This window comes from Aeromonas sp. 2HA2, from assembly GCF_029237345.1.
Lineage (GTDB): Bacteria > Pseudomonadota > Gammaproteobacteria > Enterobacterales > Aeromonadaceae > Aeromonas > Aeromonas salmonicida.
Window position 1 is genome coordinate 113,619 of record NZ_JAACGB010000009.1, and the last position, 57,052, is coordinate 170,670.

Here is a 57,052-nt window from a genome sequence, read left to right on the forward strand (position 1 = left end):
ACTCCTGCTTGCGGCACAGGGGAGTACCATCGGCATAGATGTCCTTCTTCCAGGAGAGCGGCGGCAGGCGCGGTACCACTATGGCGGCGACCACACCCGCCAGACAGACAGTCAGGTAGAAGGGAACGAACATATGCTCCAGCTTCACCTGGGAGATCACCACCAGGCAGAAGGTGATGGAGACAGCTGAGAAGGTGGTGCCGATGACGGCGGCTTCACGCTGGGTATAGAACTTGCCCTCATACTGCTTGCTGGTCAGCAGAATGCCAACGCTGCCATCCCCCAGCCAGGAGGCGAAGCAATCCACGGCGGAGCGCCCCGGCAAACGAAACACAGGGCGCATGATGCGGGTCATCATGGTGCCGACAAACTCCAGCAGACCGAAATCCAGCAGCAGAGGCAACAACAGACCGGCGAAGATGAACACCGAGAACAGCACAGGCAGCAGATCATGCAGTACCAGACCGCCGGTAGCACCGGAACGCAGCACCTCTGGCCCCACATTGAAGAAGGTCAGCAGCACGAACACGCCACCCAGTACCCGCACACAGGCCCAGAAAGGGGAGACGTTGAACAGACTGTTGAGGAAAGGGCGACGCACCAGGATCGCTGGCTTGAACAACCAGGCGATCAGCGTCATCAGCATTGTGGTGGTAATGATGGCACTGACCATGGCCACCAGATAATCGGCAAATACCGTTTGCACCAGCTTCGCCAGCACGGCAACCGGAATGGTGACGTTCTCGTCATAGATGACGGGGGTCATGAACAGCAGGATCCCGATGAGTGACGGGACCAGGAACATCAGCACGTTGCGACGAGTATTGAGCGCAGGCGCTTGCAGAGTCTTTTCCAGCATGGTCTACAGCCTTAATGTTACTTTTCCTTAGCCAGGTCAACTTGCATATTCATGCTCTCGCCCGACAAAACGGGCGCAAGAATACTCCAAAAAAATGCACAAACAAGCCCTTAATGGATCATTTCAAGCATAAATATTTTTGCAGGCGAACCTTCCATAAGAACGACCTCAAACAGATACGCATATCAATTCATTACAAATAGTTAGCGCATTGTTTCAACAAGGTTACATTCAGGTGCGCAGTATAATCCGTTGCGGTTGGCAGGCAATAAGTGACATAAGAAATATATCTATGTGGTGATCCGATCGATCCAGATGCTCCCCATAAAAAACCGGAGCCTGTTGCCAGGCTCCGGTTTTTCTCATCGGTGGGCAGAGGAGCCGCACCGATCAGGCAGGACAGAGTGATCAGTCACGAACATAGATGACTTCAACGCCATCATCTTCGTCATCATCCCAGTCTTCCTCATCCAGCCCCTCATCGAAAGCCATGGAGGCGGCCAGCGCTTCGGCTTCGGCTTGGGCCAGCTGGTTCTTGTGGTAGTCATCCCACTTGAACTCCACCTTCTCGATGGCGTCCCTGGCATCTTCCGCCAGTTGGCGAGGCATGGTATCCAGCAGATCCAGGATGTCGTAGCACACCTTCTTGGTGCCTTCCTTGCTGATGGCGGAGATCTGGTAGACGGGGCCTTCGTAGGCCAGCGCAGTCTTGACGCGTTCCATCACCTCGAGCGCCTCTTCTTCCAGGATCAGATCCATCTTGTTGAACACCAACCAGCGCGGCTTGCCAGCCAGCTCAGGGCTGTATTTTTCCAGCTCCTTGACGATAGTCACGGCATTCTCGGCAGGATCCGAGTCATCAACCGGGCAGATGTCCACCAGGTGGATCAAGACACGGCAGCGCTCGAGATGCTTGAGGAAGCGGATACCCAGACCAGCACCTTCGGCGGCACCTTCGATCAGACCTGGAATGTCGGCTATCACGAAGGAGCGGGAGTTCTCGCCACGCACCACACCCAGGTTCGGCACCAGAGTAGTGAAGGGGTAATCGGCTACCTTGGGACGAGCGGCGGACACGGCACGGATAAAGGTGGACTTGCCAGCATTGGGCAGACCCAGCATGCCGACATCGGCCAGCAGCAGCAGTTCCAGCTTCAGAGTACGCACTTCACCCGGCGTACCGCTGCTCTTCTGGCGCGGAGCCCGGTTGACGGAGCTCTTGAAGCGGGTGTTGCCCAGACCGTGGAAGCCGCCTTTGGCGACCAGCAGCTTCTGACCATGGTGAGTGAGATCACCCAGTAGTTCGCCTGTGTCTTCATCGCTGGCACGGGTGCCGACCGGCACACGCAGTATCCTGTCCTTGCCGCGACGACCGGTACAGTTGGCACTCTGGCCATTCTCACCGCGCTCGGCCGCGTGGAAACGCTCGAAACGGTAGTCGATCAGGGTATTGAGGTTTTCGTCGGCAATCAGATAGACATCGCCACCGTCACCACCGTCACCTCCATCCGGGCCGCCGTTCGGGATGTACTTTTCACGGCGAAAGCTCACACAACCGTTACCACCGTCACCGGCATCGACTCGAATCTGGACTTCATCAACAAACTTCATAGGTAACCGTCACCTTAATTCGAAAAACCGATACGCAATTATAGTGGTACAGGCCCCTGCGGGCGATACGCATCTTAGCGATGAATGCCCCGTGCAACACCAGGCACATCTACGTTCCGTTTTTTCGTAAACTGCGTCAGAAAAACAAAAGCCCCGCCTGTTGGCGGGGCTTCGGATCCTTGCGGTCCGTAATTACTCAGCAACGATGCTAACGTACTTACGATTCAGCGGACCTTTAACTTCGAACAGGATCTTGCCAGTCGCTTTCGCGTACAGGGTGTGATCCGTGCCCAGACCAACGTTGGTGCCAGCGTGGAACTTGGTACCACGTTGACGAACGATGATGCTGCCTGCCAGAACTGTTTCGCCGCCGAAACGCTTAACGCCAAGGCGTTTAGCTTCAGAATCGCGACCGTTGCGGGATGAACCGCCAGCTTTTTTGTGTGCCATTTATCGGACTCCTCTAATTAAGCGCTGATGCCAGTGATTTTGACTTCAGTGAACCACTGACGGTGGCCCGCTTGCTTACGATGGTGCTTACGACGACGGAACTTGACGATAGTCACTTTCTCGCCACGGCCGTGAGCCACAACTTCAGCTACAACCTTGCCACCTTCAACGAAAGGAGCACCTACTTTAAAAGTGTCGCCTGCAGCAACCATCAGAACTTCATTGAAGTCGATAGTAGCGCCAGTCTCAACGTTCAGCTTTTCCAGACGAACGATTTGACCTTCGGCCACACGGTGTTGTTTTCCGCCGCTTTGGAATACCGCGTACATTTGATTAACTCCGTAAAGGCGTGTCTTTTGCTCAAGGCCAGACACGCGCAAAAACCTATAACAATGGGCCGGCATTCTACGCAAATCGATTTGCTCAGGCAAGGCCAATTTAGCAAAAAGTTTATTTTGTGCGCATATCTGCCGCCGTGAATAAACGCTTAACTGTAACCCATTGTGAAATCGTGTAGAATCCCCGCCATTACTAAAACCGCAGTTATTGCTGCCGTCACGTTACGAGACTTATGGACCAACAGACTATCCGTGCGCTCTGTGCTGCCGACATGACGGCGGTGAATGAACTGATCCTGGCGAGACTTCAGTCCGATGTCAGCCTGATCAACCAGCTGGGTTTCTATATTGTCAGTGCAGGCGGAAAACGGATGCGCCCCATGCTGACAGTGATGGCCGCCCGCGCACTGGGATACGAAGGTCAGGATCATCTCAAACTCGCCGCCATCATCGAATTCATTCATACCTCTACCCTGCTGCACGACGACGTGGTCGACGAATCCGATCTGCGCCGTGGCCGGGAGACCGCCAATGCGCTGTTTGGCAATGCTGCCAGCGTGCTGGTCGGCGACTACCTCTACAGCCGCTCCTTCCAGATGATGAGCGAGCTTTCCAACCTGCGAGTGATGGAGATCCTGTCGGATGCCACCAATACCATCGCAGAGGGGGAAGTATTGCAGCTGATGAACTGCAACGATCCGGACACCACGGAACAGAGCTACATGACGGTCATCTACTGCAAGACCGCCAAACTGTTCGAGGCCGCCACCCGCCTCGCGGCCGTGCTGACCCATCAGCCCGAGCCCGTCGAGCAGGCCATGACCGACTACGGCAAGTATCTGGGTACCGCCTTCCAGATCATCGACGACGTCATGGACTACTGCTCCCAGAGCGATGAGATGGGCAAGAACGTCGGTGACGATCTGGCCGAAGGCAAGCCTACCCTGCCGCTGCTGCGGGCCATGGAAGTGGGCTCACCCGAAGAGCGCCAGCTGGTGCGTGATGCCATCGAGCATCGCAATGGCATGGAACATCTCGACCGGATTCTCGGGATTCTCGACCGCACCGGTGCGCTGGAGTACTCCCGCATGCGTGCCAGAGAAGAGGCTGACAAGGCCATTGCCGCCCTCGCCATCTTGCCGGACTCCCAGCACAAGCAGGCGCTGGAAACCCTGGCCCAGATGGCGGTACAACGCAGCGCCTGAGTCAGCGATATCTGCTGTTACATAAAAAAAGAGGCCAAAGGCCTCTTTTTTATTGTCTGCGCCGCAATGGAACTCAGAGCCAGCCACATGATTCAGTGACCCAGCATCCAGAGGATGACGGCGCCCGCCACCACCAGAGATCCACCGATACGGCGCAGTTGTTCCGGTGGCTGTTCGCTCAGCAACCGCAGCATCTGTTGCCAGGCTTTGGGCATCAGCAAGGGGCCCAGCCCTTCAAACAGCAATAGCAGCCCCAATCCCATCAGAATGGATGTCAGCATCCCCGCTCCTTGCACAAAAAGCCGCCCGTATCGGCGGTTAGTCTCATGCATAAAGCAAAAGGGCCTGAATCATCAGGCCCTTTGGTCTTATGCTTGTCTCTTACTGCTTGGTGCCGTGAGGAGACTTGAGGTAGCGGAAAAACTCGCTGTCTGGTTTGAGTACCATCAGGTCGTTGCCACCGGCAAAACTCTTGCGATAGGCCTCCATACTACGCACGAAGCTGAAAAACTCGGGGTCTTTCTTGTAGCTGTCGGCATAGATCTTGGCGGCTTCAGCATCCCCTTCACCACGCAGTTGACGCGCATTACTCTCGGCATCGGCGATCATGACGGTCACCTTGCGGTCGATGTCGGCACGCAGGATTTCGGCCTGCTCGCGACCCTGGGAGCGATGCTCACGGGCCACGGCCGTCCGTTCGGCACGCATCCGCTGATAGATGGAGCTGGAGACTTCCACCGGCAGGTTGATCTGCTTGATCCGCACATCAACTACCTTGATGCCGAGCTCGGAGGAGCGCGCCATCTTCATCAGGGCATCTTCCATCACGGTACTGCGCTCACCGGAGACGATGTCCTTGATGGTGCGGTTACCGATCTCGGAGCGCAGACCGTTGTTGATCTTGCGCTTGAGCAGGTCTTCGGCCTGGATCTTGTTGCCACCACCCGTTGCCAGGTAGTACTTGGAGAAGTCCTCAATCTTCCACTTCACGTAGGAGTCGATGATGAGATCTTTCTTCTCGGAGGTCACGAAGCGATCCGCCTGGCCTTCCAGGGTCTGGATGCGAGCATCCATCTTGCGAACCTGATCGATGAGCGGCACCTTGAAGTGCAAACCGGGCTCATAAAGCCGCGGCTCGCCAGATTCAACCCGCTTCACCTTGCCAAACTGGACGACAATCCCCTTCTGACCTTCATCAATGATAAAGATGGAAGAGAAGCAGACCATGGCGGCTACAGCGATGACACCAATAGCTATTTTTTTCATCTATTAGTTTCTCCCTGAGCTGAAACGGTCACCGCTACGCAGCGGGGTCGGTGTGGAATTGGCCCCTTCGTTGGACGGCGGCGTCGATTCCACCACTGACGTGCCAGCCGGACGAGCCGGTTGCGCTGCAGTTGCTTTACCAGACAACTTGTCGAGAGGCAGATAGATCATGCTGTTGTTACCAGCGGGCATGTCAACCAGCACCTTGTTGGCCTGTTGATAGAGCTCTTCCATCGTTTCCAGATAGATACGCTCACGGGTCAATTCAGGTGCGGCCTGATACTGGGGCAGCAACTCGTTGAAGCGAGCCACTTCACCCTTGGCCTTCAGCACTATCTGGGACTTGTAACCTTCAGCTTCCTGCTCCAGACGCTTGACCGAGCCGCGAGCTTTTGGCTCAACTTCACGGGCATAGGCTTCTGCTTCACGAATGAAACGCTGCTCATCTTCCTGGGCGGAAATGGCATCATCGAAGGCATCTTTTACCTCTTCAGGCGGACGAGCCGGCAGGAAGTTGACGTCGACGATCTGAAGACCCATCTGATACGGTTCAATGATGCCGTCGATCACTTGCCAGGTTTCCTGACGGACCTTTTCCCGACCTGTGGTCAGGACATCGTCCATCCGGGTGTGGCCCACTACATAGCGCAGGGCGCTATCGGTGGCCTGACCCAGGCTCTCGTCAGCATTGGTGACGCTGAACAGATACTGCTCGGGATCGACCACGCGATACTGCACGTCCATTTCGACACGCACTACGTTTTCGTCCTGAGTCAGCATGAAGCCGGAGGCGGGCAGCGAGCGTACAGACTCGACGTCCACCGGGATCACCCGGTCGATGAAGGTCGGTTTCCAGCGCAGGCCCGGATCCACGTTATGGGAATACTCCCCAAAACGCAGCACCACACCCCGCTCTGCTTCGCGAATGGTATAGAAGCCGCTGACGACCCACACCACCACAGCAACCACCAAAGCGATAGAGAGACCAAAACGGCCCATCTCGCCACCTGACTTGCCACCACCCAGTAAACCACCAAAACGGCGGCTTACCTTGCGCAACATCTCGTCCAGATCAGGGGGTCCCTGATTCTTGCCGTTGTTCCCCCAAGGGTCACGGTCTTTGCCGTTGTTTCCAGGCTCATTCCAAGCCATCAGCATCTCCATTAATACAAGCGGATGGATATCAACTCTATCTGGCCATCAATCATTGATGAAGCCTGCAAACATTCATCTTCATCGACGAATCAATGCCTGATAAAGCGTTGTAAATTCTCGCCTTCCTGTTTCACGAGGCGGTTCCAGTCGGCCAGTTGCAGGCGAACTTGCAACACAAAATCCCCCTCCTCGCTGAAACCTTCCTGCTCAATGCCTTTGAGACGATAGAGCGCACTTCGCAATCTGGCGGCCGAAGGGGGTAACTGCAAGGTGTGATGCACCATGGATCCGGCCAGCAACTCGGTCAGGGCCGTAAACAGGTATTCACAGCCTTCACCGCTCTGGGCAGACAACCAGAGTCGCACCGGGCGCCCCTCATCATCCCGCTCCAGACCAGCCGGACGATCCGCCAGCTTGTCTATCTTGTTACAGATCATCAGCTGGGGCCTGTCATCGGCCTCAATTTCGGCCAACACCTGCTGTACCGAATCGATATTCTCTTGCATCTGTTCGTCGGCACAATCCACCACGTGCAGCAACAAGTCCGCTTCGCGGGTCTCCTGCAGCGTCGCTTTGAAAGCTGCGACCAGATCATGGGGCAAGTGCCGAATAAATCCAACTGTATCCGCCAGAATCACATCACCCACATCCCGGATCACCAATTTACGCAAGGTGGGATCCAGTGTTGCGAACAATTGATCGGCAGCATACACGCTGGCAGCTGTAAGTTGGTTGAACAAAGTGGATTTTCCGGCGTTGGTGTAACCCACCAGTGACACGGTCGGTACCTCATTGCGGTTACGGGCACGACGGCCCTGTTCCCGCTGTTTGGCCACTTTGTCGAGCCGACGCAAAATTGCCTTGATGCGCTCACGCAACAGGCGACGGTCGGTTTCCAGCTGGGTTTCACCCGGGCCGCGCAGACCGATCCCGCCCTTCTGACGTTCAAGGTGGGTCCAGCCTCGCACCAGGCGAGTAGAAAGATGGCGTAACTGGGCGAGTTCGACTTGCAACTTGCCTTCGTGGGTTCGGGCGCGCTGGGCAAAGATATCCAGGATCAGGCCGGTTCTGTCCACGACACGGCACTGGAACAGGCGTTCCAGATTGCGTTCCTGGGCAGGGGTCAGAGCATGGTTGAAGATCACCACGTCTGCGCCCAACATCTGCACCTGGGACGCGATCTCTTCAGCCTTGCCGCTGCCGACAAAGAGTTTGGCGCTAGGGGCACTGCGGTTGGTGGTCACCACCCCCAGTGCATTGACGCCAGCCGAGCTCACCAACATCTTGAGCTCTTCCAGATCCTCCCGCTCCCCCTCATCACTGAAGTTGACGTGCACCAGAACGGCCTGTTCGCCGGCTTCATAACGGTCAAACAAGCGCTTGCTCCTTGACAGGAATCATGACGAATCTGAATTGGCGAGTCGTCTCGCCTCGAGATATCACGCTTCAGCGTCACCCTGTTCTTCGCCAGCTGCGCCAGGGACGTGCTGGTGATGGTTAACGGCGCGAGCCGGCACCACGGTGGAAATAGCGTGCTTGTAGACCATCTGGCTCACGGTGTTCTTCAGCAAAATGACAAACTGGTCAAACGATTCGATCTGACCCTGCAGTTTGATGCCGTTCACCAAATAAATAGAAACAGGAATCCGCTCACGGCGCAGCGCATTCAAAAACGGGTCTTGGAGAGATTGCCCCTTAGCCATCTTCTTTTCCTTATAGTTTGTTGTTTTTAAACACCGGATATCAATATAACAACCTGATTATACAGGAGTGTCAAGCCACTCCGGCACGGGCAACGACCCTTGCCAGATTGCCAGACTCACCAGATTCCAGCCAGGTGACTTCAGGCCAACCGCGCAACCAGGTCATTTGACGCTTGGCCAACTGGCGGGTGGCAACAATACCGCGATAGCGCATCTCATCATACTCCACTTCCCCTGCCAGGTAGTCCCACATTTGGCGGTAGCCAACGCAGCGAATAGCTGGCAGGTCGGGGGTGAGATCGCCTCGTTCATAAAGCGCACGCACCTCTTGCTCGAAGCCGCTTTGCAACATCTTGTCAAAGCGCTCTTCAATGCGCTTGTGCAACAGGGCGCGATCGCTCGGGGCAATGGCAAATTGGTGCACCCGATATGGCAACCCTTCCCCCTGCACCTGGGTTAGCTCGGTCAGGGTTTTGCCGCTGATGCGATACACCTCCAAGGCCCGGCTAAGACGCTGCGGATCATTGGGATGAATGCGGGCGCCGGCGACCGGATCAATCCGCACCAGCTCATCGTGCAGCGCCTGCCAGCCAAGGCGTGCCGCCTCCTCTTCCAGCTCGGCACGAATGGCCGGATCGGCGGATGGCAGCGGAGAAAGCCCCTCCAACAGTGCCTTGAAATAGAGCATTGTGCCCCCCACCAGCAGCGGAATGCGGCCACGGGCGACAATATCGTTCATCTCCCGCAGGGCATCGCGGCAAAAGTCGGCGGCCGAATAGCTCAGGGCAGGATCAATAATATCGATCAACTTGTGGGGAGCCAGAGCCAACTCTTGCGCCGTTGGCTTGGCAGTCCCTATATCCATGCCGCGATAGATAAGCGCAGAGTCCACGCTGATGATGTCGCAAGGCAGGGTTTGGCACAGGGCGATGGCGAGATCCGTCTTGCCGGAGGCCGTTGGCCCCATCAAAAAAATTGCATTCGGCAAGTCAGCCACGTTCAAATTCCTCGATCAGATTTAGCAGCGACAACGAGCACATCACGGGCTTATTGCCAAACTGTGTGTTGGAACAAGCACTCGGCAACTCAGCCACCATCTGCAAACGCCTCCAGTACTGTCGTCAGCGACACTGGGCGCACCATGCGAATATCTGCCAATTGGTCACTGAAATCGGCCACAAGTTCCGTCAGCAAGCGATTGGCTGTTGAAAAATCGTATATTTTTTCGTGGCTTATCCCCTGCTCAACCAGCCATTGGCATAATACTTCAGCCAGCTGGCTCGCATCACTGTCAGATCCGCTCTCGATAATTTGCAACAATTCGGGTAATAGCCGCACCAGATCGGTCTGGCGCAGCAAGGCTGGCACCCGAGTCAGGATCATGGTGTCACGCCCCCCGCTTTTCAACTCCAGCCCCATCCGTTTGAGCAAACGTTCCTGCTCTTCAACCAGCGCTATCAGGTTTTTCGGCAGCTTGAACGAAACTGGCAGCAACAGGGGTTGCGCAGCCAGCCCCTGGCCCCAGGCTTCCAGCAACCAGTTGCGCAGCAACAGGCGTTCGGCCCGCACCAGTGAGAGCAGCGCCAGCTGGCCATCTCGCACCAGCAACAGATAGGCCTGCTCCACCAGAGTGAGTGCCTGCCAGACTCCAGGCGCTGTCTGAGCTGCTGCATTGGGCACCATTGCAGCGGTAGCGGATGCAGCAGACGCGGGCCCGGCACCGGGCAAGGTGGTGAGCAGTGCGCCCATGCCCCGCATCGCCTCCCGGCTGGGTGGCTCGGGCGGTTGGTAGTTGCCGGCACGCGCCGCGCCCCCTTCTCGCACTTCATTCGTCGAGGCAGGAGCCCGATAGCTGTGCTCGGCGCCATACCACTCGGGACGAGGCGCCTGCCCTGGGTATTCAATCTGCCCGCTGACAGGCAGCTCGACCAGGGTTTCGGCCAGCGGCTCTTCCTGATGAACGGCGCTGGCCCCTTCGCGGCGCAGCGCAGTAAACAGCGCCTGAAAGATAAAGTCGTGGATCAGCCGCGCCTGATGAAAGCGCACCTCGTGCTTGGCAGGATGGACGTTCACATCCACCTGGTGGGGATCCAGCTCGATATAGAGCACATAGGCGGCGAAGCGGTCGGTGGGCAGCAGCTCGTCATAGGCCTGGCGGATGGCATGATTGATGAGCTTGTCGCGCATCATGCGACCGTTGACATAGGTATATTGCAGGTCGTTCTGCGGTCTGGCCCCCTCAGGCAGCGCCAGCCACCCCCACAGACGTACGTCGCTATGTTCGCTCTCTACCGCCAGCGCATGGTGCATGAAGGGGGTGCCACAAACGGCGGCGAGCCGGCGCTCCTGCTCAGGCACCGTATTGGCAGCCTTGTACTGGCGCATTACCTTGCCGTTGTGACGCAGGATCAGGGTGACATCGAAACGGGAAAGCGCAATGCGGCGTACCAGCTCATCGATATGGGCAAATTCGGTCTTTTCACTGCGCATGAACTTGCGCCGCGCCGGGGTATTGAAGAAGAGATCCACCACTTCCACCGTGGTGCCCACCGGGTGGGCCGCCGGTTTGACGGTGACGTTCATCTCTCGCCCTTCCGCCTGTGCCTGCCAGGCTTCGGACTGATCCTGGGTGCGGGAGGTAAATGTGAGACGGGAGACAGAGCTGATGGAGGCGAGCGCCTCGCCGCGAAACCCCAGGCTGCAGATCCCTTCCAGATCATCCAGGGTCGCCACCTTGGAGGTGGCGTGGCGCGACAGTGCCAGCACCAGCTCGTCTTTGGCGACGCCACAGCCGTTGTCACGGATGCGGATCAGCTTGGCACCGCCCTTGTCGATGTCGATCTCGACCCGGTCGGCGCCCGCGTCCAGGCTGTTTTCCACCAGCTCTTTCACCACAGAAGAGGGCCGCTCCACCACCTCTCCGGCTGCAATCTGGTTGGCCAGGATAGGGGGTAATATACGGATCGGCATCACTTACTCCTGAATTTCAATCTTGCGATGGTATACGCCAACACGGGGAGTGGCATCGCCAGCTCCCGCGCGTCAGTTTTGGGGAATGTAGAGCACCTGCCCTACCTGGATATCCCGCGACTTGAGCTTGTTGATCTCCACCAGCCGCGCCTGACTCACCCCATTCTTCTCGGCAAGGCGGGAGAGACTCTCACCCCGCTTGACCACATGGCGGATCATCTGCGACTTGTCGTCACTGCGAACGGGGGCGGCACTGCGGCTCTGTCCCTGCTGGGGGATATAGATTGTCTGACCAATCTGAATATCCCGGCTGCGCAGCTGGTTGATTTCAACCAATGTGGACTGACTCACCCCATGCCTCTCGGCAAGGCGGGAGAGGCTCTCGCCCCGTTTGACTACATGACGGAGCATCCGCGATTTGTCATAGTCGCCCACATTACTGACCGGCGCACCTGTCTCTTGCGCTGCCGCCGAGTAAGGCTTGATCACACCGGCTCCGGAGCTGGTCGCAGCACCACCGTCGCGGGCAGTGGCGGGCATCTTGTTGGTCACGACCGGCTGCGACTGTACTTGCCTGGGCTGGCTCACCGACTGCGGGGCCACAGGCGCAGGGCGAGTGGTAGCTGCCGGCCGACTGGCCTGCCCCTTGCCGCTCAGCAAGGCGCCCTTGGTCGGATGAGCGCGATAGTAATTGCGGATCCCCTCGAAGATGGCGCGGGCCAGCTTGTCTTGGTAGGCAGGTGTAGCCAGCAGCTTCTCTTCCGCATGGTTGGAGATAAAACCTGTCTCTACCAGCACGGAGGGAATATCCGGGGCTTTCAGCACGGCCAGACTGGCATGCTCCGGCGCCTTTTTGTGCAATCTGGCCACCTTGCCCATGGAGCGCAGGATCTGGCGGCTGACGTCATAGCCCTCGGCACGGGACTTGTCCATGGAGAGATCGAGGAAGGTCTGTGCCAGATAGGGATTCGGGTCGGATTCCGCCAATACCTTGCCTACCCCGCCCAGCAGTTCCCCCTGTTTCTCCTGCTTCTCCAGCCAGCTGCCCATCTCGCGGTTGGCGCGATTGGTCGACAGCACCCAGACAGAGGCGCCGCGCGGCGTCGAGTTGTGGAAGCTGTCCGCGTGGACGGAGACCAGCAGATCCGCCTTGGCCTTGCGGGCAATTTCGGAGCGCTTGTTCAGGTCCACGAAGTAGTCCCCGCGGCGAGTCAGCACGGCGCGCATGCCCGGTTCCCTGTCAATAAGTGCCGCCAGCTTCTGGGATACCGCCAGGGTAACTCGCTTCTCATAGGTGCGACGGGGGCCGATGGAGCCCGGATCTTCCCCGCCGTGGCCCGGATCGATGGCGATCACCACCCCCTTGCCCTTGCCCCCCACAGGGGTGGCTTGCACGGCGGCGGCTGAGCGTTTCTCTTCATAAGGCAGGTCTATCACCAACCTGTGGCCATAGGGGCCTGCCGGCGCCAGCGGAAATACCACGGGTTTGATGGTGGAACTGAGATCCAGCACCAGCCGCAGTCCACCCTTCTCCAGCGGCGAGCTCTCGCGGATCTTGCGCACCAGCTCGCTGTTGTTCCCGATACGAGCCAGATTGGCGACGTTGTTCGCCCCTTTGAGGTCGATCACCAGTCGATCCGGGCCGGTCAGGGTGAAGTAGTTGTAATTGGGAGCACTGCTCATGTCGAGCACCACCCGGGTGTTATCCGGCGATGGCCATACCCGCACACTCTTGAGCTGATTCGCCCAGGAGGGTAAGGCCATCAGAGAGAGGGCAATAACAAGGATCAAGCGCACGTAGATGACAACCGTTCCAGAATGGCTTCGCCAATAGCAGTGCGGGCTTCTATCAGAGCCTCACGCTGCTCGTTTACATAAGTCAGGGTAATGTCCAGATCGGGCGCCGGCAGCCAGCCCTCCCCTTTCTCCGGCCACTCCACCAGGCAGAGGGTATTGGCAGCAAAGTAGTCCCGGATCCCCATGAACTCCAGCTCTTCCGGATCAGCCAGACGATAGAGATCAAAGTGATAAACCTGCCAATCGGCCAGTTCATAGGGTTCAACCAGGGTATAGGTCGGGCTCTTGACCTTGCCCTGATGCCCCAGCCCTTGCACCCAGCCACGGGTCAGGGTGGTTTTTCCGGCCCCGAGGGAGCCGTGCAAGAACACCGTGGTCGCCTGCAGGCAGGCATGTGCCAAACGGCCACCCAGTGCCACTGTTGCTGCCTCATCCGGCAGTGTCATCATCAACTGTTTTGCCATGTTCTTCTTTAACTTGTTATGGAGTCGGGATTAACCAGTCGACGGATAAAGGGCAGCAGGTCTGATGCCAGCATACCCCTCTCTCCGTCTGCGGCGGCCAGATCTGCCGCTTCCCCGTGGATCACGGCTCCCAGCCGGGTTGCCTCGACGGCAGACCAGCCCTGAGCCAACAGGGCGGCGATTATACCAGACAAGAGATCGCCCATGCCGCCACTGGCCATGCCGGGATTGCCCTCATCACAGAGCGCGATTTGCTTGCCGTCATCGATGAGCGACCCCGCGCCCTTGAGCAGCACTACGCCGCCAAAGCGTTGCTGCAGGCGCCGTACAGCGGCAAAACGATCCGCTGCAATGTCGGCAATGGAGCAGCCCAGCAGGCGTGCCGCCTCACCCGGGTGAGGCGTGAGCACCCAATTATCCTGATGACGGGGACATAGCGCCAGCCAATTCAATCCATCGGCGTCCAATACCAGCGGTAACCTGTCATTGACCAATAATTCAAAATGGCGCCGACCCCATTCGTCCTGACCGAGTCCCGGCCCCACCAGCCGCACCGTGGCCCACTGCTCATCCGTATCAACCACTGAGTTCATCAACTCGGCTTGATAGAGGCTGACGGGCCCATGACTCGGATGCTGGCACACCCGTACCAGACCCGCTCCCGCCCGCAGGCAGGCACGCCCCGCCAGCACTATGGCGCCCTGCATGCCCACATTGCCCCCTGCCAGCAGCACCTTGCCGTGGGAACCCTTGTGAGCCGAGCGCTGGCGCGGGGTAAGCAGGTGTTTGAGGCCGGGATAATCGATCCGCTCAGCCGCCGCTTGCAGCGTCTCCTCTGGCATGACTCCGAGGGGATCGCAGTCGAGTTGGCCCACCCCATCCACACCATCGCTGGTAAGCATGCCCTGCTTGATGCCGATGAAGGTGAGGGTGCGAGTGGCACGCACCAGCGCCCCCATAGCGCAGCCGGTATCGGCATTGAGGCCGGAGGGCAGATCCACCGCCAACACAGGCGCGCCCAAGCTATTGATTGTTGCGACGATCTTTGTCAGAAGCGGCGATAGGGGGGTATGGACACCCGTGCCAAGCAGTGCATCTATCACCAGGTCCGGCGGCGGCAGTGAATCCAGCTCGCTGGCGCCTGCCATCAGCACAGTCCCCCCCAGCGCCAGCCAGTCATCGGCGGCTCGCCTGGCATCCCCTTTCAGCTCGGCAGGCGCCCTGGCGGCGATCACCCGGGGTTCAAGGCCTATCTGTCTGGCGAGACGCGCCAGCACATAGCCATCTCCGCCGTTGTTGCCTGGGCCGACAAAGATCCACCAGCGGCGGCTCTGCGGCCAATGATGGGTGGCGTAGGTACGCAGCGCCGCACCGGCACGCTCCATCAGGGCGTAGCGTTCCTGCCCTTCTCGCTCGGCCCAGCGCTGCTCCAGCGCGCGGATCTGTTCAGTCCGCCACAGTGATTGTGGTAAACTGCGCACCTCTTTCCCGCTGATAGCATCCCCGATGACCTTTACCATGACGGCTCCTGACTTTCATCCATTAGCCCTGGCTGAGACGCTTCGGGCACGCGATGCGACATGACCACATCTGATTTTCACTGCCGGTTGACCCAGGACATCAAGCCTTTCGGACCAGATGCAGCATGACCATACCTGATTTTCACCGTCGATTGACTCTGGATATCAAGCCTGTGGGGCTCGATGCCGCATGACTACGCCTGATTTTCAGCAGTTGGCTCACGATATCAAGCTATGGGCAGGCGAGCTAGGATTTGACCAGGTCGGTATCACGGACACGGATCTTACCCTCGAGGAGCCCAGGCTGCAGGCCTGGCTGGATGCAGGCCATCACGGCAGCATGGACTACATGGCCCGACACGGCATGATGCGGGCCCGCCCCCATGAGCTGCTGCCGGGCACACTGCGGGTAGTGTCGGTGCGCATGAACTACCTCCCCTTCGAGGCGGGTTTTGCCGCCACCCTGCGCGATCCGACCCTCGGCTACATCAGCCGCTACGCTCTCGGCCGCGACTACCACAAGGTGCTGCGCAACCGCCTCAAGCAACTGGGGGAGCGGATAGAACAGCGTTGTCAGGCGCTGTTTCAAACCACCCAGGACACAATGGGAGAGTGGCGCCCCTTCGTCGACTCGGCCCCCATACTGGAGCGGCCGCTGGCCGCCAAGGCGGGACTGGGCTGGGTCGGCAAGCATTCGCTACTGCTCAACGAATCGGCCGGTTCTTTCTTTTTTCTAGGGGAGCTGCTGCTCGCCCTGCCCCTGCCCATCGATGCCCCGGTGGAAAAAGAGCAGTGCGGCAAGTGCGTGACCTGCATCAATATTTGCCCGACCGGTGCCATAGTCGCGCCCTATGTGGTGGATGGGCGCCGCTGCATCTCCTACCTCACCATAGAGAACGACGGTCCCATCCCGGAAGAGTTCAGGCCGCTCATGGGCAATCGCATCTATGGTTGTGACGACTGCCAGCTCATCTGCCCCTGGAATCGCTATGCAGATGCAAGCCCGGAACCCGACTTCAAAGCGCGCCCCAACCTGCACCGCCCGCCCCTGCTGGCGCTGTGGCGCTGGGCCGAGAGCGAATTTCTCAAGCACACTGAGGGGAGCCCGATCCGGCGCATCGGCTATCAACGCTGGCGCCGCAACCTGGCGGTGGCGCTTGGCAACGGCCCGGCTACACCAGAGGTGATCGCCGCCCTGCAACTGGCGCTCACCAGCGCCGAGCCCATGGTGGCCGAACACATAGAGTGGGCACTGACGACCCTGGCCAAACGCCAGCAGGATGACAACAAAAAGACACGCTTGCTGATCCGTTGCATCGAAAAAGGTCTGCCGGATCACGCATAAGCGATCTGCCCCTTGCCGGATGCACACCATTTTTTCATGCTCTGTCGGCGGTTAACCGTCGGCACCATAAGCACTATAAAAGGAACAATCTGATGCAGATGTTGGGAGTGGATATCGGTGGCTCAGGGATCAAGGGATGCTTGGTCGATACCGAAACAGGCGAGCTGATTGGCGAACGCCACCGTCTGGCAACACCGCAACCGGCGACCCCGGCGGCCGTGGCACATACCCTCAAGGCACTGGTAGAACACTTCCAATGGAAGGGCCCTGTGGGTTGCGGCTTTCCCGCCACCATCCACAACGGCATTGCCAAGAGCGCGGCCAACATCGACAAGAGCTGGATCGAGACCGATGCAGCACACCTGTTTTCGGATGTGACCGGCCTGCCCTGCCATGTGCTCAACGATGCCGATGCGGCGGGTCTGGCCGAGATGCGCTTTGGTGCCGGCAAGGATCGCAAGGGGATCATCATCCTCATCACTGTTGGTACCGGCATAGGTACAGCCGTGTTCGTCAACGGCCAGCTGCTGCCCAACACCGAGCTGGGTCACCTGATGCTGGAAGGCATGGTTGCCGAGCACTACTGCTCGGATGCGGTGCGCAAGCGGGAGGATCTCTCCTGGAGCCGATGGGGAAAACGCTTCAACAAGTATCTAGCCAGACTGGAGTTTCTATTCTCCCCCGACCTCTTTATCCTGGGGGGCGGCAGCTCAGCCAAGCTCGACAAATTCATCGATCGCATCGAAACCCGGGCGCCGCTGGTGGCAGCCGCCAGTCTCAATCAGGCTGGCATCATAGGGGCTGCCCTTCATGCGGCCGAACGCAGCGCCGAACAGCAGTAAGGCGGCATCCCCTCTTTGGGTCGATGATAGAAAAGAGGCCCGGCAAATGCCGGGCCTCTTTCGTTGCACCTTTACCGCGGCTAGATGTCGTCGAGCCGATGCACACCGTGTACCAGTCGAGTCAAGCGGGTTTGTTCCAGCGACGCCAGCGAGGTCAGCAAGGCAGCCGTCTCGTTGGTCGGGCACTCGCGGGCCAGATGGCTCAGCTCGCCGATGAGTTTTTCTTCCTGACGACACACCTGCTGCACTATGTCCTGAGTCTGGGCACTGGCAGGTAGTGCCAGCCGCTGGATCTCGGGCAACAGATCCTCGCTGAAGCCCCGCTCCAGCCAGGTTTCCTTGACGCCCTGACTCAGCTGTCCCTGATAATCGTGCAGATGGGCACTCGCTTCATCTTCCCGCCCTTGCAGATACGCCAGCAACATGCGGCTGCGCTCGCCATCCACTTCTGCCATCAGTCGCCCATAACAGAGTCCGAGCTGGTGATGAACCTGTTCGAGGTAAGACAGCAAATCCTTGATCTGTTGAAATCGCATCACTCACTCCTCCTGCCACGCCACACCTGTTGAGTATAAAAAACAACCACACATATCCCAAACCAAAGGAGGTCACTTTTTGTGCTGCATCAAGGGGATGGATAACAAAAGAGATAAAGGAACAAAGTGGAACGATTTGTGCCATCTTGGTGGCAGCCAAAGAGTGCGAACAGCACTCCTGCCTTCATGACTAACAAAACAGACAACGAAAGCAGATTATCCAGGCTATATTCGGAAAAAATCAACAATAGCCAAATACAATATTGCCCCCTGATAAACCACTGTCGTCGTTAGTCATCCGGCGAGAATTCTTATCACTTTTTTAGACGTCTAGACGTAGAAACATGCGTTGACATAGCCATCCAGACATCTTAGCATCATCCTCCATGATGACAGAGTAACCCAGTGGAACCTCTGCCCAATTCACCCGCCTGTAGCGCCCTGTGCTTTAAGGCTGTTAGCACGGAAGAATCCATGATTAAGTTGATCGGTCTCAACAAAGTCTACGGTAAAGGCAGTGATGCCGTGCACGCCCTGCGTGACGTGAGCCTGCATGTGCCACAAGGCAAAATTTTCGGGGTGATCGGTGCCTCCGGTGCCGGCAAGAGTACCCTCATCCGTTGTGTCAACCTGCTGGAGCGCCCGACAGAGGGGCAGGTCATCGTCGACGACCAGGACCTGACAGCGCTGCCGGAGCGGGAGCTGACCCAGGCCCGCCGCCAGATCGGCATGATTTTTCAGCACTTCAACCTGCTCTCCTCCCGTACCGTGTTCGCCAATATCGCGTTCCCGCTGGAACTGGCAGGCTGGAGCAAGGCCCAAATCAAGACCCGGGTCTTTGAGTTGCTGGCGCTGGTCGGGCTGGAAGCCCGCGCCCACGCCTATCCGTCCGAGCTGTCCGGCGGCCAGAAGCAGCGTGTCGCCATCGCCCGCGCCCTGGCACCGGCTCCCAAGGTATTGCTGTGTGACGAAGCCACCTCGGCCCTCGACCCGCAGACCACACGTTCGATCCTGAGCCTGCTCAAGGAGATCAACGTCAAGCTGGGGCTCACCATACTGCTCATCACCCACGAGATGGATGTGGTGAAGGGGATTTGTGATGACGTGGCCATCATCAGCGACGGCAGCCTGATCGAGCAGGGCGAGGTCGCCTGGTTCTTCAGCAATGCCAAAACCCAGCTGGCCCGTGATTTTATCCACTCCACCATCCATCTGGAGGTGCCGCAGGAGTATCAGGACCGCATGAGCGGCGAGCGAGTGGCTGGCAGCTATCCGCTGGTGAAACTCGGCTTTACCGGCAGCACGGTCGATACACCGCTGATTTCAGAAGCGAGTCGTCGCTTCAACATCGATATCAGCATACTGAGCGCCGATATCGAGTACGCCGGGGGCGTCAAGTTCGGCTTCCTGCTGGCAGAACTGTTCGGGGATGAGGCCCAGTGCGAGGCGACTCAGCAGTTCCTGATAGACAACCATATTCAGCTGGAGGTCATGGGTTATGTCCGCAGCAACGACTGATCTGCTCATCACTGCCCTCAAGGGCTGCCAGACGCAGTCCCTGATCACAATCGCATTCAGCTGGAGGTAATGGGTTATGTCCGAAGCCATGATTAATCTGTTGGTCACCGCCCTCGGTGATACCCTGCTGATGGTGTTTGCCTCCGCCCTGTTTGGCTGCCTGCTCGGCCTGCCCCTTGGAGTGGCACTGCACGTCACCAAGGCTGGCCAGATCCTGGCCAACCCGGCCCTGAACAAGCTGCTCGGCATCTTGGTCAACATTGGCCGTTCCGTGCCCTTCATCATTCTGCTGGTTGCCATCATTCCGCTGACCCGGCTGATCGTCGGCACCAGCATAGGCACCATAGCCGCCATAGTACCGCTGACCATAGGTGCCGTGCCCTTCATCGCCCGTCTGGTGGAAGGGGCACTGATGGAGGTGCCGGACGGCTTGCTGGAAGCGGCCAAGGCCATGGGTGCCAAACCTTTGCAAATCATCACCAAGGTGCTGCTGCCAGAAGCCCTGCCCGGCATCATCAACAGCGTCACCATTACCCTGGTCACGCTGGTGAACTACTCCGCCATGGCCGGTGCCATCGGAGGGGGTGGCCTGGGCGATGTGGGTATTCGCTACGGTTATCAGCGCTTTGACCCCACCGTCATGCTGGCAACCGTTGTGATTCTGGTTTTACTGGTTCAAATCATCCAGAGCGCGGGTGAGCGCCTGGTCAACACATGTGATCATCGTTAATCGTCGATTTCTGACAGGAGGTTTTTATGAAATTTGGCATTAAATCCGTTGCGGCAGCCTTGTTGGCTGGCTTGGTACTGGCCGGTTGCGGTCAAAAAGAAGAGAGCAAGACCCTGAAAGTAGGCGCCATTGCCGGGGCGGAATCCCAGCTGGTGGAAGCCGCGGCCAAGGTCGCCAAGGACAAGTTCGGTCTGGATGTCGAAGTGGTCACCTTCTCCGACTTTGCCACCCCGAACGTGGCCCTGAACGATGGCAGCATCGATCTGAACGCCTTCCAGCACAAACCGTATCTGGATAGCCAGGTCAAGGATCGCGGCTTCGATCTGGTACCGGTTGGCAACACCTTCGTCTACCCCATCGCCGGCTACTCCAAGAAGATCAAGGCCCTGGCTGATCTGAAAGAGGGCGCGCAAATCGCCGTGCCGAACGACCCGACCAACCTGGGCCGCTCTCTGATCCTGCTGCAAAAGCAGGGCCTGCTGACCCTGAAAGAAGGCACAGGTCTCGAAGCGACAGTGCTCGACATCGCCAGCAACCCGAAAAATCTGAAGATTGTTGAACTGGAAGCGGCACAGCTGCCCCGCTCCCTGGAAGATGTGGACTTGGCCATCATCAATACCGTGTATGCCTCCCAGATCGATCTGCTGCCTGGCCGTGACGGTCTGTTCGTGGAAGACAAGGATTCTCCCTATGTCAACCTGCTCGTCTCCCGTGGCAACAACAAGGATGACGCCAAGGTGAAGGAGTTCGTCCAGGCCTTCCAGAGCGACGAAGTGTACAAAACTGCTGACGAATTGTTCAAAGGCGGCATCGTCAAAGGTTGGTAATCACTCACTCAGCAAAAAAGGCCACGCCAAGCGTGGCCTTTTTTATTGCCGCGGTTATCATAACCGGGAGCACGGCAACACGAACGTAACAGAACATGAAAAAATGGTATCTGGCCTACTGCAAGCCAAAGGAAGAGGCCCGCGCACGCGCCCATCTCGAAGCCCAGGGGATTGAGTCCTATTACCCCATGGTCGAGATCGAGAAGCTGCGACGGGGCAAGCGTGTCCCTGTGCGGGAACCCATGTTTCCCAACTATCTGTTTATCTATGTGGATCTGGAGGAGGTCACGCCGGTCACCCTGAAGTCGACCCGTGGCATCAGCCGCATCATCCACTTCGGCAAGGAGTGGACCGCCATCAGCAGCCAGCTGGTTTATCAGTTGATGAGCCGTGACGACAGCGACGAGGCGAGAGCCAGCTACGCCAACCTGCCGACCCAGGGCGACAAGGTATTGATCGAATCGGGCCCATTGGCCGGATTCGAGGCGATTTATCTGGAGCCGGATGGAGAGAAACGCGCCATCCTGCTGGTCAGCCTGCTCAACCAGGAGACCTCCAGCAGCTTCGACAATCAGGCTTTTCGCCGCCTGTAATGACCCTCATCAGGCAGGCGTTCATGACAAGCAACGCCTCATTCTTTCAGCAGCTTCGACTATCATGCTGTCTGCCGCCTGTACCAATGCTGAGGCGGGCCATCTGGCCCGCCTCATTTATTTATCCAGATCATCCGCCTTGGCGGCGTTATCAGGCCCCCAGTTCGAAGCGACTGATGACGGACGTCAAACGACCCGTATCCTGTGCCAGTCTGGCCACTATCTCTTCCCCCTGCTGGCTGCGCTGGCTCGATTGCCGGCTCAGTCCGGCGATCTCTTCCACTGTGCCCGCCACCTCCTGGGCAACCCGCGACTGCTGCTCGGTAGCGGTGGCAATGGCCCCCAGCTGACCGGACAGATCCTGCACCAGCTGCAGCATGGTATCCAGGGTCTGCGTCACAGAGGCAACGGCGTTGCGGCCCTGTTCGACCAACTGGGTACCGCTGCCGACCGTGCTCACCGTCTGGCGGGTCTGTTGCTGAATGCTGGCGATGGTCTGACTGATCTCCTCGGTTGATTGACTGGTGCGACTGGCGAGCAGACGCACCTCATCGGCCACCACGGCAAAGCCACGCCCCTGCTCCCCGGCCCGCGCCGCCTCGATGGCAGCATTGAGCGCCAGCAGATTGGTCTGCTCGGCTATGGTAGCGATCACCTCGGTCACCCGGCCGACCTGTTCGCTCTGGGCACTGAGCAGCCCCATGGCCTGATTGGCCTGAGCTATCATGGCGGCAATCTCCTGCATTGTGGTGGTCATGCGACCGAGGGCACTGCCCCCTTGCTGTGTCTGTCCCTCAGCCTGGTGGGCCACTCGAGCCGCCTCGGCTATGTTCCCCGCCACATCACGGGTGCTGACCGACATCTGTTCGATCGCCGCCGCCACCGTATCCACCCGCTGATTCTGACTCGCCAGATCGTCGACGATGGCCCTGGTGGTGTTACCCACCTCGACACACGCCCCCTCCACCTGCCCCACGGCGTCCTGGATCTCGCCGACCAGCTGACGCAGTTGCAGCGACATCTGGTTGATGGATCCCGTCAATCCCCCCAGCTCATCCTGACTCTGCACCGGCAGAGGGCGGGACGGCAGACGGCCGTTGGCCACCAGATCGGCTCGCACCACCAGACTGGCGATATCCCTGGTCAGACGGCGACTGAACAGCAGGGCGACCAGGGTGCCCAGCACTATGACAGTCAGGGTAGCCAGCAACAGAGTACGGTTGATGGTCTGACCGGCACTGGCCATCTTCTCCCCCATGCTGTCCACTTCAGAGCGAGTCTGGGTCACCTGGGCGGCCAGCTGACTGGCCAGCTGGGTCAACGCAGGTTCTATGTCGGTTGCCATCAGATGATTGGCCTGATCCCAGTCCGGGGCCTGACGCTTGCTGATCACCTGACCGACCAGTTCGGCAAAGGGCGCTGACATCTCTTCAAACAGCGACCAGAGGCTCTTCTGGGCCTCGGAGAAATTGGCCTGCTGCTGTTTCAGCTCGGCGACCCGCTGCTGATGGAACTGGTAGTAATCCTGATACTTGGTGCCATATTCGGGGTCACCCGAGATGAGAAAGTCGCGCAGGGCTGAGAGGGCATTGGAGAGGCTGTTATACGCATCCCCCACCTGCTTGAGCAGCAGGCGGCGATCCCCTGGCAACTGATCCTGCGGGGTAGCCACCTCTTCATTGGCGAATGACTGCAACTGATCGAGGGCCGCTTCTGCCAGCGGGCCCGCCTCCAGCAGCATGAGCGTGTGGGCGGGCAGGTTCTCCTCTGTGTGGGCGATGGCCCATACCTGCTCCTGGCGTCCTTTGAAGGCCTTGAGCGACTGGGCAAGTGCGGGAGTGAACTGCTGCTGCTCGATGGCTTGCCAGGCCCCTTCCCACTCCTGTTTGAGGCGGGAGGCCTGGGCCGGATCCTTGCCGAGGATGAGATAACCGCGCAGGGAGGAGACGGTGGCCACCAGCGCTTTCTGGCTCGCCTCATCCCGTTGCAGGGCAGGCAGCGCCTGCTCCAGCAGCGCTGTCTCGACCTCGCCGATCCGGCCGAGCTGGTGATAGACAAGGCCGGAGGAGAGGATCACCAACAGATTGATAAAACAGAAACTAAACAACAACTTGCTTGAAATTTTCATGAACGTCCTTGTTCAACTGCGGGCATGCCGCCTGGCGATCAGTCCCCGATCAGGCCGGGTAACCGTTCGCGCCAGGTGTCGTGCCACCCCATCAATTCATCCCGCGGCATGGGCCGGGCGGAGAAGAAGCCCTGACACACGTCGCACCCCAATCTGGCCAGCAGCCGCCAGGTCAATTCATCCTCTACCCCTTCGGCGACCGACTTGAGTCCCAACTTGCGGGCCAGTTCGATACTTGACTCTATTATGGCCAAGCGGGAGGGGTCCTCATAGCAGCGATCGACGAAAGAGCGATCCAGTTTGAGCTCGGTGAAGGGCAGCAGCGCCAGCTGCTGCATGGAGGAGTAGCCGGTCCCGAAATCATCGATAGAGAGGCCAAAGCCATGCATCCGCAGCCGGGTCAGCACTTCCAGCGACTTGCCCAGATCCTTGACGAAGGAGCTTTCGGTCACCTCCAGGGTGATGAGCTCGGGGTTGATGCTCCAGCGCTGGCACTGGTTGATCAGGGTATTGCAGAGATCCCCCTCGATGAGGGAGGTGGTTGAGAGGTTCATCGACAGATTGAGGGAGAGACCTGTCTGCTCCCACAGGTGACCGTCACGCAACGACTTGCTGATGATCACCTCGGTCAGTTGATCGATGAGGCCGTTGTTCTCCGCCAGGGGAATGAAGCGCACCGGCGAGATGAGGCCGTAGTCCGGGTGCTGCCAACGGGCAAGCGCCTCCATGCCGACCCAGTGCCCCGAGCCAAAACTCACCTTGGGCTGATACCAGGGCAGCAGTTGATCCTGCTCCAATGCCCGGCTCAGCTCATCCAGCGTCAGGCTGTGGCCATCTTCCTCCTGGGCCCGCTCCTGCTGTGGGCGCCAGGCGCCGATCAACTGGCTGATCTGCTGCTGGCTGGAGGGCTTTTCGATGCGCCCAAGCACCTGCAGGCCATAGGCGGCACTCATCCGCAATACGGCCTCGACCACGTCATCTTCCAGTGCACTGGAAAGGATGATACCGCCACGAAAGCCCCCGAGGGAGAGACGGCGCAGCAACGCCATGCCATCCATGCCGGGCATGCGCAGATCGCAAAACAGAATGTCGACCTGATGGCGCTGACACATTGCCAGTGCCTCCACGCCATCCTGAGCCTCCAGCAGTGAGGTATAACCGAGCCCACGGATCTGGTGCATCAGTGCCTTGCGCTGAAACGCGTGGTCTTCCACCACCATGATCGCCAACTCATGCTGTGTCTTGTTCATCGAGCCATAGTCCAATTTCGCGTGTTATAGAGTTCATCAGCGCCTGTACTGTCTGGCTCAACTCGGTGAGTTCTTCCAGCTGTTTCAGTCGGGCCGCCGCTTCGAGTCGGGCAGCTTCCTCTGCCAATGGTAGCTGTCCTACCATGCGGGCAGCCCCCTTGATGCGGTGCGCAGTCTCTACCAGAGCATACGTATCCTGACGGGCCAATGCCTGCATCATGTCATCACTATCCTGGCGGTTGGAATCCAGATACTCCCGCGCCATGCTGCGGGCCACCGCCTCATCGCCAAACAGCGAGATCCAGCATGCCCCCAGATCCGCAGCGGGTTCAGCAGGCGCCGGTATCACCTCGGCGACCGGTGCAGCGACCGGCAACCAGTCCTCCAGCATCTGGCGCAAGGTATCCAGGGTGTAAGGCTTGAACAGCATGTCGTTCATGCCGGCCTCCTGCATCTGCAGACTGGCTTCTTCTGACGTATCCGCCGTGACGCCAATGATGGGCGCCTGTTCCCCCTGCCCTCGCAGGGTCCGCGTCAGGGTATATCCATCCATCACCGGCATGTGGCAATCGGTGAGCAGCAAGGCAAAATCTTGCCCCTGCCAGGTGCGCAGCGCCTTCTCGCCATCATCCACCACCTCGGCATCCACCCCCAGAATGGCGAGCTGACGGGCCAGCAGGGCACGGTTGATGGGATGATCATCGGCCACCAGCACGCGTCCTTGCAACTTGGCCGTATGGGCCTCGACCGGATTGATCGCTTTCTCTCCCAGCAGCTGATGGCAGGTTTCCAGCAACAGATCCGGATAGAGCGGGGATTGCCCCAAGCGCCACCAGGCATCCGATCCCATGCGTCCGCGCAGTGCCTCCAGCGGGGAGAGCACTATGCCCTTGAGCGCGGATTGCTGTAAACGTGTCAGCCAATCGCTGCCCAGGGCCTGTTCCAGCCAGCCCTCCTCCGCGAACAGCAAGCCACTAAGTGGCTGTTGCCACTGCTGAGGATCCAGACGATTCAGCCTGGCCCCCAGCCGCTGCATGGCAGACTGCAAGGCGGCATCCTCGCCAAACAGCCACCATTCCTGACCCGCCAGCGCAGGTGCATCCCATCGACTCTCGGTCAACGGAAAGCTGAACGTCAGGAGGGTTCCCTGGCCGGGCTTGCTCTCAAGGGCCAGGCTGCCTCCCATTTTCTGGGCCAGCTGATGACAGATGGCCAGCCCCAGCCCTGTGCCGCCAAAGCGTCGATTTATGTCGGATTCCACCTGCTCGAATGGGGTAAACAGGCGATCCTGCTTCGCTTCGGCAATGCCGATACCGGTATCACTGACGGCGATGAGCAGTTGCTCAGCGCGATAACTGACCTGAATGCGGATCTCCCCCCGCTCGGTGAACTTGACCGCATTGTTGAGCAGATTGGAGAGCACCTGTCCCACCCGCACAGCATCGATACGCGCCTGGTCCGGCACGTCTGGCGCCCAATCCAGTGTCACTTTGAGCCCCTTGCCATGGGCCAGGGTGGCATGACCACGGATCACGTCACAGATCACGGAGGCAAGACGGCAGGCTTGATAATGCAGTTGCAGCTGGCCCGCCTCTATCTTGGAAAAGTCGAGCACATCGTTGACCAGATAGAGCAAGTTGTTGGTTGAGGTGATGACGTTGCGCAGCATGTAACGCTGATCTTCATTCAATTCGCTCAACTGCAGCAGCTCCAGCATGCCGTGCATGCCGGAGATGGGGGTTCTGAGTTCGTGGCTCATGGTGGCGAGGAAACGGCTGCGCACCTGCATCGCCTGCTCCGCATAGGCGCGCGCCTCCCTCAGCTCATGCTCCTGACGCTTGAGGGCCGTAATGTCCTGGATCACGCCGTTGAGGATCAGATTCCCCTCTTCCTGCGGCACGAAACTGCCGCGCACCTGCAGGTAGCGATCCCCCTCAGGGCGCTCTACCTTTACCTCCAGGTCGAGCGGTGCCAGTGTCTCGGCGTGGTTGGCGACCTTGCTGACAAAATCCTGCAGCGCCTCTTCGGTAAAGCCGAACACCTCGCCCCCTGACTCCGCTGACAGCATCTCCTGCTGGCTGGCCCCCAGGATCTCGTTCGCCCCTTGCGAGGCATAGAGGAAGCGCCCCTGGCCCGGCCCCTGCCACAGGTACTGATATACAATACCTGGCATGCTGTCGGTGATCTGGGTGAGCCGGGTCTCCGCCTTGCGGGCCCGTGCCTCGGCTTCCTTGATACGGGTCACATCGGTGAGCACCGTCAGTACACCCAGCATATCGCCGCTCGGTGAGCGGTAGGGGCGCTTGGCATAGATGACGTGAAACAGGGTGCCATCCTGGCGGCGACTGTAACCAGCCCCTTCCAGCTGCTTGCCGCTGTGCCACACATCCTGCTCCTCTTTGAGCACCCGCTCACGCTCCTGGGGCGGCATGCCGTCAAGATCGATACACTCATCGCCCACGCAGGCACCAAGGAAAGCATCCCGATAAGCCTGGTTGCACAGCGTGATGCTCTGCTCCCGGTCACGCAGTGCCACCATGTTGGGCAGGGAGTTGAGCAGGGTCTGCACAAAGGTCAGCTGCTCGTTCAATTTGCGCTCGGCCAGCTGGCGCTGGACTATCTGGCGACGCAGCGTGCGGTTCCAGCCCATGAACAACAGCACGCAGAGCAGGAAGGCCCCCATACCGAAAGAGGACCAGAGCAGCACGGTCGCCGGGTTGATGCCGGTCTGGATGGTGAGGGAGAGCCACTTCTGTTCCAGCCTCGACAACTCGTCAGGCCGGATGGAGAGCAGCACCTTGGTCAGGATCTGCTGCAACATGGGATCTTGCTGATGGGCCGCCATGGCGATGGGCACTCGCAACTCGTTGCCGGAGAAGACCACCTGATAGCGGTTGTTGAACCCTTTCTGCAACGCCAGTTGCAGCGTCGTCATGCTCATCAGCACATAATCGACCTCATTCTGATCGAGCAGGGGAAGCAACTGGGTGTCACTGCTGACCGTCACCGGATAGGCTCCCACCTCCTTGAGCACCAGCTCCTCCACAGAACCACCGACTATGCCGACCTTGCGCCCTTTGAGCTGATTGAGATCCTCAAGCTCGGCCACCCCCTGTCTGGCCGCGATCACTCTATGGATGAAGGCGTACTCAGGGGTAAACAGAGAGAATTGGCGGCGCTCGGGCGTCGGCGTCATGGCCGGAATGAAATCCAGTTTGCGCGCCTGGAACAGCGCCTGGGTTTCGGTCCAGCTGCTGGTCGGTACCAGAGTGAACTTGAGACCGGACCGGGTGCTCATCACCTTGAGCAGGTCGGCGATGAACCCCTTGAGCTGACCCGCACTGTCGATCTCGCTCACCGCTGGCCAGTCGGGTGCAACGCCGAACTTGAGCGAGGGATGCAAGGCCAGCCAATTGAGCTCGCTCTGGTTGAAGACAATCTGGCGAGGGCCATGGGCCAGTTCATAGTCGACTATGCCCCCCGTCTCCAGAATGCGGCGCCGATCCTCAAGGGGGATGTCGTTGAGCGCCAGCTCCAGCAGTGCCAGTAGTCCCTGATTATTGGGTCCCACTGCCATGGCCAGCGAGGTATCCGTCACCCAGTCCGGGGTGATCACTTTCAGGCCGGCCTGCTGCTGCAGGCGTTGCAAGCGTACCAGGGCAGGTAGATCGGCCAGATAGGCGTCTGCCAACCCTTTTTTCACCATGAAGACGGCCTCGTCACTGCTGTCTGCCTGCGCCAGCTGGTCCATGCCCAGCTTCTCAAGGTCCTCACAGGAGCTGAATCCCTGTTCACACACCCAGCGTAATTGACGAGCCGCCGCCAGGGAGAGGGTGTCGTTCCCCTTCGCCAACAGCACACCGCGGGGCAGACCCATGAGATCCGAGGTAAACCGCATTTTCTGTTGCCGCGAGGCACTGGGGGTCACGCCGATCAGCATGTCGACCTCGCCATCAAGCAGAGCTTGCTGGGCACCAGCGTAGTAGGGATAGGTCTTGTAGCGCAGCGTCAGTCCAAGCCGACCTGCAACCAGAGAGGCAAAATCATCCAGCGGACCACTGAACCCCCCCCGGCTATTGGCATAGACGTAAGGGGGCCAGGCCACAGAGGGCATGCCGACAACCAGATCGCTGCGCGAGGCGAGCCACAGGCGCTCAGACAGCCCCAGCCGGTCCTTGTCCAGACTGGTTTGCGCTAAAGCCAAATGGCCCCAGCAGGCAAGCCAGCACAGCAGAAAGGCGCGATAGCAAAGACGCAACATGGATAACTCCTGAACAGATCGGAGAGCGATAATAGGGATTTTGGCAAAATGTGCGAATGAAAATTCGTAATCAAACTCAACCGGATACAAAAATGGCAGGCCCAAGCCTGCCATTTTCTTGCAAGAAGGGGGCCAAGCCCCTTCTTATCAGGTTATTCGATTCCCAAGTCGGAAGCCGGTTTGATATTCCTGCTCACGGATGTGGGCGATCTGCACATTTTGCCCTTCCAGGCCGATATCTTTCAGCAAGGCAGGTGAGAGGTGCAGGTAGCTGATGCGGCGCTCCAGCCGGGTGATCCGTTTCTGAACCAGGGATTCGACAGTGCGCAGCAGAGCCAGTTCGATAGACATGATATTCTCCAGTTGAACGTGCGGTTCTCCCGGAGAGAAGAGATCACCCTGCGGGACAACCGCGGGTGATAAAAAGACAGGGGTTACCTGTTTCCTCCACGCGGTAAAAAAAGAGCACGAGTCTTCGCGCTGCCAATGCAGCGATCGGACGCAACGTTTAGCATTGAATGTTGCATATTCGTCTCCTTACCAAGTGAAAGTTGAACAAGTTGCCACAGTCTAAAAAAAGACCGAATTTTATACAATAACCTCACCCCCATATGGGTGGTGAGTCATCTATCAATGCCTGCACGCGTTCATTCCTGCCCTTCTCGCGGGCGTATCAGATCCCGGACAGCAAGCGGAACTCTTCCAGCGCATAGGTATCCGTCATGCCGCTGACATAGTCGAGCAGCAGCCGCACCCTGTAGTACCACTCCTGCTCTGCACCGCTGTCGAAACGGGGATCCCTGTTGGCCACGGCCAGCCGGTATGCCTTGAGATGACGGGCCGACAAGCGGTGAAACAGGCGACGGGCGAAGAAGAGCTCGCTGCCCCCCTGCCCGGCCAGCAGGCGCTCGAATTGACTGGCGGGCAATGCCAGCAGGCAGGCATAGGTAGAGAGCACACCGCGCAAGGCGGCATAGCCTTCGAGCTCCAGCGCCTCGACCTCGGGGCGCATGAAAACCTGCTCGCGAGCCACCTGCTTGAGAGTGTCGAGCACCATGGCTGCCGGAGCCTGACCGTGCAGCAGCGCCTGGGGATAGGCACCGCTCAATATGATCTCGTGCTCGCTCACATAGGTGTGGGCGGCCAGCGCGATCAAGTCGTGAGTCAGATGCTGGCGAAAATGGGGGAAGAAGCCTCTGTCCGAGGCGGTGGCATCCGCCAGCAGTCCGGCCATGTAGCTGCCTTCATCGGCCAGACGCAGCGCCTGTTGCAGCTCGCTCAGGCTGAGAATGCGTCTGTCCACCGCATCTTCGAGATCGGCGATGCAGTAAGAGATGTCGTCAGCCGCCTCCATGATGTAGACCAGCGGGTGGCGGCAACCAGGTGCCAGCCCCAGGCTCTGGCTCAGGGAACGGTAGAGGGGTTGCTCACTGAAGAAGATGCCCCGCTTGCTGGTCCAGCCGTGATGCTGGCCGTAATGAAGTCCCGGTAGGGGTTGCTGCGGATACTTGCACAGGGCGGCCAGCTGCCCCAGGGTCAGGTTCAGCTCATGCAGACTGTGCACCAGCCGCAGGCTCTGGGCATTGCCGTCAAACACCAGCAGATCCTGGCGCAGCTCAGCCCACTGCGGACTGGGCGTCTGGCCAAGGGCTGCAGCGAACAGGGTATCCAGCTCCTGTGTCAGCCACTGGCTCATCACCTGCTCGCCAAAATGACCGAACGGCGGATTGCCGACATCGTGCAGCAGGCAGGACATCTCCACCAGATTGATGAAGGCCCCCTCGCACACCGAGCCCGCGGGCAGCGCCGCCAGAATGCGGCGGCTGATCTGACGGCCTGTCTCCTGCACCTCCAGCGAGTGGGTCAGACGGCTGCGTACCGAGGCCTTCACATCGAGCGGGAAAACCTGGGTCTTCTGTTGCAGCCGGCGCACCGGCGCCGCCTGTACGATGCGGGCACGATCCAGCTCGGTCGCCTCAAGCAAGTCTTCCTCACCCCAGGGGTGACTGCGCAGTGACGGGATCAGGCGCTGATACATATTATTCATCTCCTTCTGTGCCTGAAGCGGCAACGTAATGAGGCGGCAGACAGGCTCAGGAGAGCAGCCAGCGCTTCAGCCGGGCTATGTCACCTGGGCACTCGCGGCGCAGCGACTCTATCCAGTCCTCCACGTTCTCCCACCAGGCGGGGTGATCCGGACTCTGGATCAGCTGGGCCAGCTGTTGCAGCCGGCGCAGACCGATGGAACCGGCCGCGCCCTTGATCTTGTGCGCCTCTTCCACCACGCCAGCCTGATCTTTGGCAATCATGTTGGAGTCGAGCACAGCCATGTAGTCCGGCATCATTTTCTCGAACAGTTCGACGCTGGAGAGCAGCACCGGCTTGCCCACCGTATCGGCGTAATCGGTGAGGAAGGCCAGGTCAAGCAGCGCATCCTGATTGCCTGCATCGGCTTGCTCGTCGGCCTCATCGTCGGCCAGATCCGCAAACAGGTGACCAATCACTTCGCGCACCGCCCGGGAGCCCAGCGGCTTGCTGATCACATCCTGCAGGCCGCGATCCCGATAATACTGGCGATCGCCGGTGGCATTGGCAGTGAGCGCCACCATGGGTGGCAAACTGTCGCCATAGCGTGCCAGCAACTGGGCCGCCACATCGAAGCCGGTCATGTCCGGCAGCTGAATGTCGAGCAGGATCAGGTCAAAGTCATCGGGATTGGCCATGGCCAGCGCCTGGGCGCCGTCCCGGGCCACCTTGACCTCATGCCCCAACTTGTTGAGCAGGGCGCAGGCCACTGTCACGTTCAGCTCCACGTCCTCCACCAGCAGGATGTCGAGGGTCGGCATCTCCTGTTCGGAAGTGGCCACCTGAGGTTCGACGCAGTCCACTTCCAGCTCGGCGGTGAAGCAGGATCCTTCACCCGGGTCGCTGTCCACATAGAGCTGACCACCCATGGCCTGCACCAGCTGGCGGGAGACGGCCAGACCTATGCCGGTGCCGGTGGCGTGCTTCTTGCCTTGCACCTGATAGTACATGGCAAAAATTTTCTCCTGCTGGGCGCGAGGTATGCCGACACCGGTATCCTCCACCTCGAAGTGCAATGCCAACTTGCCCGGCACATCGGCCGCGTGGGAGAGGCAACGTACCGTCACGCCGCCCTCATCGGTAAACTTGACCGCATTGCCCACCAGATTCCACAGTACCTGGCGCAGGCGGGTGCCATCGGCCATCACGAACTGCGGCATGTCGCCATCCCGATCGAAATGCAGATAAAGCCCCTTCTGCTCCGCCTGGATGCGCGACAGCGTCTCCAGCTCGTCCAGGAAGGCGGGCAGGTCGATGGGGGTCGGCGCTATCTCCAACCGGCGCCGGTCCAGCTTGTCCAGATCGATGATGTCATTGAAGATATTGCCCAGGGTCACGGCACTCAGGTGGATGGTCTTGAGCTGCTGATGCTGCCGGGGATCGAGGGGAGTATCCATCAGCATGCGACTGAGGCCCACTATGCCGTTGAGCGGCGTGCGCAGCTCATGGCTGATGGTGGAGATGAACGTGGTCTTGTCGCGGCTCGCCTTCTCCAGCTTGTCCTGATATTGCTTGCGCTCTGTAATGTCGCGGCCAAAGCCGAGCAGACCGAGCCGTTTGCCAAAGCGATCGAAGAAAGGCACCTTGCGCAGCTCGAAGTAGGCCTTGCGACCATCCGGGTATTCCAGCCACTGCTCATAGGTGAGCGGCTCGTTGCTGGTAAAGACCTGTTTGTCGGTCTCCACCACCTTGTTGGCAATCTCCTGCTTGTAGACATCGAACGGGGTCAGCCCGATGAGCTCGGCCTCCACCCGGCCGGTCAGCTCCTCCATGGCGCGATTGCAGCCGGAGAACTGCTCGTCTTCATTGCGGTAGTAGACCAGATCGGGGGAGCAGTCGATGAAGGAGCGCAGCAAGGCGGTACGCTCGCCCAGGTGCAACTGGGCTTTTTCGCGCTGGAACACCTCGTTCTCCAGATCCTCGATCGCTTGCTGGCGCAGTGTCTCGGCCCGGTTGGTTTCGGCAATCTGGGCGTTGAGGCGGCTGATGTTCTCCTGCAGCTGGCTGTTGAGTTCCAGATCCCGTTCGCGCATGTCTTGCAGCTTGCGCACCATGCGGGTCAGTCGCTGGCGGGAATCTTCCAGCTGATCCACGACGATGGAGAGAAAATAGACGGCCCAAGGGGTCACCAGCAGGCCGAAGAAAACGGAGCGCACCAGGTCGACTATGTCCACGGTGCCGCGCAGAAACAGGGTTACCCCCATCTGGATGGAGACGGCCAGCACTATGATGCCCGTCGCCAGGAACATGCTGAAGCGCACCAGACCCAGCTTGGTCATCAGATCGACGTAATATTGCGCCCAGGATTTTATTTGTTTCATCTTGTTGTTTTCTCCCCGATATTCGCCGAACAGAATACCAGCACGGCGCGCCGAACTCTTGTGCCGTCACGCTATTAATTATTGATTAACGCCATCTGCCAACTGGGATAGCATGCGTTGGTGGACTCAGTCAGCCGCAGTTCAGCTTGCTGTCCTATCATCCCGAGCCATTTCATCCAACAGCTTGTTATTTCAGGAGTCTTACCGATGCGCACTCTCACCCTGCTGAGTCTTGGCCTGCTGGCAGCCAATGCCGCACACGCCGATCTGGGGGAGATCCCCAAGCAGTCCGGCTGGTCCGGTTTCCTGCTCGGCGGGGTCAACGCCGTCAGCTACAAGTCCAACTTCTATGCAGGCGATGACAGCAACAGCCGCATCAATGACCTCGGCTCTCCCGACAGTGAAAGCGGTCTGACTCCCCTCATCAACGCCGACATCCGCTACACCTTTGCCGACACCCGTACCCAGGTGTTTCTCGGCAACCTGATCCAGGATGCGATCCGCTTCGACTTCACCCAGCAGCTGGGTCTGCGCCAAGAGATGGGCGACAAGGGAATCGTCGCCACCTCCCTGGTGTTCAACGCCATGCCGGTCGAGCTGTGGAGCGATCCCTTCGCCACCAATGTGGATCGCAGCTCCACCGATGTGAAATCAAAAGGAGTTCGCTTCACCTGGGACAAGATCTGGGGCAGCAACTTCCATGGCAGCCTCACCAGCCGGGAAGTGGATCTGGATGAAGAGCGCAGTGGGCAGCAGTATGACCTGACCCACGGCACCCACTATGCCTCCATGCTGGATCGCAACGGCAAGGTGCACGACATGGAGATCTCCTATCAGTGGCACTTTGGCGGCAACCAGCTGCTGGAGCCCGCGATCCTGTACAAGCAAGCCAGGCTTGATGGCAGCGCCGAGAGCTTCAAGAACACGGGTCTGCAGCTGACCTACGCCAAGCGTGGTCCCCAGTGGTCCATCGTCAGCAACGTCTATGCTGGCAAGCGCAACTATGACGAGGCGAATCCCATCTTCGGACAGAGTGCCGATGCAAACGAGTTTGCCATCAACGGTACCTTCTTCTGGCACAGTCTGTTCGGCGTCAAGGATCTCGCCGCCACCTTTACCGCGGCCTACTCCACCGCCAACTCCGACATCAGCTTCTACGACAGTCAGGCCACTCGCGTCAGCACCGGCCTGCTCTACAACTTCTAAACCGGTCCATCCCAGCAACAACAAGGCCACCCCATGGGGTGGCCTTGGCATTTGTGCACTGGGCTGACGTCAGATACCGAGCGAATCGAGCAGATCGTCGTGCTCATTGGCCACCTTGGCGGCAACCGGCGTTGGCTTGGATGCCGCCAGCTTGGTCTGGGCGATCAGCGCATCCGGATCCAGCTCCTCTTCATCCATGCCATCACTGTGAATGCGGATGAACTCTGTCCTGTCCATCGCCAGCTCCAGATAGAAGATGTTGTTGCGGGAAGTGAAGAAGGTAACCCGGCGCGCTTCCGGATTGTCGAGGTTGGTGTCAACGCTCAGCATCACCTGCTTGTTCAGCGCCAGCATTTTCGGCTGGTTCTGGGTAATGTGAGTCTGCAGATCACGGCCCACCTTGACGGTGAAACTGCCGACGATCTGGTTCATCAACTCGCCCATGACGTTGCTCACCTCGTCCGAAGTGTGGGAGATGGCGAGATCTTCCTTGGAGAGGCCCATGCTGAGCATGTAGCTCTCGTACAGCTCCATGGCCGCAGAGGCGGAGAAGTTGATCACGACCAGGCCGGAGAAACCACCGTCGAACAGCACGAAACAGCCGATATCCGGCTTGAGGCAGGTCTTGCTGATGCGCTGCACCATGCCGGAGAAACGTACCTGACTCTGGGTCGCCGCACTCAATACCCCCGTGACCGAATGGCACAGACTCAGCAACACATCCTCTGTGGTCAATACGGCGTCGTTGTCGGCTCTTGTCACTATCATGGGACCTTCCTGAACATCGAAAATGGGCTTATCTATACCATAACTCTAACAGATAGCGCGGCTTGAGCTCTGAAATAGCGAGCCGCCTCTCACTTGACTCAATTATCAACGCAAAGCGGGATGAAACCGGCCAGATGGGCAAGCCGGGCACGCCAGCTATCGGCTTGGGTCCGCAAGGCCTGCGGGTCATATGACAAAGCGGGGTGAGCCCCCCAGATGGGGCCGGGCCAGGCTTTGTCCGTGGTGAAGCGGGCGACATGGTGCAGATGCAGTTGCGGCACCAGATTGCCCAGCGCCCCGATGTTGATTTTGTCCGGGCTGAGGGCCTGTTCCATCAGGGTGGCGACGGCGCAGGACTCCTGCATCAGCTGTTGCTGCTGAGCGGGCGCCAGATGGTGGATCTCGCGCAAGTTGTCTACCCGTGGCACCAGGATGAGCCAGGGATACTGGCTGTCTTTGGCGAGCAGGACACGGCAAAGCGGCAGATCCCCGAGCAGCTGGGTATCCGCCTGCAGGCGAGTGTGCAATTCAAACATGAAGACCTCGTTGGATAAGGTGGGCGCAATGCACGATGAGAGCCCCCACGTTACTGCAACGGGCTGCAAACTTAAAGTCGCGGCACGGCCCAGCCGACGAAGCGCTTGCGAAGCTCCGGGTCCGCCTGCAAGAAAAGTTGCTGCAACCGCCCCTCCAGCTCGCTGGTTGCCACAGCAGGCACAGCCTTGCCCGCTGCCACTGTGGTTGCCGCTCCGGCCATCGTCAACGCTGCCTTGCCACCGCTGCGGTTGTACTCCTCGAGCCGGGCTCGCCAGTCCATACCGATCAGCATGCCGCTGGTCATCAGTGCATCCTGCTGAGTGGCGAGCGCCTGACCACTGGCCTGCAGCGTCACAACTGGCGCCTTGGCATAGGCCACCATCGCCTGCTCATCGGCTGGCTGTTGGGCCACCAGTGTCAAGCGCTGGTTGCTGGCCTGATAGCGCACCACCTGGGGTTCGGATCGCACCTGCCGATCGTTCTCGCTGCTATTGCGACTCGGGACCCCCCCCTCATACCGCACCAGCAACTGCTGCTCTCCATCCGCCAGGGTGGCGTGCTGCTCATCTTGCAGCTTGCCCGCACTGACCGCCAGGATCTGGAAATCCGGTGGGACCACCACCTCGACGGCGGCCTGCGCCGTACTCATGCCCAGCGCCGACCAAAGCAGTGTCAAACCACTCCACTTCTGATAACTCTTCATGCTCGCTCATCTTCCTGATCGCTACGATGGGCGCAGGGTAGCAGCCGAAGATGACAGAAAAATAACGCCGGTCAGAGCAAGTAGCAGGGCCGCTCGGCAAACCACTGGGCCAGCACCTGCTTGAACAGCCGGATCTTGCGTGGCACCCGCCGCTGCTGGGCGTGCAGCACATGGAGCTGATGCAGACCGCTCTGCCACCCGTCGAGCACGGTCACCAGCTCTCCCGCGGCCAGCGCGGGCTCCACCAGCATCAGAGGGCACTTGGCATAGCCCATGCCGGCGCGGGCCAGTTGCAGTACGGTACTGTAGTGATTGGCCCGCACCTTGCCTTGCACCAGAATGTGGGCCTCTTCCTCTCCTCTGCGAAAGTGCCACTGCTCCCAGGCGGGGTTACTCCCCTGCAACAGGCAGGGGCGGCTACTCAGCTCATAGGGGGTGGCAGGAATCCCTTCCCGCACCAGCAGAGCGGGGCTTGCCACCACCACGTCCTTGAGCTGACCGAGTGGCAACGCCACCAGGTTGTCGGGGATGCTGCTCATGGCACGCAGGGCTATGTCGTTCTCCCCTTGGCTCATGTCGACCATGACATTGGTGAAGTTGAGTTCGACCTCGACACCCGGGCAGAGCACTGCAAAATGGCCAAGCAGCTCGCTCACCATGCGATCCCCTGTGCTGACCGCACAGGTAAAGCGCAAGCGGCCAGCATCCTCCTCGGTCAGTGCCTGGATATCCTCTTCCGCCTGCCGGACTAGCGCGAAAATCTGCCCCGTCTGCAAATAGAGGGTCTTGCCCGCCTCGGTGAGGCTGAGCCGGCGGGTAGTGCGCTGCAACAACTGGGCATTGAGAGCGGCTTCCAGGGCGCTGACATGGCGGCTCAGCATCCCCTTGCTCACCCCCAGCACATCGGCAGCGGCAGAGAAGCTGCCTCGCTGCACCACCTCGTAAAAGCTGGCCAGATGGGCGATATCCATCATTAGCTCCAATATGGAAACAATGAGTTTATTTTACGCGCTTTTTCCCCCGTTTCATCGCGCTAGAATCGACTTATCCCAACCAGGAGTGAAACAGATGAAGATTGTGATTGTGGGTGCCTCCGGCACCGTCGGCTCTGCGGTCAGTGAACTGCTTGCCAAGGACCATCAGGTGATCCGTGTCGGTCACAGTCGCGGCGATGCCACTGTTGATATGCGTGACCCCGCCTCCATCAAGGCGCTGTTTGCCCAGGTGGGCCAGTTCGATGCGCTGGTCGTCGCCAGCGGCAGCGTGGCCTTCAACGGCCTGACCGAGATGACCGACGAGCAGTGGCAAGTGGGGCTCCAGAGCAAGCTGATGGGCCAGATCAACCTGACCCGCGCCGCCATTCCCTATCTGAATGACAAGGGCTCCATCACCCTGATCAGCGGCATTCTGAGCGAGGAACCCATCAACTGGGGAGTCAGTGCGACCACCATCAATGGCGCTATCGAGCACTTTGTGAAGGCCGCCGCCTGCGAGCTGCCAAAGGGCTTGCGCATCAATGTGGTGAGCCCGACCGTGCTGACCGAGTCGATGGACAAATACGCCGATTTCTTCCCGGGCTTCGTGCCGGTGCCCGCCGCCAAAGTGGCACTGGCCTACCAGAAATCCGTGCTGGGCGTGCAGACCGGGCAGGTGTTCAAGGTCAACGGCTGATAGCCGCCGCCCTCTTGCCGCCAGACCAGCAATAAAAACGGGCCCCGCACTGGGGCCCGTCTGTTGGTCGGCGTGTGCCTTTTACCACCGGCAAACGTTTGTTTTTCGATGACAAAAAAAGGCGGCAACCCTTAGTCGATCAGACCGTACTGATCCCGCAGCACCTCGATGATCTCCTGCTTCGGATTGGCGGAGCGCACCAGCGGGTGACCGATGATCTTCTCGGCGATCCCGACGTAGGTGTTGGAGATATCCATCATCACCTCGGTCGGCAGCTTGTTGCCTTTGGCCAGGGCGAAACGTTCAGGCATGCGGTTCTTGTTGAGCAGTATGTCCGGATCCGGGAAGTGGTTGAGCAGCCACTGACGGAAACCCTCTTTGGACTTCTCGACGATCTGGCCATCGCGCAGGGCGGCGCCATCCCAGATGCGGGAGCTGTCGGGGGTGCCCACTTCATCCATATAGATGAGCTTCTCGTTGCCGGCCGCATCCTGCACATAGCCAAACTCGAACTTGGTGTCGACGAAGATCTGATCCAGCGAGGCCAGCGCATCGCTGATGACGTTGAAGCCCTCTTTGAGCAGCACTTCGTAGCGATCGATGTCAGCCGGTTTGCTGAAGTTGAAGCCTTGGTAGTGGCGTTCGATATCCGCACGGGAGACGTTGACGTCATCGGCTTCCGGCACACCATCCAGCCCGGTCAGCACACCCTTGGTGGAGGGGGTGATAAGGATCTCCGGCAACTTCTGATCCTTTTTGAGCCCTTCTGGCAGAGTAATACCGCAGAACTCACGCTCGCCATCCTTGTAGGCACGCCACATGGAACCAGTGATGTACTGGCGGGCGATCGCTTCGATCATCACGGGGCGGGCTTTTTGCACGATCCAGACGAAGGGGTGCGGAATATCCAGGATGTGGCTGTCGGCCAGTCCCTTCTCCTTGAACAGCTTGAACCAGTGGCTGGAGATGGCGTTGAGCGCAGCTCCTTTGCCCGGTACGCCATTCAGCCCGTCGACACCTTGCCAGATGCAGTCGAAGGCCGAGATGCGGTCGCTGATCACCATAAGGGCGAGCGGCGCATCGGCAGGCACATCATAGCCTTTCTCTTTTATGAGCCGGGCACTGTCTTCGGGGGTCAACCAGTAGACGCTGCGCACTTTGCCGGAATGGACAGGTTTATCGGTACGGATCGGCAAATCGTCATTCACCGCCAATACTTGATCTGCAAGACTCATGGCTAATAACACTTCCTGTTTGTGGGAGGAATAAAACAGGGGCACCAGGCCCCTGTTTCTGGGGGGTTAACATATCAAGCGCATCAGACCCTGTATTTACAGGGGGATTAACCTAACAAAACAGGGGCACTAGGCCCCTGTTTCTATTCTGTTTTTGCTGCCTGGTCAGCCAAGCCCTTGGCAAAGGCCTCGGACAGGCTGATGTACATCTGGGAGATGACGCCGGACGCCACTGGCTTCTTGTCCTTGTCGAACAGGGTAATGGAGGTCTTGCCCCCCGCCATCTCGCCCAATTGGAAGCGATACTTCTCCTCTTCCAGCTTGAACGGCTCGCCACCCTTGGCTTTCCAGAAATCGCTGCCCGGTTCGTCGTATTCGACGTCGATCCAGCCCAGGGACTGCTGGGTATCCTTGATGGTGAAACCATAGGCCGGCAGCACCTGATTGAGGCGACGCCAGACCAGATCAAAGGAACCGTCTGCAATCCAGGCACTCAGCTCGTTGTTGTCCAGACCCAGCTGCAAGCCCATGCCATCGTTGGCCTTGTGCTGCTCGCGGGACTTGAGCTGCTTGTCGTAATAGAGGGAAAACTGGTTCAAGGCGCGGGTCGCGTAGCGCTGGGCATCGGCTGGCGTCAACACATTGGTGGTCTCGCCATCAATGGTCTCTTCGTGATCCAGCACCCGCACCGACATGTTGACGGCATGACGCTGGGCATCGTTGCGCACTGTGAACTGGTAACGCTGGCGGATGTTGAAATCATCATCCTCTTCACTCCAGCCATCGAGGGCCTTGGTGTTGTCAAACCAGCCGGTCTGCAAGACGCCAGCCTGCTGATCCAGCTTCTCTGTGGTCACCTTGTACTGGGCCAGGAAGTTCATCAGGAAGGCCCAGGTATCGCGCTCCACACTCTGATTGGTACTCAGGGCATAGAAGGCCACTGTGGGTTCGCTGGCATTGGGAACGACCTGACTGCCCGGTACCACTGTCAGCAGCTGGGCTGGCGGACGCACGTCAATCTTGGCGCCAAGAGCACCGTCACGGCTGCTCTCTGGCAACGCCGGGATGTCGAAATTGCTGTTAAAGGCGGGGGTACTCAACCCGGACGGCACCAGAAACGCACGACCTTCAAGGCGGGCATCCTCGTACTCGAAACCACGGTTGGCCATCTTGCGATCCTGGGGTGAACTACAGGCTGCCAACACGGCAACGGTCGCTACACTCAGCACCAGGCGCACTGCATTTCCCTTTCCATTTGCTTTAAACACTCGCCATCAACTCCGCAGTCGTCAGTGCTCGCGTCATCGCTTGTTCGCCCTCAGGGGTGAGGTCGGTGAGCGGCAGACGCAAGGTCGCCGTCGCAATCAATCCCAGTCGGGCGCAGGCCCACTTCACCGGGATGGGACTCGGTTCGCAGAACAGAGTCTGATGCAACGGCATCAATCGATTGTTGATGTCATGCGCCTGCCCGGCATCACCGGCCAGCGCAGCACGACACATGTCGGCCATCTGGGCCGCTGCAATATTAGTGGTGACCGAAATGACTCCGTCTCCCCCTTGCAGCATAAAATCACATCCACTGGCATCATCGCCACTATAAAGCGCGAATTCCTCTCCGCACAGCTCACGCAGCAGCGGAGTACGGCTCAGATCCCCGGTGGCCTCTTTCAGACCTATGATGCCGGGTACCCTGGCTAACCGGGCTACCGTCTCCGGTTTGAGATCGCAACAGGTGCGACCGGGCACATTATAAAGAATTTGGGGCAGACCACTAGCCTCGGCGATCGCACAATAGTGACGATAGAGGCCTTCTTGGGTGGGTTTGTTGTAATAAGGGGTAACCGAGAGACCCGCCACCACGCCCGTTTCGGCGAATCGTTTGGCAAGGGCGATGGCATGAGCGGTATTGTTGGATCCGCAACCGGCGATAATGGGAATGCGTCCGGCGGCCAGTTCCACGGTTTTTTCCACGACGGCGATGTGCTCCTGCTCGCTCAGGGTCACCGATTCCCCTGTGGTGCCGACCGCAACGATGGCGGCTGTGCCCGCGCTGACATGATAATCGACCAAGGTGGCCAGACTGGCCCAGTCGACTTCACCTGAAGCCAGCATGGGGGTAACGAGCGCAACAAGACTACCGCGTAACATGGATATTTCTCCCGATTTTCAGGGGCGTTATGGTAAAGCTGCCCCCTTGGAAAAACAAGGGAGGCAGGGGGCAAGCCATGATACCATCCGGCACAAAACCCTGTGCGCGAGCGCAACAGCATGCGCCAAATCGTGGTCGTGAGCACCACAGGCAGGGCTCGCCGCAACAACATTCTCAACAAGGTTGTCATGTCAGAGTGCAGAGAGTCGCCAGAGCGCTCCCGCTCTACTCACATTCACAACCAGCTAATGGACGAGAGAAGATTTATGACTCACTACCTGGTCGTAACGGCCATAGGCACGGACAGGCATGGCATCGTCAATGAAGTCACTCGCCACGTCAGTGGGTGTGGCTGCAACATTGTCGATAGCCGTCTTGGTATCTTCGGTAATGAATTCACCTTCATCATGCTGCTGTCCGGTGACTGGAACAGCCTGATGCAACTAGAGATAAGCCTGCCCCTGCGCAGCCAGGAGTGGGAGCTCATCACCATGATGAAGCGCACCGAGCGTCACCATTCGCTGCAATACGACATCAGCGCCAACGCCGAGATCCTGATCCGGGATCAGCCTGGCATCGTAAGCCAGTGCACCCAGTTCTTCAGCGACCACGGCTGGGACATCCAGGCCATGCAGACCATGACGCTGGAGCAACAGCCCTACAACCTGCTCAAGGCAAGCTTCCAGCTCAATCTGGCCAAGCAGGGAGAAGCAGCCGGTTCGGATACGGCCTTCGCCGGATTCTGTCGTGAACTGGGCGCCGAATCGTTCGAATTCATCGTCAACAACAAACACGCCTGACGACCAACCCCAAGGAGAATCCATGCAACCTTTATCCGCTGGCACCCTGGCCCCCGACTTTTCCCTGTCAGATCAGGATGGCAATCCGGTTCGTCTATCCGACCTGCGCGGCAAGAAAGTGCTCATTTATTTCTATCCCAAGGCGATGACCCCTGGCTGCACGACCCAGGCCTGCGGTCTGCGTGACGTCAATAGCGAGCTGGCCGCTCTCAACGTGGTGGTGCTCGGCATCAGCCCGGATCCGGCAAAGCGCCTGAAGAAGTTCGAGGAGCGCGACAGCCTCAACTTCCGCCTGCTGGCCGATGAAGATCACGCCGTCGCCGATGCTTTTGGCGTCTGGGGCCCGAAGAAGTTCATGGGCAAGGAGTATGACGGCATTCACCGTCTGAGCTTCCTCATCGATGAAGAGGGCAAGGTCGTCCACCGCTTCGACAAGTTCAAGACCAGCGACCACCATCAGGTGGTGCTCGACCTCATCAAGGGTTGAGCCCAAAGACATATAAAACGCACCATGCAAAAAGGGCCTGCAACTGCAGACCCTTCGCTTGTCTCGCTCGCCGGGCTCACAGTGTGATGATGGCATCACCTGATGAGTCAAGGCCGGGTCGCCATCTTGGCGGCCCCGTTTTCGTTGCCCCGTCTGCCAGGACCTGTGGCCACAGCGACGGAGTCATGTTTGTGATGGTCTGGCATGCACCTGTGTCGGGTGCCTTGGTGGCAAGTCATCCGGCACAAGCCAGATGACTCCTTTATTGTTACCAGCTCGCGCCGCCATGCAAGCACGCAACCGCTGCTTTTAATTAACCAGAAACCGCTCCGTTTTGATTTCCCGATCCGGCTTTCTCACCAACCTCCCCTGCCAGATCAAAAAATTCATCTGAGATATGGGTTAACGTGACCCCAGTTTCATTTTCCAGTGAGAAAAGCCCATGAACATGAGCCACACCGAACGCCTGATCCTGAGCAACCAGTACGAGATCCTGGCCAAACTCAATCCGGAGAAAGCGGCGTCTTACCAGCGGGCCAGCACCATCATAGCGCGCGGCTACTGCCTGCAGATCCTCGAACTGGAGAAGAGCTTCGGTCATCTGGATCTGGCCACCTGTCAGGAGGTGATCGACACCCTGGAACTGCACCATGCGCTGGCCATCTCCTGGGGCAATCTTGATGGAGCCGATCAGAGTGAAATCACCGCCAGCCGGCTGGAATTCAACGGCTACAGCCGCAGCCAGGAGCGGGAGCTGGCCGACTACGTCTGCTTCCTGCTGGAAGTGGACAAGCGTTTCCCCGAGCTCAAGTGCCCATGTGACGAGCTTTCGAGCGACATTGCCATGCGCGACAAGTACCAGCGCATGCTGACCGTATGGCGCCAGTGCCCCCGTCAATACAAGCTCTCCATCCAGGAGATCCGCAAAGTATTGGCAGCCTGATCGACATGGATGGAAAAGGCGCCTCTGGGCGCCTTTGTCTGATTGGAAAACCTTGTTCGCCTATTCGTAGAGAAAAGATTTGTCCAGCTGCTTGAAGGCGGCATTGAGGGTATCGGCCAGCTCTTCGTAACGGGGCTGGGCCACCAGTTGGCGATGACTGCCCTGCTCGTTCATCTTGCCGTTGATCTCGCGATACCAGCTGGCAAGGGAGGGAGGCAAACGGGTATCGGCACGCTGACCGAGCCAGTAGTAACCTTGCAGCGGCAGACTGAGCAGAAACAGCACTGAGGTCATGACGGAAGGCCAGTAGTGCAGCTCACCGAGCTGGAACTGCAGCATGACGCTGAGCACCGCCAGCGCCGGAATGATCTTGAGGGCGAATTCGGTGGCCCTGATCACCCGATTCTCCGGAAACATGGAATTAAGCTCGGGACGGCGGGGCCAAAGGGTCATATAATGACGGCCTTGCTGTAACTTAGTTCCAAAAATGTTCATGCTCATGCTACCTCCGAGCTTTTTTTGAACGTATTAACGGCAAAACCTCGACTATATTTGATGCGCAATAACAAAGGTTGAGGATGACTTTGTTATTTTTCAACAATCGAGTTATCCTTTGTACGCCCAATTTTTGCACCAACGGCCTGCCGTTGAGCTGTCAGGGACGTCTGGATTTCGGGTCTTGTATCACTATACAAGGGGCAAGCAACAGATTGCCAACCCTCATAAGGATAAGTTGAAAATTTTTGGACGCAACGCGTCCAACGCATCCTCCTACACAACCCAATCTGCGATAGGATTTATTCATGAGTAAGCTGGTTCTTGTACTTAACTGTGGCAGCTCGTCCCTGAAGTTTGCTGTCATTGACGCAACCACCGGTGATGACCTGTTGTCCGGCCTGGCCGAGTGTTTCAACCTCGACGACGCCCGCATCAAGTGGAAACTGAATGGCGAGAAAGGCAGTGCCGATCTGGGCGCTGGTGCCGCTCACCAGGAAGCGCTGGACTACATCGTCAACAAGATCCTGCCGCTCAATCCGGAACTGTCCCAGAATCTGATCGCCATTGGTCACCGTGTTGTTCACGGTGGTGAGCGCTTCACCTCCTCCGTTGTGATCTGTGATGACGTCATCGCCGGCATCGAAGCCGCCGTACCTTATGCACCGCTGCATAACCCGGCTCACCTGATCGGTATCCGTGAAGCACGTCGTATCTTCCCGGCTCTGGCCGACAAGAACGTGGCCGTGTTCGACACCGCCTTCCACCAGACCATGCCGGAAGAAGCCTTCCTGTACGCCCTGCCGTACAAACTCTACAAAGAGAACGGCATCCGTCGCTACGGCGCCCACGGCACCAGCCACTACTACATCAGCCTGGAAGCCGCCAAGCAGCTGAACAAGCCGGTTTCCGAGCTGAATATCATCAACTGCCACCTGGGCAACGGCGGTTCCGTCTGCGCCATCAAGAACGGCAAATCCGTTGATACCTCCATGGGTCTGACCCCGCTGGAAGGCCTGGTCATGGGTACCCGCTCCGGCGATCTGGATCCGGCCATCATCTTCTTCCTGCACGACAAGCTGGGCATGAGCGTGGCGGATATCAACACCATGCTGACCAAAGAGTCCGGCCTGCAGGGTCTGACCGAAGTGACTTCCGACTGCCGTTTCGTTGAAGACAACTACGACAGCAAAGAAGAAGCCAAGCGTGCCATGGATGTTTACTGCTATCGCCTGGCCAAGTACATCGGCGCCTACGCCGCCGCCATGGACGGTCGTCTGGATGCCGTGGTCTTCACCGGTGGTATCGGTGAAAACTCAGCTCCGATCCGTGAAATCACCCTGAACAAGCTGGGTCTGCTGGGCTTCAACGTCGATCACGACGCCAACCTGGCTGCCCGCTTCGGCAAGGGTGGTGAGATCACCAAGGCTGGTTCCACCAAGGCCCTGGTTATCCCGACCAACGAGGAGTGGGTCATTGCCCACGACGCGCTGGAACTGGTCGGCGCATAAATTCGCTGTAGAGCAAGGCCGCCCCAGGGCGGCCTTTTCCTGATCCCAAAAAATGAACAAGGGGTATTAAGTGGCACGCACTATTATGCTTATCCCGGTCGGCACTGGTGTCGGCGTAACTTCCGTGAGTCTTGGTGTTGTCCGCGCCATGGAACGTCACGGTGTCAATGTCAGCTTCTTCAAACCGGTCGCTCAGCCGCGTCCGGGTGAAACCGGTACCGAGCGTTCCACCGCCGTGATCCGCGCTGCTGCCAACATCAACCCGCCCGAGCCATTCGCCCTCTCCTACGCCGAGAACATGATCACCTCCAGCAACACCGACATCCTGCTGGAAGAGATAGTGGCTCGCTTTGAAGAGCACGTGAAGGCCAGCGGTGCCGAAGTGCTGGTCATCGAAGGCATGGTACCGACCGACAAGCAGCCGTTTGCCAATAAGCTGAACTATGACGTCGCCAAGGCGCTGGATGCCGACATGGTGTTCGTGACCCATCCGGGCAACGACTCCAGCCAGAAGCTCAAAGAGCGCATCGAGCTGGCCTGCTCCAACTTCGGTGGCGTCAACAACCCCCGTATCGTGGGTTGCGTCATCAACAAGGTAGGTGCTCCGGTTGACGAGCACGGCGTGACCCGCCCCGACCTGACCGAGATGTTCGAGGCGCACCACCACGCTTCTGAAGCGGCCCACAATCTGGAAGTGCTGCAAGTGTTCGGCAAGAGCCCGCTGCGCATCCTGGGTTGCATCCCCTGGAATACCCAGCTGATCGCCCCGCGCGCCAAGGATCTCGCCAAACATCTGGCCGCCAAGATCCTGCACAAGGGTGAGCTGGACAGCCGTCGCCTGCAAACCGTGACCTTCTGTGCCCGCTCCATCCACAACATGGTTGAGCACTTCCGTCCGGGCAGCCTGCTGGTGACCTCCGGCGACCGTTCCGACGTCATCGTCTCCGCCTGCCTCTCCGCCATGAACGGCGTCAAGCTGGGCGCACTGCTGCTGACCGGCAACTATCATCCCGAGCCGCAAGTGATGGCCCTGTGCCAACAGGCCATGGCCACCGGCCTGCCGATCATGATCACTGGCACCAACACCTGGCAGACCGCCGTCAGCCTGCAAAACTTCAACGTCGACATTCCGGAAGATGACCGCGAGCGTATCGAGCTGGTGCAGGACTATGTGGCTGGCCACATCGACAAGCACTGGATCGAGTCTCTCTCAGCCAAGTCTACCCGTTCCCGTCGTCTGAGCCCGCCGGCGTTCCGTTATCAGCTGACCGAGCTGGCCCGTCAGGCCAACAAGCGTGTCGTGCTGCCGGAAGGCGAAGAGCCGCGTACCATCAAGGCAGCTTCCATCTGTGCCGAGCGTGGCATCGCCCGTCCTGTGCTGCTGGGTAACCCGGAAGAGATCCGTCGCGTTGCAGAGCAGCAGGGTGTGGTGCTGACCGACCGTGTCGAGATCATCGACCCGCTGGAAGTGCGCGAGCGCTATGTGCCGCGTCTGGTCGAACTGCGCAAGAACAAGGGCATGACCGAAGTGGTTGCCCGCGAACAGCTGGAAGACAACGTGGTGCTGGGCACCATGATGCTGGAGCGTGGCGAAGTAGACGGTCTGGTATCCGGCGCGGTACACACCACCGCCAACACCATCCGTCCGCCGATGCAGATCATCAAGACTGCCCCGGGCTCTTCCCTGATCTCCTCCATCTTCTTCATGCTGCTGCCTGATCAGGTGCTGGTGTACGGTGACTGCGCCATCAACCCGGATCCGACTGCCGAGCAACTGGCCGAGATTGCCATCCAGTCCGCCGACTCCGCTGCCGCCTTCGGCATCGAGCCGCGCGTCGCCATGATCTCCTACTCTACCGGTACCTCTGGCGCCGGTGCCGATGTAGAGAAAGTGCGTGAAGCGACCGAGTTGGCCAAGGCCAAGCGTCCCGACCTCATCATCGACGGTCCGCTGCAATACGATGCGGCCATCATGGAGAACGTGGCCAAGTCCAAGGCCCCTAACTCACCGGTTGCAGGTAAAGCCACAGTGTTCGTCTTCCCGGATCTGAACACAGGCAACACCACCTACAAGGCGGTACAGCGCTCCGCTGATCTGGTCTCCATCGGCCCCATGCTGCAAGGCATGCGCAAGCCGGTCAACGACCTGTCCCGTGGCGCCCTGGTTGACGACATCGTCTACACCATCGCCCTGACCGGTATCCAGGCAGCTCAGGCCGAGTAATCGACCTTCAGCCAACCCTGTGAAAAACCCGCCGAGAGGCGGGTTTTTTTATAGTGGGCGGGCGACATGTTGATCCGCAAGATCAAATCAGGATCCTGACCGGATCACTATGCCTCTCTCCATGGCTTGTCTGGCAAGGCTGGCAGGATAAGCAAACACTCACACCCGCCACAGGGGATTGCACAATTGCACCCCAGCAGAGATCAGATCCAAATACCCCTTTAAGATCAGCTCACTAACACTAGACACACCGCTAATCTACAGAGTTTTCCACAGCTTTTGTGGATAGTTTACTGATCATTTGAAAGAAAATGACAGACTCGCACTTCCCCCTGGCTCAGCTTGCGCCCGTGAAAAAGGGCTCCGAAGAGCCCCTTTGGGATAACCAATCCACCTGCCGAACAATCAGGGGCGCAGTGCCTTGTCCGCCCGGGAGATACCGCATACCCCGGAACGCACCACTTCGATGATCTCGTTGGTCTGGGCTGCGGTCTTGATGAAGGCGTCCAGCTTCTCGCTGGTGCCCACCAGCTGCACAGTGTACTGCTCCGGGGTCACGTCGACGATCTGGCCACGGAAGATGTCCGCCAGCCGTTTCAGCTCGTCGCGAGCACCACCGGCAGCGCGCGCCTTGACCAGCGCAATCTCCCGCTCGATATGCTCCCCTTCGCTCAGGTCACACACCTTGAGCACGTCCACCAGCTTGTGCAGTTGCTTCTGGATCTGCTCCAGCACCCGCTCGTCACCCATGGTGACTATGGTCATGCGCGACAGGGTGGGATCCTCGGTCGGCGCGACCGTCAGGGTCTCGATGTTGTAGCCGCGCTGGGAGAAGAGGCCCACCACGCGGCTCAGGGCGCCGGATTCGTTCTCCAGCAGAACGGAAATTATATGTCTCATCAGGTTCTCTCCGTCTTGCTCAGCCACATCTCATCCATGGCGCCAAACTTGATCTGCATCGGATAGACGTGCTCATCCGGGTCGACCGAGATATCCATGAACACCAGCCGATCCTTGATGGCGAAGGCCTTCTCCATGGCGCTCTCCAGCTCCGCCGGATCGCTCACCGCGATACCGACGTGGCCGTAGGCTTCCGCCAGCTTGACGAAGTCGGGCAGGGATTCCATGTAGGAGTGGCTGTGACGACCGCCGTAGAACATCTTCTGCCACTGCTTGACCATGCCAAGGGCGCGGTTGTTGATGGAGATGATCTTGATGGGCACACCGTACTGCAAACAGGTGGAGAGCTCCTGAATGTTCATCTGCACCGAACCGTCACCGGTCACGCAGCAGACCACAGCTCCAGGATTGGCAAACTGGGCGCCCATGGCGGCCGGAATACCAAAACCCATGGTGCCGAGGCCTCCGGAGTTTATCCACTGGCGCGGCTTGGCAAAGGGGTAGTAGAGGGCGGCGAACATCTGGTGCTGGCCCACATCGGAGGCAACGAATGCCTCCCCCTTGGTCACCTTGTACAGGGTCTCGATCACCTGCTGGGGTTTGATCAGGGTGGGGTGGGTCTCATAGGCCAGGCAGTTGCGGGAGCGCCACTGGGCGATCTGGCTCCACCAGTCCGCCAGCGCCTGCTTGTCGTTGTCGAAGCCACACTCGCGGATCACTTCCAGCATCTGCTCCAGCACGGTTTCCACCGAGCCGACGATGGGCACATGGGCCTGTACCGTCTTGGAGATGGAAGTGGGATCGATATCGATGTGCACTATGGTGGCGTTGGGACAGAACTTGGCCACGTTGTTGGTGACGCGATCATCGAAGCGGGCACCCACGGCAAAAATCAGATCCGCATTGTGCATTGTCTTGTTCGCTTCGAAGGTGCCGTGCATCCCCAGCATGCCGATGAATTGCGGATGGATGCCGGAGAAGGCCCCCAACCCCATCAGGGTGGTGGTTACCGGCAGGTTCAGCAACTCGGCCAGCTTGGTCACCAGATGATCCGCACTGGCATTGATGGCGCCGCCACCCACGTACATGACGGGGCGCTGCGCCTCCACCAGCAACTTGGCGGCCCGCTTGATCTGGCCCTTGTGTCCGGCCTTGGTCGGATTGTAGGAGCGCAGAGAGACGGACTCGGGATACTGATAGGGAAATTTCTCTTTCGGGTTCTGCACGTCTTTGGGCAGATCCACCACCACAGGCCCCGGGCGGCCGCTGGCGGCAATGTAGTAGGCCTTCTTGATGGCATCGGGAATGTCGCTGGCTTTCTTGCACAGGAAGCTGTGCTTCACCACAGGACGGGAGATGCCGATCATGTCGGTCTCCTGGAATGCATCCTCCCCGATCATGCTGGTCGGTACCTGACCGGACAGGATCACCAGGGGGATGGAGTCCATATAGGCGGTCGCGATCCCCGTGATGCAGTTGGTCGCGCCAGGACCCGAGGTCACCAGCACAGTGCCCACCTTGCCGGTGGAACGGGCGTAACCGTCCGCCATATGCACCGCGGCTTGCTCGTGCCGCACCAGGACATGCTCCATCTTGCCGTTTTCAAAGAGAGCGTCATAGATGTCGAGCACTGAGCCACCAGGGTAGCCGAAAACGTGCTCAACTCCCTGATCTTCCAGCGCTCTAACCACCATCTGGGCGCCTGATAACATCTCCATGATAAAGCCCTCCAGGCTTTGCTCCGTTAAGCGAAAGCTATCGACAGTCCGCTGCTTCCCGGCAGCGCCGGCCCCGTGTCTTGTTGTTGTCTGAATACGGGCCTGGCGAGTTCGGTGCCGTCGATAGTAGAAAAATAGGTTTTTTCCATCATTCACCCGAAAAGCGGGTGAAAATCCAACTTAACCCGCTTGCGAACGCTTGTCCACGGCTTTGTCTGACCAGAACAGTCATAAATTTCAAACAGCTATTAACATTCAGTGACTTGGTGAAAACGGTGGGAACAAAGCGGGGAAGATGGGGGACTGGCTAGCGGATCATGCTGTCACTATGAGAAAAACAAGAAAAAAATAGCCCACTCGTCGGGGTGGGCCGTCGAGCAGAGCACAGACTTACTGTTCGTCTTCCGGCTCCGCCAGCCAGATCTGTTGATCCGGATCCGTCTCTTCACAGACCGAGATGCTGACCCCCATGTCCAGCAGCTCGTGCAGTGTCAGATTGTCTGCCAGTGTCATGGTATCACCGTTTTCATTGGTAAAGCGCATTGTGTCCGTCCTCTCCTTGGTGGGATCCCTTTCAGTCTAGTCAAAGGCGCTCACTTGCGATAACCAGGTGCTGTTTAATGCGCAGCCCCCTTCCAGTTCACTCAAACGATCACATACCTCTTCCGGAAACAGGGTGCGAGCCCACAGTCGGCGCGAGAGCTGTGCCACGCTCTCCTCTGCCCCATTCGCAAGCCAGCTCGCCAGCGCGCCCGCCACATCAGGGTAGAGGATCTGGCCCGGAGCCGACGCATCCAGCCAGGCCCGCACCGCATTGGCATCCAGTCCATCCATCAAGTGGGCCAACCCCATCAGCTCCAGCGTCTTGCTGTTGGTCAGTTGCTCGAACTGTCCTCCCAGCGGCTTGACCAGCAGCTTCTTGCCAAGGGAAAGCGCCTCCGACGCCAGCTCAAATCCCCCGTTGGTAATGACACCCCGGCAACCTGCCAGCACCTGCTTGAATCCTTCCCGCGCCTGCGGCTCGAAACGTATGTTGCGCCACTGACTGGCGCTGCGAATGGCCGGGTGAAAGCAGACGAAACGCTGTTGATTGAAGCGCGACAAGAGAGCGGCGATGGCTTCAGTCTGTTCAAACGGCAGATAGACCAGGATCTGCTGATTGTCGGGCAGTGCAACGATGGGATCTATGATGGGGGGCAGCAGTGGCTGACCGAAGTGAAACCAGTGCAGTCCGAGGGACTGGCGAACCGGGGCAAAATGACGCATCAGCTGGCGATTGAAGCCGCTCTCGCCCCAACGCGGGATCGGCCAGTCAAAACTGGCCTGATGGCTGATGGTGAGGCTGGGTTTGCCCCAGCGATGGGCCGCGTGAGCACTGAGCGGTTCGAAATCGCTGATCACCAGATCGTAATCGCGACAATCCAGGGCCCGCATATCCCGCCAGAAGCGCAGGGGTGAGAGCCCCTTAAGGGTACGCCAGCCAGAAATGGCCCCCTCATGGCTGACAAAGGTGACGCCGGCAAAGGTACGGTAGTCGCCGAACTCGTCCATCTCGAAGTAACCATCGGCGGGGCGACCGCTGAACAGGTAATCGACCTCCAGCCCCTGCGCTCGCAGTGCACGAGCCAGGGTACGGCTGCGGCTGATATGACCGTTGCCGGTACCCTGCACGCCAAACAGTATCCTCATCCCTGATGCCAGCTGAGCGCAAGCAGGGCACAGCCACCGCCGAGCAGGGCACCGGCCACCAGATCGCTCAGGTAATGCACCCCAAGCAACAGACGTGACGCCCCCACCAGCGCGGCCCAGACAAACAACAAGGGTGCCCAAAGCGGGAAGCTGGCGGCCAGCACGGTCGCCATCAGAAAGGCGGCGGCAGTATGCCCGGAGGGCAGACTGTAACGATCGGAGGGGGTAATGAAAACCGGCAAGCCCACCGGCCGCTGACGTTTCAGCGCATTCTTGAGCAGCAAATAGAGCGGCAATTCGATGGCAAAGGCGAGCAGAGCCACCCCGACCAGTTCACGTTCCGCCTCCCCCTGCCACCAGAGCAGTGTCGCCAGTACGGCGTAGAGGGGCCCGTCACCGGTGCGGGAGATGAGCCGACTGATCCTGGCCTGTGGCCGGTTGTAGGAGTGGAGCAGGCAGATGCGGCACACCTGCAGGTCCCATTGCTGGATCTTGTTCATAACCCCTCCTTCCCTGAAGTCTCTGTGCAGACTAGGGCAATGGAGTGACACTAAATTGAACAAGGGATAACAGATTTATGAAAAAAGGGCCGAATGGCCCTTTTTTACCGCAAGCGAGGCAAATGATCAGTTCAGGGTGCCGCGCAGGCCGTTTTCCATCAGCCGGCAGTTGTGATCCGCCAGACGGGCCATGAAGTGCTCATCCACGGTCAGACCAAACACCTGCTCGTAGAGATCCTTCATCACGAACGGCTGCCACATCATGCTGAGAAAGGAGATCTTCAGCATCTCGGGATCCAGGTTGTCACCCAGCTCGCCATTGCTCTTCATGGACTCCAGCAAGGCATCAAACTGGGGCAGTTGACGTTCCAGCAGACGATTCAGCACAAAATCCCGCCCGGGACTCTTCTCGGTCGATAATGCGCTGGAGATGGCGGAAGTGAGTTCGCTGTTGGGCGCCATCACCTGGTAGTAGGTGTTGAGCAGCTCATTGAGGCTGCGGTTGCCAATCTCGTCTTGCCATGCCTGGTCCAGCGGCTCGGCCACATCGCCCAGCACTGCCTTGTAAAGACCCTCTTTACTGCCGAAGTAATAATGGATCATCGCCAGATTGGAGCCGGCCAGCTCGGCGATCTCGCGGGTAGTGACTTTGCTGTAGGGCGTATTGAGAAAACGCTCACGAGCAGCACAGAGCAACTTGTCACGAATGTCAGAACGTCCGACCGGACGACCAGGTCTGCGTTTTTCCATTGGGTACCTCAGATAATTCAGCAAAAACTGATAAGTCGATCTGATTGCATAGATGATCGAGTACAGCAGGAATGACCAGATAATCGGGCAAGGGCCGAATATGGGACAAGTAAATTTGCACTCCTTTACAATCCGATTAAATAAACCAGCGGATTGAACCGGTGAGTCCGGGTTGACACAGCATAAAAATCTCGATATTGGTAACAGCGTTATCGACTGGAAGGATTGAGTCATCATGCATATTGCCGCTCCGCTACTACTACTCTCCCTAATCGCGACCAGTCGCGCGGGATCCTTGTAGCCGGGCTCAGGCATAGCCGGAATTTACAAAAACCCGTGCACCCTGCACGGGTTTTTTTATGCCGCCGCAGGATGCACGTTACCGAACTTAGGAAGAGGGAAGTCACATGTCAGATCGGGTCATCATTTTCGACACCACCTTGCGCGATGGTGAGCAGGCCCTGGCGGCCAGTTTGACCGTCAAGGAGAAGCTGCAGATCGCCCAGGCGCTGGAGCGGCTCGGCGTCGACATCATGGAAGTGGGATTCCCTGTCTCCTCCCCCGGCGATTTTCAATCGGTGCAGACCATAGCCCGCCACATCAAGAACAGCCGGGTCTGCGCCCTCGCCCGCGCCCTGCCCAAGGATATCGACGCCGCCGGTGAAGCCTTGCGGGTCGCAGAAGCCTTTCGCATCCATACCTTTATCTCCACCTCCTCCATTCACGTCGAGAGCAAGCTGAAAAAGAGCTTCGAGGATGTGCTGGAGATGGGGGTCAGCGCCATCAAACACGCCTTGCGCTACACCGACGACGTGGAGTTCTCCTGCGAGGATGCGGGTCGCACCCCGATTGATAATCTCTGTCGCATGGTGGAAGCGGCCATCAAGGCCGGCGCCCGCACCATCAATATCCCGGATACCGTCGGCTACACGGTACCGACCGAGTTCTCCGGTATCATCCAGACCCTGTTCAATCGGGTGCCCAACATCGACAAGGCCATCATCTCTGTGCACTGCCACGATGACCTGGGACTGTCGGTGGCCAACTCCATCGGCGCAGTGCAGATGGGAGCCCGCCAGATCGAGTGCACCATCAACGGTATCGGCGAGCGGGCGGGCAACTGCTCCCTGGAAGAGGTCGCAATGATCCTGAAAACCCGCGCCGATCTGCTTGGGGTCCATACCAACATCCGCCACAGCGAGATTCATCGCACCAGCGCCCTGGTCAGCCAGCTGTGCAACATGCCGGTGCAGCCGAACAAGGCCATCGTCGGGGCCAACGCCTTCTCCCACAGCTCAGGCATCCATCAGGACGGCGTGCTCAAGGCGAAGAACACCTATGAAATCATCACCCCGGAGAGCATTGGCCTGCCCCAGAACAACCTCAACATGACCTCACGCTCCGGCCGTCACGTCATCAAGCACAGAATGGAGTCCATGGGCTATGCCGAGAGCAGCTACGATCTCGACCACCTCTACGGCAAGTTCCTGACCCTGGCCGACAAGAAGGGGCAAGTATTCGACTACGACCTGGAGGCGCTGGCCTTCTTCAGCCAAATCCACGAAGAGCCGGAGCACTTCAAGCTGGAGTATCTGGGCGTACAAAGCGGCAGCTCTGTGCTGGCCACCGCCTCGGTCAAATTGAAGGTCGGACAGGATCTGGTCTGCGAAGCGGCTACCGGCAATGGCCCTGTGGATGCGGTCTACCAGTGCATCAACCGCATCACCGGCTACGAGATCCGCATCGACAAATACGCCCTCAAAGCCAAGGGTGAGGGCAAGAATGCCCTCGGCCAGGTCGACATAGTCGCCGAATACAAGGGACGAAAATTCCACGGCATGGGCCTGGCTACCGATATCATAGAGTCCTCTGCCCAGGCGTTGATCCACGTAATCAACAGCATCTGGCGCGCCGATCAGGTGGCCGAACAGATGGAACGCAACGTCACAAAAACAGACAAGATCAATACGGAGAGTGTGTGAGTATGAGCAGTTATCGGATCGCAGTGTTGCCGGGTGACGGCATTGGCCCGGAAGTGATGGCCGAGGCCGTCAAGGTGCTGGAAAAAGTGCAGGCCAAGTTTGGCTTCTCCCTCGAGTATGATCGCCACGACGTGGGTGGCATCGCCATCGACAACCATGGCGCACCGCTGCCACAAAGCACCATCAAGGGCTGTGAGGAGGCCGATGCCGTGCTGTTCGGCTCCGTAGGTGGCCCCAAGTGGGAGCACCTGGCCCCCAACAATCAACCCGAGCGCGGCGCCCTGCTGCCCCTGCGTGCCCACTTCAAGCTGTTCTGCAACCTGCGTCCGGCCCGTATCTACACAGGTCTCGAGCAGTTCTCCCCGCTGCGTGCCGACATCTCGGATCGCGGTTTTGACATCGCCTGCGTGCGCGAGCTCACCGGCGGCATCTACTTCGGCCAGCCCAAGGGGCGAGAGGGAGAAGGGGCGAACGAGAAAGCATTCGACACCGAGGTGTACCATCGCTTCGAAATTGAGCGCATCGCCAGGATAGCGTTTGAATCGGCCCGTGTTCGCAAAGCCAAGGTCACCTCCATCGACAAGGCCAACGTGCTCGCCTCCTCCATCCTGTGGCGCGAGGTGGTGACTGAAGTCGCCAAATCCTATCCGGACGTCGCGCTGAACCACATGTACATCGACAACGCCACCATGCAGCTCATCAAGGATCCGTCCCAGTTCGACGTGCTGCTCTGCTCTAACCTGTTTGGTGACATCCTCTCTGACGAGTGCGCCATGATCACCGGCTCCATGGGGCTGCTCCCTTCAGCCAGCCTGAACGAATCTGGCTTTGGCCTGTTCGAACCGGCCGGTGGCTCGGCCCCAGACATCGCCGGCAAGGGGATCGCCAATCCCATCGCCCAGATCCTCTCCGCCGCCCTGATGCTGCGCTACAGCCTGGGACAGGAAGCCGCCGCCCAGGCCATCGAGCAAGCCGTAGCCCAGACATTGGCAGAGGGATACTTCACCGCC

At 58.9% G+C, this 57,052-nt stretch carries 51 protein-coding genes (2 of these 51 only partly in view); 16 read left to right on the forward strand and 35 right to left on the reverse strand.

The window, feature by feature from the left end:
• From GWQ29_RS13400 to rplU, 4 genes are all read right to left on the reverse strand, one after another.
• On the reverse strand, positions 1-859 hold the 5' portion of the coding sequence (locus GWQ29_RS13400) for a YjiH family protein (RefSeq protein ID WP_234593423.1). It extends 512 nt beyond the left edge of the window; the window shows 859 of its 1,371 coding nt (coding positions 1-859); the start codon lies at positions 857-859; the stop codon falls past the left edge of the window.
• Positions 860-1,267: 408 nt separating this feature from the next.
• The gene (gene cgtA, locus GWQ29_RS13405; protein WP_265422178.1) at positions 1,268-2,470 is read right to left on the reverse strand and encodes an Obg family GTPase CgtA; all 1,203 of its coding nucleotides are present in this window, start codon (positions 2,468-2,470) and stop codon (positions 1,268-1,270) included.
• A gap of 192 nt (positions 2,471-2,662) precedes the next feature.
• On the reverse strand, positions 2,663-2,920 hold the full coding sequence (gene rpmA / locus GWQ29_RS13410; protein ID WP_005311678.1) for a 50S ribosomal protein L27: 258 nt from the start codon (positions 2,918-2,920) through the stop codon (positions 2,663-2,665).
• A 17-nt stretch (positions 2,921-2,937) separates the two neighbouring features.
• Positions 2,938-3,249, reverse strand: coding sequence for a 50S ribosomal protein L21 (gene rplU / locus GWQ29_RS13415; protein WP_005304210.1), 312 nt, complete (start codon positions 3,247-3,249; stop codon positions 2,938-2,940).
• 242 nt (positions 3,250-3,491) lie between these two features.
• On the opposite strand from rplU, the gene ispB reads away from it, so the two are divergent.
• Positions 3,492-4,463 (forward strand): octaprenyl diphosphate synthase, encoded by a 972-nt coding sequence (gene ispB / locus GWQ29_RS13420; RefSeq protein WP_265462381.1) that lies wholly within the window; start codon positions 3,492-3,494, stop codon positions 4,461-4,463.
• 92 nt (positions 4,464-4,555) lie between these two features.
• Here the strand turns inward: ispB and GWQ29_RS13425 are convergent, their stop codons facing one another.
• The 10 genes from GWQ29_RS13425 to GWQ29_RS13470 all read right to left on the reverse strand — a co-directional run bounded on the left by GWQ29_RS13425 (position 4,556) and on the right by GWQ29_RS13470 (position 15,338).
• Positions 4,556-4,744, reverse strand: coding sequence for a DUF2065 family protein (locus tag GWQ29_RS13425; protein WP_005311672.1), 189 nt, complete (start codon positions 4,742-4,744; stop codon positions 4,556-4,558).
• 100 nt (positions 4,745-4,844) lie between these two features.
• Positions 4,845-5,729 carry a protease modulator HflC gene (gene hflC / locus GWQ29_RS13430; RefSeq protein ID WP_005311670.1) on the reverse strand — a complete coding sequence of 295 codons (885 nt, stop codon included), beginning with the start codon at positions 5,727-5,729 and terminating at the stop codon, positions 4,845-4,847.
• 3 nt (positions 5,730-5,732) lie between these two features.
• Positions 5,733-6,881, reverse strand: a complete 1,149-nt coding sequence (hflK, locus tag GWQ29_RS13435; RefSeq protein WP_131731256.1) for an FtsH protease activity modulator HflK — start codon at positions 6,879-6,881, stop codon at positions 5,733-5,735.
• Between the two features lie 92 nt (positions 6,882-6,973).
• Positions 6,974-8,260 (reverse strand): ribosome rescue GTPase HflX, encoded by a 1,287-nt coding sequence (gene hflX / locus GWQ29_RS13440; RefSeq protein ID WP_021138373.1) that lies wholly within the window; start codon positions 8,258-8,260, stop codon positions 6,974-6,976.
• A gap of 63 nt (positions 8,261-8,323) precedes the next feature.
• Entirely contained in the window at positions 8,324-8,587 is a 264-nt protein-coding gene (gene hfq, locus GWQ29_RS13445; RefSeq protein WP_275919623.1) for an RNA chaperone Hfq, read from the reverse strand.
• Positions 8,588-8,657: 70 nt separating this feature from the next.
• On the reverse strand, positions 8,658-9,575 hold the full coding sequence (miaA, locus tag GWQ29_RS13450) for a tRNA (adenosine(37)-N6)-dimethylallyltransferase MiaA (protein ID WP_081045602.1): 918 nt from the start codon (positions 9,573-9,575) through the stop codon (positions 8,658-8,660).
• 98 nt (positions 9,576-9,673) lie between these two features.
• Positions 9,674-11,557, reverse strand: coding sequence for a DNA mismatch repair endonuclease MutL (gene mutL, locus GWQ29_RS13455; RefSeq protein WP_275919624.1), 1,884 nt, complete (start codon positions 11,555-11,557; stop codon positions 9,674-9,676).
• Between the two features lie 72 nt (positions 11,558-11,629).
• The gene (locus GWQ29_RS13460; protein WP_265462383.1) at positions 11,630-13,321 is read right to left on the reverse strand and encodes an N-acetylmuramoyl-L-alanine amidase; all 1,692 of its coding nucleotides are present in this window, start codon (positions 13,319-13,321) and stop codon (positions 11,630-11,632) included.
• A 23-nt stretch (positions 13,322-13,344) separates the two neighbouring features.
• The gene (tsaE, locus tag GWQ29_RS13465; protein WP_005311656.1) at positions 13,345-13,818 is read right to left on the reverse strand and encodes a tRNA (adenosine(37)-N6)-threonylcarbamoyltransferase complex ATPase subunit type 1 TsaE; all 474 of its coding nucleotides are present in this window, start codon (positions 13,816-13,818) and stop codon (positions 13,345-13,347) included.
• 8 nt (positions 13,819-13,826) lie between these two features.
• Positions 13,827-15,338, reverse strand: coding sequence for an NAD(P)H-hydrate dehydratase (locus GWQ29_RS13470; RefSeq protein ID WP_275919625.1), 1,512 nt, complete (start codon positions 15,336-15,338; stop codon positions 13,827-13,829).
• 190 nt (positions 15,339-15,528) lie between these two features.
• Here GWQ29_RS13470 and queG point away from each other — a divergent pair, with 190 nt between their 5' ends.
• Together queG and GWQ29_RS13480 are read left to right on the forward strand one after the other, a co-directional pair.
• The gene (gene queG / locus GWQ29_RS13475) at positions 15,529-16,683 is read left to right on the forward strand and encodes a tRNA epoxyqueuosine(34) reductase QueG (RefSeq protein ID WP_275919626.1); all 1,155 of its coding nucleotides are present in this window, start codon (positions 15,529-15,531) and stop codon (positions 16,681-16,683) included.
• Positions 16,684-16,775: 92 nt separating this feature from the next.
• A complete protein-coding gene (locus GWQ29_RS13480; RefSeq protein WP_005311650.1) occupies positions 16,776-17,525 on the forward strand; it encodes a polyphosphate--glucose phosphotransferase in 750 nt (249 codons plus the stop codon).
• An 80-nt stretch (positions 17,526-17,605) separates the two neighbouring features.
• Here the strand turns inward: GWQ29_RS13480 and GWQ29_RS13485 are convergent, their stop codons facing one another.
• Entirely contained in the window at positions 17,606-18,061 is a 456-nt protein-coding gene (locus GWQ29_RS13485) for a hypothetical protein (RefSeq protein ID WP_275919627.1), read from the reverse strand.
• 474 nt (positions 18,062-18,535) lie between these two features.
• Between GWQ29_RS13485 and metN the strand changes: the two genes are divergently transcribed.
• The 4 genes from metN to rfaH all read left to right on the forward strand — a co-directional run bounded on the left by metN (position 18,536) and on the right by rfaH (position 21,729).
• Complete coding sequence (gene metN, locus GWQ29_RS13490; RefSeq protein ID WP_275919628.1) at positions 18,536-19,579, forward strand: methionine ABC transporter ATP-binding protein MetN; 1,044 nt, start codon at positions 18,536-18,538, stop codon at positions 19,577-19,579.
• Positions 19,580-19,655: 76 nt separating this feature from the next.
• Positions 19,656-20,309 carry a methionine ABC transporter permease gene (locus GWQ29_RS13495; RefSeq protein ID WP_017411745.1) on the forward strand — a complete coding sequence of 218 codons (654 nt, stop codon included), beginning with the start codon at positions 19,656-19,658 and terminating at the stop codon, positions 20,307-20,309.
• A gap of 26 nt (positions 20,310-20,335) precedes the next feature.
• Positions 20,336-21,136, forward strand: coding sequence for a methionine ABC transporter substrate-binding lipoprotein MetQ (gene metQ, locus GWQ29_RS13500; RefSeq protein WP_275908190.1), 801 nt, complete (start codon positions 20,336-20,338; stop codon positions 21,134-21,136).
• A gap of 95 nt (positions 21,137-21,231) precedes the next feature.
• A complete protein-coding gene (gene rfaH, locus GWQ29_RS13505) occupies positions 21,232-21,729 on the forward strand; it encodes a transcription/translation regulatory transformer protein RfaH (RefSeq protein WP_005311640.1) in 498 nt (165 codons plus the stop codon).
• A gap of 151 nt (positions 21,730-21,880) precedes the next feature.
• On the opposite strand, the gene GWQ29_RS13510 is transcribed toward rfaH, so the two are convergent.
• The 6 genes from GWQ29_RS13510 to arcB form a co-directional block, all read right to left on the reverse strand.
• Positions 21,881-23,857, reverse strand: coding sequence for a methyl-accepting chemotaxis protein (locus GWQ29_RS13510; protein ID WP_275919629.1), 1,977 nt, complete (start codon positions 23,855-23,857; stop codon positions 21,881-21,883).
• Positions 23,858-23,895: 38 nt separating this feature from the next.
• Positions 23,896-25,107 (reverse strand): EAL domain-containing response regulator, encoded by a 1,212-nt coding sequence (locus GWQ29_RS13515; protein WP_058393629.1) that lies wholly within the window; start codon positions 25,105-25,107, stop codon positions 23,896-23,898.
• The gene (locus GWQ29_RS13520) at positions 25,088-29,368 is read right to left on the reverse strand and encodes a transporter substrate-binding domain-containing protein (protein ID WP_275919630.1); all 4,281 of its coding nucleotides are present in this window, start codon (positions 29,366-29,368) and stop codon (positions 25,088-25,090) included. The genes GWQ29_RS13515 and GWQ29_RS13520 overlap by 20 nt, the downstream gene beginning before the upstream one ends.
• A gap of 147 nt (positions 29,369-29,515) precedes the next feature.
• Positions 29,516-29,719, reverse strand: coding sequence for a hypothetical protein (locus GWQ29_RS13525; protein ID WP_005311635.1), 204 nt, complete (start codon positions 29,717-29,719; stop codon positions 29,516-29,518).
• A 322-nt stretch (positions 29,720-30,041) separates the two neighbouring features.
• Positions 30,042-31,406 carry a dGTPase gene (gene dgt, locus GWQ29_RS13530; protein WP_256687476.1) on the reverse strand — a complete coding sequence of 455 codons (1,365 nt, stop codon included), beginning with the start codon at positions 31,404-31,406 and terminating at the stop codon, positions 30,042-30,044.
• A gap of 55 nt (positions 31,407-31,461) precedes the next feature.
• Positions 31,462-33,774 (reverse strand): aerobic respiration two-component sensor histidine kinase ArcB, encoded by a 2,313-nt coding sequence (gene arcB, locus GWQ29_RS13535; RefSeq protein ID WP_005311630.1) that lies wholly within the window; start codon positions 33,772-33,774, stop codon positions 31,462-31,464.
• A gap of 207 nt (positions 33,775-33,981) precedes the next feature.
• On the opposite strand from arcB, the gene GWQ29_RS13540 reads away from it, so the two are divergent.
• Entirely contained in the window at positions 33,982-34,980 is a 999-nt protein-coding gene (locus GWQ29_RS13540) for a DUF2860 family protein (RefSeq protein WP_034283655.1), read from the forward strand.
• A gap of 69 nt (positions 34,981-35,049) precedes the next feature.
• Here GWQ29_RS13540 and GWQ29_RS13545 read toward each other — a convergent pair whose 3' ends face one another.
• From GWQ29_RS13545 to GWQ29_RS13560, 4 genes are all read right to left on the reverse strand, one after another.
• A complete protein-coding gene (locus GWQ29_RS13545; RefSeq protein ID WP_005311626.1) occupies positions 35,050-35,748 on the reverse strand; it encodes a DUF3334 family protein in 699 nt (232 codons plus the stop codon).
• Positions 35,749-35,846: 98 nt separating this feature from the next.
• On the reverse strand, positions 35,847-36,284 hold the full coding sequence (locus GWQ29_RS13550) for an HIT domain-containing protein (protein ID WP_169046723.1): 438 nt from the start codon (positions 36,282-36,284) through the stop codon (positions 35,847-35,849).
• A gap of 71 nt (positions 36,285-36,355) precedes the next feature.
• A complete protein-coding gene (locus tag GWQ29_RS13555) occupies positions 36,356-36,988 on the reverse strand; it encodes a DUF2057 domain-containing protein (protein ID WP_275919631.1) in 633 nt (210 codons plus the stop codon).
• Between the two features lie 71 nt (positions 36,989-37,059).
• Positions 37,060-37,959 carry a LysR family transcriptional regulator gene (locus tag GWQ29_RS13560; protein ID WP_275919632.1) on the reverse strand — a complete coding sequence of 300 codons (900 nt, stop codon included), beginning with the start codon at positions 37,957-37,959 and terminating at the stop codon, positions 37,060-37,062.
• A gap of 97 nt (positions 37,960-38,056) precedes the next feature.
• On the opposite strand from GWQ29_RS13560, the gene GWQ29_RS13565 reads away from it, so the two are divergent.
• On the forward strand, positions 38,057-38,659 hold the full coding sequence (locus tag GWQ29_RS13565) for a short chain dehydrogenase (protein WP_096120109.1): 603 nt from the start codon (positions 38,057-38,059) through the stop codon (positions 38,657-38,659).
• A 131-nt stretch (positions 38,660-38,790) separates the two neighbouring features.
• On the opposite strand, the gene GWQ29_RS13570 is transcribed toward GWQ29_RS13565, so the two are convergent.
• The 3 genes from GWQ29_RS13570 to dapA form a co-directional block, all read right to left on the reverse strand.
• Positions 38,791-39,894 (reverse strand): phosphoribosylaminoimidazolesuccinocarboxamide synthase, encoded by a 1,104-nt coding sequence (locus GWQ29_RS13570; RefSeq protein WP_005311616.1) that lies wholly within the window; start codon positions 39,892-39,894, stop codon positions 38,791-38,793.
• A 143-nt stretch (positions 39,895-40,037) separates the two neighbouring features.
• Positions 40,038-41,162, reverse strand: coding sequence for an outer membrane protein assembly factor BamC (bamC, locus tag GWQ29_RS13575; protein WP_088814160.1), 1,125 nt, complete (start codon positions 41,160-41,162; stop codon positions 40,038-40,040).
• Positions 41,155-42,042: a 4-hydroxy-tetrahydrodipicolinate synthase gene (dapA, locus tag GWQ29_RS13580; protein WP_275919633.1), complete on the reverse strand. Its 888-nt coding sequence runs from the start codon at positions 42,040-42,042 to the stop codon at positions 41,155-41,157. Before dapA ends, bamC begins: the two co-directional genes overlap by 8 nt.
• Before the next feature lie 267 nt (positions 42,043-42,309).
• Here dapA and GWQ29_RS13585 point away from each other — a divergent pair, with 267 nt between their 5' ends.
• The 3 genes from GWQ29_RS13585 (at position 42,310) to GWQ29_RS13595 (ending at position 44,273) form a co-directional block, all read left to right on the forward strand.
• Positions 42,310-42,843 carry an ACT domain-containing protein gene (locus GWQ29_RS13585; RefSeq protein ID WP_265422608.1) on the forward strand — a complete coding sequence of 178 codons (534 nt, stop codon included), beginning with the start codon at positions 42,310-42,312 and terminating at the stop codon, positions 42,841-42,843.
• A gap of 22 nt (positions 42,844-42,865) precedes the next feature.
• Positions 42,866-43,330, forward strand: a complete 465-nt coding sequence (gene bcp / locus GWQ29_RS13590; RefSeq protein ID WP_059113126.1) for a thioredoxin-dependent thiol peroxidase — start codon at positions 42,866-42,868, stop codon at positions 43,328-43,330.
• Between the two features lie 442 nt (positions 43,331-43,772).
• Positions 43,773-44,273 (forward strand): YfbU family protein, encoded by a 501-nt coding sequence (locus GWQ29_RS13595; RefSeq protein ID WP_017412149.1) that lies wholly within the window; start codon positions 43,773-43,775, stop codon positions 44,271-44,273.
• Positions 44,274-44,333: 60 nt separating this feature from the next.
• Here GWQ29_RS13595 and yfbV read toward each other — a convergent pair whose 3' ends face one another.
• Positions 44,334-44,774: a terminus macrodomain insulation protein YfbV gene (gene yfbV, locus GWQ29_RS13600; RefSeq protein ID WP_275919634.1), complete on the reverse strand. Its 441-nt coding sequence runs from the start codon at positions 44,772-44,774 to the stop codon at positions 44,334-44,336.
• A 302-nt stretch (positions 44,775-45,076) separates the two neighbouring features.
• Between yfbV and GWQ29_RS13605 the strand changes: the two genes are divergently transcribed.
• Both GWQ29_RS13605 and pta read left to right on the forward strand, forming a co-directional pair.
• Entirely contained in the window at positions 45,077-46,279 is a 1,203-nt protein-coding gene (locus GWQ29_RS13605; protein ID WP_265463217.1) for an acetate kinase, read from the forward strand.
• 70 nt (positions 46,280-46,349) lie between these two features.
• Complete coding sequence (gene pta, locus GWQ29_RS13610) at positions 46,350-48,503, forward strand: phosphate acetyltransferase (protein ID WP_042467240.1); 2,154 nt, start codon at positions 46,350-46,352, stop codon at positions 48,501-48,503.
• A 405-nt stretch (positions 48,504-48,908) separates the two neighbouring features.
• On the opposite strand, the gene ilvN is transcribed toward pta, so the two are convergent.
• The 6 genes from ilvN to GWQ29_RS13640 form a co-directional block, all read right to left on the reverse strand.
• Positions 48,909-49,403 carry an acetolactate synthase small subunit gene (gene ilvN / locus GWQ29_RS13615; protein WP_005311605.1) on the reverse strand — a complete coding sequence of 165 codons (495 nt, stop codon included), beginning with the start codon at positions 49,401-49,403 and terminating at the stop codon, positions 48,909-48,911.
• Positions 49,403-51,121 (reverse strand): acetolactate synthase 3 large subunit, encoded by a 1,719-nt coding sequence (locus GWQ29_RS13620; protein ID WP_275919635.1) that lies wholly within the window; start codon positions 51,119-51,121, stop codon positions 49,403-49,405. The genes ilvN and GWQ29_RS13620 overlap by 1 nt, the downstream gene beginning before the upstream one ends.
• 390 nt (positions 51,122-51,511) lie before the next feature.
• The gene (locus GWQ29_RS13625; RefSeq protein ID WP_010673158.1) at positions 51,512-51,664 is read right to left on the reverse strand and encodes a hypothetical protein; all 153 of its coding nucleotides are present in this window, start codon (positions 51,662-51,664) and stop codon (positions 51,512-51,514) included.
• Between the two features lie 36 nt (positions 51,665-51,700).
• Complete coding sequence (locus GWQ29_RS13630) at positions 51,701-52,810, reverse strand: MJ1255/VC2487 family glycosyltransferase (protein ID WP_275919636.1); 1,110 nt, start codon at positions 52,808-52,810, stop codon at positions 51,701-51,703.
• Positions 52,807-53,310: a phosphatase PAP2 family protein gene (locus tag GWQ29_RS13635; protein WP_021139762.1), complete on the reverse strand. Its 504-nt coding sequence runs from the start codon at positions 53,308-53,310 to the stop codon at positions 52,807-52,809. The genes GWQ29_RS13630 and GWQ29_RS13635 overlap by 4 nt, the downstream gene beginning before the upstream one ends.
• A 126-nt stretch (positions 53,311-53,436) precedes the next feature.
• The gene (locus tag GWQ29_RS13640) at positions 53,437-54,060 is read right to left on the reverse strand and encodes a TetR/AcrR family transcriptional regulator (protein ID WP_021139763.1); all 624 of its coding nucleotides are present in this window, start codon (positions 54,058-54,060) and stop codon (positions 53,437-53,439) included.
• Positions 54,061-54,467: 407 nt separating this feature from the next.
• On the opposite strand from GWQ29_RS13640, the gene leuA reads away from it, so the two are divergent.
• Positions 54,468-56,042 carry a 2-isopropylmalate synthase gene (gene leuA, locus GWQ29_RS13645; RefSeq protein WP_219593437.1) on the forward strand — a complete coding sequence of 525 codons (1,575 nt, stop codon included), beginning with the start codon at positions 54,468-54,470 and terminating at the stop codon, positions 56,040-56,042.
• Between the two features lie 2 nt (positions 56,043-56,044).
• Positions 56,045-57,052, forward strand: partial view of a 3-isopropylmalate dehydrogenase gene (gene leuB / locus GWQ29_RS13650; protein WP_275919641.1) — the 5' portion only. 78 nt of this gene lie beyond the right edge of the window; only the first 1,008 of its 1,086 coding nucleotides appear in the window; it begins with the start codon at positions 56,045-56,047; the stop codon falls past the right edge of the window.

What these genes read in the sequence shown, in the direction of transcription:
- cgtA (WP_265422178.1), bottom strand. Translation starts at nt 2,470, where the DNA reads ATGAAGTTTGTTGATGAAGTCCAGATTCGAGTCGATGCCGGTGACGGT.
- rpmA (WP_005311678.1), bottom strand. Translation starts at nt 2,920, where the DNA reads ATGGCACACAAAAAAGCTGGCGGTTCATCCCGCAACGGTCGCGATTCT.
- rplU (WP_005304210.1), bottom strand. Translation starts at nt 3,249, where the DNA reads ATGTACGCGGTATTCCAAAGCGGCGGAAAACAACACCGTGTGGCCGAA.
- ispB (WP_265462381.1), top strand. Translation starts at nt 3,492, where the DNA reads ATGGACCAACAGACTATCCGTGCGCTCTGTGCTGCCGACATGACGGCG.
- GWQ29_RS13425 (WP_005311672.1), bottom strand. Translation starts at nt 4,744, where the DNA reads ATGCTGACATCCATTCTGATGGGATTGGGGCTGCTATTGCTGTTTGAA.
- hflC (WP_005311670.1), bottom strand. Translation starts at nt 5,729, where the DNA reads ATGAAAAAAATAGCTATTGGTGTCATCGCTGTAGCCGCCATGGTCTGC.
- hflK (WP_131731256.1), bottom strand. Translation starts at nt 6,881, where the DNA reads ATGGCTTGGAATGAGCCTGGAAACAACGGCAAAGACCGTGACCCTTGG.
- hfq (WP_275919623.1), bottom strand. Translation starts at nt 8,587, where the DNA reads ATGGCTAAGGGGCAATCTCTCCAAGACCCGTTTTTGAATGCGCTGCGC.
- mutL (WP_275919624.1), bottom strand. Translation starts at nt 11,557, where the DNA reads ATGCCGATCCGTATATTACCCCCTATCCTGGCCAACCAGATTGCAGCC.
- GWQ29_RS13460 (WP_265462383.1), bottom strand. Translation starts at nt 13,321, where the DNA reads ATGGCCTTACCCTCCTGGGCGAATCAGCTCAAGAGTGTGCGGGTATGG.
- tsaE (WP_005311656.1), bottom strand. Translation starts at nt 13,818, where the DNA reads ATGGCAAAACAGTTGATGATGACACTGCCGGATGAGGCAGCAACAGTG.
- GWQ29_RS13470 (WP_275919625.1), bottom strand. Translation starts at nt 15,338, where the DNA reads ATGGTAAAGGTCATCGGGGATGCTATCAGCGGGAAAGAGGTGCGCAGT.
- queG (WP_275919626.1), top strand. Translation starts at nt 15,529, where the DNA reads ATGACTACGCCTGATTTTCAGCAGTTGGCTCACGATATCAAGCTATGG.
- GWQ29_RS13480 (WP_005311650.1), top strand. Translation starts at nt 16,776, where the DNA reads ATGCAGATGTTGGGAGTGGATATCGGTGGCTCAGGGATCAAGGGATGC.
- GWQ29_RS13485 (WP_275919627.1), bottom strand. Translation starts at nt 18,061, where the DNA reads ATGCGATTTCAACAGATCAAGGATTTGCTGTCTTACCTCGAACAGGTT.
- metN (WP_275919628.1), top strand. Translation starts at nt 18,536, where the DNA reads ATGATTAAGTTGATCGGTCTCAACAAAGTCTACGGTAAAGGCAGTGAT.
- GWQ29_RS13495 (WP_017411745.1), top strand. Translation starts at nt 19,656, where the DNA reads ATGTCCGAAGCCATGATTAATCTGTTGGTCACCGCCCTCGGTGATACC.
- metQ (WP_275908190.1), top strand. Translation starts at nt 20,336, where the DNA reads ATGAAATTTGGCATTAAATCCGTTGCGGCAGCCTTGTTGGCTGGCTTG.
- rfaH (WP_005311640.1), top strand. Translation starts at nt 21,232, where the DNA reads ATGAAAAAATGGTATCTGGCCTACTGCAAGCCAAAGGAAGAGGCCCGC.
- GWQ29_RS13510 (WP_275919629.1), bottom strand. Translation starts at nt 23,857, where the DNA reads ATGAAAATTTCAAGCAAGTTGTTGTTTAGTTTCTGTTTTATCAATCTG.
- GWQ29_RS13515 (WP_058393629.1), bottom strand. Translation starts at nt 25,107, where the DNA reads ATGAACAAGACACAGCATGAGTTGGCGATCATGGTGGTGGAAGACCAC.
- GWQ29_RS13520 (WP_275919630.1), bottom strand. Translation starts at nt 29,368, where the DNA reads ATGTTGCGTCTTTGCTATCGCGCCTTTCTGCTGTGCTGGCTTGCCTGC.
- GWQ29_RS13525 (WP_005311635.1), bottom strand. Translation starts at nt 29,719, where the DNA reads ATGTCTATCGAACTGGCTCTGCTGCGCACTGTCGAATCCCTGGTTCAG.
- dgt (WP_256687476.1), bottom strand. Translation starts at nt 31,406, where the DNA reads ATGTATCAGCGCCTGATCCCGTCACTGCGCAGTCACCCCTGGGGTGAG.
- arcB (WP_005311630.1), bottom strand. Translation starts at nt 33,774, where the DNA reads ATGAAACAAATAAAATCCTGGGCGCAATATTACGTCGATCTGATGACC.
- GWQ29_RS13540 (WP_034283655.1), top strand. Translation starts at nt 33,982, where the DNA reads ATGCGCACTCTCACCCTGCTGAGTCTTGGCCTGCTGGCAGCCAATGCC.
- GWQ29_RS13545 (WP_005311626.1), bottom strand. Translation starts at nt 35,748, where the DNA reads ATGATAGTGACAAGAGCCGACAACGACGCCGTATTGACCACAGAGGAT.
- GWQ29_RS13550 (WP_169046723.1), bottom strand. Translation starts at nt 36,284, where the DNA reads ATGTTTGAATTGCACACTCGCCTGCAGGCGGATACCCAGCTGCTCGGG.
- GWQ29_RS13555 (WP_275919631.1), bottom strand. Translation starts at nt 36,988, where the DNA reads ATGAAGAGTTATCAGAAGTGGAGTGGTTTGACACTGCTTTGGTCGGCG.
- GWQ29_RS13560 (WP_275919632.1), bottom strand. Translation starts at nt 37,959, where the DNA reads ATGGATATCGCCCATCTGGCCAGCTTTTACGAGGTGGTGCAGCGAGGC.
- GWQ29_RS13565 (WP_096120109.1), top strand. Translation starts at nt 38,057, where the DNA reads ATGAAGATTGTGATTGTGGGTGCCTCCGGCACCGTCGGCTCTGCGGTC.
- GWQ29_RS13570 (WP_005311616.1), bottom strand. Translation starts at nt 39,894, where the DNA reads ATGAGTCTTGCAGATCAAGTATTGGCGGTGAATGACGATTTGCCGATC.
- dapA (WP_275919633.1), bottom strand. Translation starts at nt 42,042, where the DNA reads ATGTTACGCGGTAGTCTTGTTGCGCTCGTTACCCCCATGCTGGCTTCA.
- GWQ29_RS13585 (WP_265422608.1), top strand. Translation starts at nt 42,310, where the DNA reads ATGACTCACTACCTGGTCGTAACGGCCATAGGCACGGACAGGCATGGC.
- bcp (WP_059113126.1), top strand. Translation starts at nt 42,866, where the DNA reads ATGCAACCTTTATCCGCTGGCACCCTGGCCCCCGACTTTTCCCTGTCA.
- GWQ29_RS13595 (WP_017412149.1), top strand. Translation starts at nt 43,773, where the DNA reads ATGAACATGAGCCACACCGAACGCCTGATCCTGAGCAACCAGTACGAG.
- yfbV (WP_275919634.1), bottom strand. Translation starts at nt 44,774, where the DNA reads ATGAGCATGAACATTTTTGGAACTAAGTTACAGCAAGGCCGTCATTAT.
- GWQ29_RS13605 (WP_265463217.1), top strand. Translation starts at nt 45,077, where the DNA reads ATGAGTAAGCTGGTTCTTGTACTTAACTGTGGCAGCTCGTCCCTGAAG.
- ilvN (WP_005311605.1), bottom strand. Translation starts at nt 49,403, where the DNA reads ATGAGACATATAATTTCCGTTCTGCTGGAGAACGAATCCGGCGCCCTG.
- GWQ29_RS13620 (WP_275919635.1), bottom strand. Translation starts at nt 51,121, where the DNA reads ATGGAGATGTTATCAGGCGCCCAGATGGTGGTTAGAGCGCTGGAAGAT.
- GWQ29_RS13625 (WP_010673158.1), bottom strand. Translation starts at nt 51,664, where the DNA reads ATGCGCTTTACCAATGAAAACGGTGATACCATGACACTGGCAGACAAT.
- GWQ29_RS13630 (WP_275919636.1), bottom strand. Translation starts at nt 52,810, where the DNA reads ATGAGGATACTGTTTGGCGTGCAGGGTACCGGCAACGGTCATATCAGC.
- GWQ29_RS13635 (WP_021139762.1), bottom strand. Translation starts at nt 53,310, where the DNA reads ATGAACAAGATCCAGCAATGGGACCTGCAGGTGTGCCGCATCTGCCTG.
- GWQ29_RS13640 (WP_021139763.1), bottom strand. Translation starts at nt 54,060, where the DNA reads ATGGAAAAACGCAGACCTGGTCGTCCGGTCGGACGTTCTGACATTCGT.
- leuA (WP_219593437.1), top strand. Translation starts at nt 54,468, where the DNA reads ATGTCAGATCGGGTCATCATTTTCGACACCACCTTGCGCGATGGTGAG.